Below are 54,240 nucleotides of genomic sequence, written 5' to 3' on the forward strand. Positions count from 1 at the left end.
AGCCGCCGGCGAAATTGAAACCCTTGAGCTGCGGCAGCTCGAAGGTGAAGGGCAGACCGAACACCAGCATCGTGACCAGCGGCAGTCCGAACAGCAGGCCCAGCACATAAGGCCAGATGCGGATCACCTGCCCGCGTTGAAACAGCGCGCGCCGCGCATGGAAGCGCAATGCCAGCGAAGCGACGATGCCGAGGACCAGCATCGCCAGGAACGGCTCGAACCCGCTCTCGCTGATCGGACGGGGAATGACGAGGCCGCGATTGCTGACGAAGGCGATGCCGAGCAGCGAAATGCTCTGCCGCGGATTTGGCAGTGCCGCGAGCACCGCCAGGTACCAGAACAGGATCTGGAACAGCAGCGGCAGGTTGCGGATGATCTCGACATAGAGCTCGCCGATGCGCGACAGCAGCCAGTTGGGCGACAGCCGGCACAGCGCGACGACGAAGCCGATCAAGGTGGCGAAGACGATGCCGACCACCGAGACCACGAGCGTGTTCAAGAGCCCGACCACGAACACGCGCAGGAACGTGTCCGAGCCGGTGTAGGGGATCAGGGTCTGGTTGACGTCGAAGCCGGCATTGTTCCTGAGGAAGCCGAAGCCGGCGGCAATGTGCTGGTTTTCGAGATTGGCGCGGGCGTTGGAGACGATCTCATAGCCGATCCAGCCCAGGATCGCCGCAAAGGCAAACTGGACGGCGACGCCGTTCCAGCCTGCCTTGCCGCCCAGGATGCGCCTGATCTTCAGCGCGATCTGGGCCGGCGGTTTTCGAGCCTCGGTGCTCATCGCCGCGTGCCGCCGATCAAGCGGGATCAGCGGATCGGCGGCGCGTACTGGAGACCGCCCTTGTTCCAGAGATTGTTGAGACCGCGGTTGATGGCGAGCGGCGAGCCCGCGCCGACGTTGCGATCGAACACCTCGCCGTAATTGCCGACCGCCTTCACGATCCGGACCACCCAGTCCTTGGTCAGGCCGAGCTGTTCGCCGAAGTTGCCGTCGCTGCCGAGCACGCGCTTCAGCTCCGGGTTTTCCAGTTTCGCCTTCTCGTCGACGTTCTTCGAGGTCACGCCGAGCTCTTCGGTGGTGACGAGGGCGAACAGCGTCCATTTCACGATGTCGAACCACTGGTCGTCGCCGTGGCGCACCATCGGGCCGAGCGGCTCCTTCGAGATGATCTCGGGCAGCACCATGTGGTCATTGGGATTGGCGAGCTTGAGGCGGTTGGCGTAGAGGCCCGACTGGTCGGTGGTGAAGACGTCGCAGCGCCCGGCCTCGTAGGCCTTGACCGTTTCGTCGTTGGTGCCGAACGCGATCACCTCGTACTTCATGTTGTTGGCCTTGAAGTAGTCGGCGAGATTCTGCTCGGTGGTGGTGCCGGTCTGCACGCAGACCGAGGCGCTGTTGAGCTCGAGCGCGGAATTCACCTTGAGCGACTTCTTCACCATGAAGCCCTGCCCATCATAATAGGTCACGCCGGTGAAGTTGGCACCCAGCGAGGTGTCGCGCGAGATGGTCCAGGTGGTGTTGCGCGAGAGCATGTCGATTTCGCCGGATTGCAGCGCCGTGAAACGGTCCTTGGCCGAGGTCGGCACGAACTTGACCTTGGTCGGGTCATTGAAGATCGCGGCTGCGATCGCACGGCAGACGTCGACGTCGAGCCCGGTCCAGTTGCCCTTGTCATCGGGCGCGGAGAAGCCCGGCAGGCCCTGGCTGACGCCGCAGGACAGCGTGCCCCGGTCCTTGACGGTCTTGAGTGTTTGCGCATCGGCGGCTTGGGCAGTCAGGCCGGCGGCGAGAGCAAGAGTGAGAGCCAGGGTTACGCGTTTCATGGGGTGAAAGCCTTTCGGTCGTCTCAAGGTCAGGAATGTTGTCTCAGGATCGTCTCTGCCAGGGTGAGCCTTGCAAGAGTCATGCTGGAAAACCTTGCCGAACACTCGCCGATCTCGGGAGGCCATACCTTAATCCCCGCCGCAGGCGCCCGCCATTATGGCTGTGGCGCAAGGTCCGGTCAGACGATGGATCGAAGGTCGCGGCAGGCCCCTCAACATGCGGCGACTGAATAGCACCTGCGCATCACAGAACGACTGGCGAGCCGGGTCAAGGGGTTGACGGGACTCTTCTGTGTTCTGTTATTAACGACGGCGGCCTTTCGGCCGGCCCGTGGGGCGCATCGCGCCTGGCGGAAACGCAGTTTTGAAAGCAGACGCATGGATTCCTCGCACCCCTCCCAGCAGCAGGCCGAGACCCGGCTGGTGACCTCCGGCCGCGACACCAAGGCGCAGAAGGGGTTCGTCAATCCGCCGGTGTTCCACGGCTCGACCGTGCTCTATCCGACCGCCGAGGACCTGCATGCCCATCGCGGCGAGTTCACCTACGGCCGCCACGGCACCCCGACGACCAGGGCTTTCCAGGACACGCTGATGGCGTTGGAGGGGCCGCAATGCGCCGGCGTCGGCATCGTGCCGTCGGGACTGTCGGCGATCTCCACCACCCTGCTCTCGGTGCTGAAGACCGGCGACCACATTCTGGTTTGCGACAATGTCTATCGACCCACGCGTAATTTCTGCAACGGCATGCTCGCCCGCTACGGCGTCGAGACCACCTATTTCGATCCGCTGATCGGCGCCGGCATCGACAAGCTGTTCAAGCCCAACACCCGCGCGGTGCTGGTCGAGGCGCCGGGCTCGCAATCGTTCGAGATGCCCGACATCCGCGCCATCGCCGGGGTCGCGCATGCCCGCGACGCGCTCGTCATCGACGACAACACCTGGGCAACCCCGCTCTATCACCGCTCGCTCGAGCAGGGTGTCGACATCAGCATGCAGGCGGCGACCAAATATATCGGCGGCCATTCCGACATCATGTTCGGCACGATCTCGGCCAACGCCAAGGCGTGGCCGCAGATTGCCGAGGGCATCCGCCTGCTCGGCGTCTGCGCCGGCCCCGACGATGTCTTCCTGGCGCTGCGCGGCCTGCGCACGCTGTCGGTGCGATTGGCGCAGCATCATCGTTCCGGCCTCGACATGGCGCGCTGGCTCGCCGCCCGTCCCGAGGTCGCGCGCGTGCTGCATCCGGCGCTCGAGACCGATCCCGGCCACGCCATCTGGAAGCGCGACTTCACCGGCGCCTCGGGTCTGTTCAGCATCGTGCTGAAGCCGGCGCCGCAGCAGGCCGTCGACACCATGCTCAACACGCTCAAGCTGTTCGGCATGGGCTTCTCCTGGGGCGGCTTCGAGAGCCTTGCGATTCCCTTCGACTGCGACGGCTATCGCACCGCGACCAAGTGGGCGCCGGGCGGCCCCACCTTGCGTCTCCACATCGGCCTCGAAAGCACCGACGACCTCAAGGCCGATCTCGATCGCGGCTTCGCTGCCCTCAAAGCGGCAATGTGAGCCTGCTCATAAGGCATCGCGCCTGAGGACGCGGCATCCGCGCCTCGGGAACGCGCCGCCGCCGCAAACGTTAACGCCCACGCGCCAACAAATGGTTTGATCCTCAAGCATTTGGCGCTAGCTTCACCAATCGACTCTGATCCGGACACGGAGCATGGGAACGTTGGTTCTGCTCGATCTGATGGGCGGCGTGGCGCTGTTGTTGTGGGGCCTGCACATGGTCCACAGCGGGATCCTGCGCGCCTTCGGCCCGGACCTCCGCCGCCTGCTCGGCAAGGCACTCGGCAACCGCGTCAGCGCCTTCGCCGCCGGCCTCGGGCTCACCGCGCTGCTCCAGAGCAGCACCGCGACCGCCCTGATCACCAGTTCGTTCACCGCCGAGGGCCTCGTCAGCCTCGCCGCAGCGCTTGCCATCATGCTGGGGGCCAATGTCGGCACGACGCTGATCGTGCAGGTGCTCTCGTTCAACATCGCCGCCGTCGCGCCGGTGCTGTTCGTGCTCGGCCTGGTCGCCTTCCGCTCCGGACCGCGCTCGCGGATCAAGGACATCGGCCGCGTCTGCATCGGCCTCGGATTGATGCTGCTGTCGCTGCACATCCTGCTCGACACGCTGGCGCCGGCCGAGAACGCGCCCGGCGTGCGCGTCGCGATGTCGGCGATCACGGGCGATCCCATCCTGTGCATCGTCGTCGCCGCGCTCGTCACCTGGGCGGTGCATTCGAGCGTCGCCAGCGTGCTGCTGATCATGTCGCTGGCCTATTCGCAATTCATCACGCCTTATGCAGCGCTAGCATTGGTGCTGGGGGCCAATCTCGGCAGCGCCATCAACCCCGTATTCGAAGGGGCCAGGCGCGACGATCCCGCGAGCTACCGCCTGCCGGTCGGCAATCTCGTCAATCGCGTGATCGGGATTGCACTGGTGCTGCCGTTCCTGAACGCCATTGCCGAGCACATGCACGCCTGGCAGCCGGACCTTGCCAGGATGACGGCGGCCTTCCACATCGCCTTCAATGTCGGCACCGCCATCATCTTCATCGGCCTGCTCGACACCATGTCGCGCCTGTTGACCCGCCTCTTGCCCGATCGCGTGCAGGAGACCGACCCGGCCCGCCCGCGCTATCTGGACGAGACCGCGCTGGAGACGCCCTCACTGGCGCTCGCCGACGCTGCCCGCGAGACGTTGCGCATGGGCGACTTCGTCGAGGTGATGCTGCGCAAGGTCATGGCCGCGATGATGACGGGCGACCGCGCCCTGGTCGACCAGGTCTCGAAGATGGACAATGTCGTCGACGGCCTGGATGAAGCCATCAAGCTTTACGTGACGAAACTCATGCGGGGCAGCCTCGACGAGAGCGAGGGGCGGCGCGCGATGGAGATCGTCTCCTTCGCCATCAACCTCGAACACATCGGCGACATCATCGACAAGAGCCTGAGCGAGCTTGCGACCAAGAAGATCAAGCGCCGCTTCCAGTTCTCGGCCGAGGGCTCCGAGGAGCTCGCCGCCTTCCACAAGCGCACGATGGAATCGCTACGGATCGCCTTCGGCGTGTTCATGTCGGGCGATGCGAATGAAGCGCGCAAGCTGCTGGTGGAGAAGACCACGCTGAAGAACACCGAGCTTGCCGCCGTCGAGCGCCATCTCGACCGCCTGCGCGAGGGCCGCCCCGAGACCATCGAGACCACCTCGCTGCACCTCGACGTGCTGCGCGATCTGCGCCGCATCCACTCGCATATCTGCTCGGTCGCCTATCCCGTGCTGGATGCCGCGGGCGAGCCGTATCGCAGGACCGAGACCGAGACGGCCACCCTGTCCGCGTCAGGTGCGGCCTCGGCGCTGCCGCGCTAGCCCGGCATGTAGAATGACCGCGCCGCCTGCCAGGAGCAGGCCCGCGCCGCAAAGCAGGACCGGAGCGATCCACAGCGTCAGGAACCCTCGGGCCGGCGGGGATCGTAGGCGATCCTGACCCGTTCACCGTCCGAATATCGATAATTTGCGCATGCCGATCGGGAAATCCGGATGCCCTGCCGCACGCGGCCGTTGATCAGCGCTCCAGCGTCTTCGACGCGCGGCCGCGGTTCTTGATGATCAGCATGATGTTGCGGATGTAGATCACCGTGGCCAGCGCCTGTCCGAGGATGATCACGGGCTCGCGCTTCACGACACCGTAGACCAGTGTCATCAGGCCGCCACCCATCGAGCAGAACCAGAACGCCATCGGCACCACGCTGTTGCCGGCGCGCTCGCTCGCGATCCACTGCACCAGGAAGCGCGCGGTGAAGAACAGCTGCGCGACCAGGCCGAACGCGAGCCAGAAGTCGAACTTGGCGACGAAGACGTCGTAGAGATAGTTGCTCAGCGCCTGGCCGTACTGGATGATCATGCCGTCACCTCGGTCACGTCTGGTGTGGGCTTCTTGCGGCGGATCAGCCACCACACGCCGGCGAGATCCATGATCCCGATCCAGAGCCGGTCGAAGAAGCCGTAGTTGGACACGCCGGAGCGGCGCGGCCGGTCGATCACGTCGACATAGGCGATGTCGTAGCCTTCACGCCGCACCAGCGCCGGCAGGAAGCGGTGCAGCCCGTCGAAATACGGCATCGCGAGGAAGACCTCGCGCCGGAACGCCTTCAACCCGCAGCCGGTGTCGCGCGTGCCGTCCTTCAGGATGGCGTTGCGGACCTTGTTCGCCACGCGCGACTGGAATTTCTTGAACCCCGTGTCCTTGCGTCCGACGCGCTGGCCCGCGGCGAGCCCGACATGGGCGCCCTTCTCGACCGCCGCGATCAGGTCCGGCAGGAAGGCCGGATTGTTCTGGCCGTCGCCGTCGAGCGTGGCCACGATCGCGCCGCGCGCGGCCCGCACGCCGCTGCGCACGGCGGCGGACTGGCCGCCGGATTTCGCGTGACGGAGCTGACGCAGATTGCCCCGCTGCGCCATGATGGCATTGAGCCGCTCGCCGGTCGTATCGGTCGAACCGTCATTGACGTAGATGATCTCGTAATCCCAGCGACCGTCGAGCGCCGCTGTGATCTCCTCGATCAGGGGCGCGATGTTGTCGGCTTCGTTGCGCACGGGAACGACGATGGAAACCGAAGGCTGGGACGTCGACAAATGAGGCTCGTGGTTGGAATTGGCCTGCGCCTCGGGGAACCGGCGGCCCCGGCAGGCAGCCGCTTTTATGGGGCGGAGGCCCCGCGGGCAACCCTTTTGAGGCGGCCCGAGACCGGCCCTGCGAGGGGCACAATGGTGCCGTCGGCACGGATGGCGAAGCCGAGCCGTCGGGCCGCGAACCAGTAGCGGACCGCCATGGCGCCGACCATGCCGACCAGCGCGCCGGCCACGACGTCGCTCGGATGATGCGCGAGCAGCACCAGGCGCGTCAGCAGGATCACGATTGCGTAAGTGAACATGAAGACGCGCAGCCGCGGCCAGAGTGCGGATACCGCGAAGGCGAGCGCGAACGCCGTCACCGCATGGCTGGACGGCAGGCTGGCATAGGCCGGCGTTCCCTGAAACGGAACGAAGTGGAACGGGTTGGCATCGCCGCCGACGAACGGCCGGCCGCGGCCGATGATGAATTTCAGGATCTCGGCAATGAACACCGAGAATGCAACGGACAGAATCATGAACTGGAGCCGCGTGCCGAGGCCGAGCAGCAGCGCCCGGCGGGTGCCGTAAAGGCCGGCCGCAACGAGCGCCACGGCCACGAGGCCGACAGCCAGCACCGAGAGCACATACTCGTCCTTGCCGAAATCGGTCAGGATGCGGATCGGCCACAGGCCGGGCGCGCCTCGTGCCGGCATCAGCTGGATCTCGGTCTGGTCGAACGCGAGCATCAGAGCAATGACCAGGGCTGCGCCTGCCACGCTGAGCCACAGCGAATGCCGCGCCAGCTTTCGGGCGGCCTCGGCACGGCGCGAGTGCGAGGGCGTGCGGACAAGCTGCGCCAGCGCATGCCAGGACACGGCGAGCAATTGCGCGGGATAGCCCGCGCGCGGCGCGATGTTGGTCGAAGCCGGCATCCTATTCGATGCCTTCCGAGCGGAAGATCGAGATCGAGATCGCGCGCCCTTGCGAGAAATTGTAGCCGTCGATGCGCGCGCCGACCTTGTAGCGCAGTCCGATCGCCTCGGCGCGCTGCACGAAGCTGCGCTCCGAGCGCTGCTCGACCAGCGCGAAGCGGCAGCTGCCCTGCCGCAGGAAGTCCGCCGCGCCCGAACCGTCGGTGAGCAGCGTCTGGGTGCCCGTCAGGAATACGAGGCTCGGCTCGTGATAGCCGGCGGCGGCCGCCTTCGGCCCGACGCAGGTGACGTTGCGCAGCGCGCGCGCGACCTCGATGCTCGGAAACACCGGCGTCAGCGACGGCAGCACGATGCCGTAGACCACGACCGCCAGCATCAGGGCTGCGACCAGCGCATTCAGCACCGAGCGCTCGGCGTGGTTGGTGTCGAACAGCCACCAGGCGAACAGGCCGAAGATCAGCGACGCCGCGATGAACGGCCAGGCCACGAAAGCCGGCTGCCGCGTCAGCATCACCGCGCCGACCACCGCGATGATCGAGGCGGCCGCGGGGATCGCGAACCACCAGGCCGAGCCGCGCATCAGCCAGGAGCGCGACAGCACGCGCCGCTCCAGCGCGCCGACGGTCAGGATCGCGATCGCCGGGTACAGCGGCAGCACGTAATGCGGCAGCTTGGTCAGCACCGCCTCGAACACGATCCAGGACGGGATCAGCCAGGCCAGCAAGAACTGCGCACCGGGCTCACGCCGCGCCCGCCACACCGCAGGCGCCGCCATCGCCGCGAGCGGCGCGCCCGGCCAGAAGGTGATCCAGAACAGCGCCAGGTACAGTCCGGGCGGAGCGCCATGGGATTCCTGGGCGCCGATCTTGCTCAGCATGTCGCCGCCGACGGAATCGGCGAAGAAGGCATCGCCCGCGCGCCAGAAGATCGCGACGAACCAGGGCAGCACCAGCACCAGCACCCACATCAGGCCCCAGAGCGGGCGCAGCTTCCATAGCCAGGAGGCGTCGCGGTCCTGGATCGCGAGCGCGACAACGGTCAGGCCTGCGAACATCAGGATCAGCGGGCCCTTGATCAGGATGCCGACCGCGAGCGCGGTCCAGAAGATCGCGGGCCAGCTCCAGGGCGGATGCGTCTCGTCCTCGGCGCGCTGCCACGACAGATAGGCCCGCGCCATCGCGCCCATCGCGGCGGTCACGCAGAACAGCAGCATAGCGTCGGTCTTCGCAAGCCGCGCCTCGACGCCGAGCAGCACGGAGGCGCACATCAGGAGTGCCGCGAGCACGGCGGCGCGCCGCGTGACGAAGCCGAGCGCCGCCCAATAGGTCATGAGCACGGCGCCGATCGCCCCTAACAGAGAGGGCAGCCGATAGACCCAGATCCGCAACTCGGCCTTCGGCAGCTTGAGTGCCGCGGCGGTTTCGACCGCCGCGGATTGCAGCCAGTAGATGCCGACCGGCTTCTTGTAGCGGACGTCCTCCTGAAAGCGGATGTCGACATAGTCGCCGCTCTCCACCATCTGCTTGGTGGCCTGGGCAAAGCGCGCCTCGTCGCGATCGACAGGCGGGATCGTGAAGAAGCCGGGCAGGAACAGCAGCAGCGCGCACAGCACCAGAAAGGCCGCCGCGCGGCCGTGGCTGGCCGTGACGACGTCGAGCATCGACACCAGCCGACTGCCCGGATTTACGGGCGATTTCGGCTCACGGGGGGCTCCAAAACGCGGGCTTGGGTAGGTCTCGGCCATTGGTTCCGCTTACGCTGAAACCGTCATTCCGACAACCGGTTAAGGCCGGGTCACTGAATTCGAATGACAACTGTGTCCGCGGCGCCCGTGGCATCGATCACGGTGAGCCGCGCAAAGCCCGGACCGGGCGGATCAATCAGCCGCTGGCGGCGCCCGTCGATCTCGCCGCGCGCCGTGCCGTTAACCATGACGGTCATGGGCAGGACGCCGCCGGCGACCTTGACCGGCATGGCTGCGGCCTCGGAGCCACCCGACCGATCGACGTCGATCCGCGAGCCGTTCAGCGGGAACTGGATGTGCAGCGCCTGCTCGCCGCCGCTCCGCACCAGTTCCCCGACCGGGCGGAACCGCCTCAAGGGCAACGGCAGTTTTGCGTTGCTGGCGACCAGGGTTCCCCTGGGCGGCTTCGGCAACGGGGCTAGAGTCTTGCCGGTCCGGGCGAAGGCGTCGAATAGAATGGGCGCGGCGGCGACGCGTCCGATCAGGCCGGGAACCGGCGCGCCGTCGGGCCGACCGACCCAGACGCCGATGGTCATGCGCCCGTCGAAGCCGACCGACCAGGCGTCGCGATAGCCGTAGGAGGTGCCGGTCTTGAAGGCGATCCGGTTGTGGGCGGCATTTTCCGGCGGCGGCGTGCCCAGAAGCACGTTGCCGACCTGCCAGGCCGCGACCTGATCTAGCAGCCGCAGCGGCTCGCGGTCGTCTTTGGCAGCCACGACCTCGCGCAGCGGCTTGGTGGTGCCGAGGCGGGCGAAGCCCGCATAGAGCTGGGCGAGGTCCTGGAGCGTCACCCCGACGCCACCCAGGCCCATGGCGAGCCCGGGCGCTTCGTCCTTGGGCAGGATGAGATTGCCGCCGGCCTGCCGCAGCCGCGACGCCAGCCGGCTCGCGCCGACGCGGTCGAGCAGCACGATCGCCGGCACGTTCAGCGACAATTGCAGCGCCTTCTTCACCGGCACCGTGCCCTGGAATGTCATGTCGAAATTTTCCGGCGCGTAGGAGCCGAAGCGGACGGGCCGGTCGTCGATCAGGCTGTCGGGATGGACGAAGCCGTCCTCGAAGGCGAGGCCGTAGATGAAGGGCTTGAGCGTCGATCCCGGCGAGCGAATGGCGCGCGTCATGTCGACCTGCCCTGCCCGGCTCTCGTCGAAATAATCCGCCGAGCCGACGCGCGCGAGCACGTCGCCGCTCTCGTTGTCGACCACGATGATGCCGACCGAGATGTTTTGCCCAAGCGCAATGGCGCGGTCGCGCGCCAGCGGCTCCAGCACCTTCTGCAAGTTCGCGTCCAACGTCAGCTTGATGACGGGCGTATCCTTGACCGTCGCAAGCGCGGTGTCGGAAGCATGCGGCGCCAGGATCGGCATTGGCTTGCGCAGCTTCGGCACGGGCACGGCCTTGGCCTGCTTTGCGTCCTCGAGGCTGACCACATGCTCTTCGACCATGCGGTCGAGCACGCGGTCGCGGGCTTTGAGCGCCGCATCGGGATAGCGGTCGAGCCGGCGCGTCTCCGGCGATTGCGGCAGCGCGACCAGCAATGCGGCCTCGGCCAGCGACAGCCGCTTCGGCTCCTTGCCGAGATAGGCGATCGAGGCGGCGCGGATGCCTTCGAGATTGCCGCCATACGGCGCCAGCGCGAGATAGAGGTCGAGGATTTCGCTCTTGCTGAGGGTCCGCTCGATCTCGATCGCGCGCACCATCTGGCGCAGTTTCGCATAGAGCGAGCGCTGCCGCCGCGGCTCCATCAAACGTGCCAGCTGCATGGTGATGGTCGAGCCGCCGGACACGATGTGGCCGCGCGTTCCGAGCTGCAACGCGGCACGGCCCAGCGCCAGCGGATCGATGCCGTCATGGGCGTAGAAGCGCTGGTCCTCATAGGCGAGCAGCAGTTTGAGATAGATCGGATCGACATTCGTCCTGGCATCGACCGGCAGCCGCCAGCGCCCGTCCGCCATCGCGTAGGCCCGCAGCAGCTTTCCGTTGCGGTCTACGATTGTGGTGGAGACCTGGCGGGACTCGTCGAGTGGAAGAGGACCGAGGGAATAGACCCAGCCGACGAAGGTGATGATGGCGAGGATGAGGGTGAAAGCGGCGGCTGAGAGGAGGCGATGGCCCCTGCCCCGCACGCCGTCATGGCCGGGCTTGTCCCGGCCATCCACGTTCTTGCCCGCGACGCCAAAGTCCGTGGATGCCCGGGACATCTGCGCGAAGACGCGCTTCGCGCTTTTGCCCGGGCATGACGACTGAGTTTGTGGCGCCACTTTGCTCATCACTTCGCCGCCCGCACCTCGACATTGCCCGTGCCCGTCCGCCCGTAGCGCGAGGGGTTGTACATGTCCTCGACATAAGCCTGCGGCAATACGTATTTACCCGGCGAAACGGCGCGGACAACATAGGCGACGGTGAACACCGACTTGGAGTCCGAGGCACGGTCAACGGCTGCCGTGAAGCGGTCGTCGCGGAACTCGGTATCCTCAGGCTCCTCGCCGTCCTCGATCCAGTCCAGCGTACCGCTGTCGCCCGACGAGACCAGCTTCGGATTGTCGATCTCCAGACCCGCCGGCAGATAGTCGGACACCATGATGTGGCCGTACTCGGGCTTGGCCTCGGTGATCTTCAGCACCACCGCGAAGCGCTGGTTCTGCTTGACCTTGCTGATGTCGGCGGGCTTGCCGTCGAGCGTATAGTAGCTGCGCTCGATCTTGAAGCCGTTCGATGCCGCCGGCTCCGGCGTCACCGGCGAGCCCGACACCGAGACCACCGCCTGCACCGGCGCATCGCCGGTGTTGGTGATCTTCAGCGGCTTGCCCTCCAGCGTCGCGGCCTTGTAGCTGCGATAGAGCGCAGTCTTGACCGGCTGGCCGTCGACCTCGATCGAGAGGTTTTCCTTGGCGAGCGCCCGCGCCGCCAGCACCAGCCACGCATTCTCCTGCGTGGAGGTGTACGGCGTCAGCCCGCGCGCGGTCTCGACCCGCGACACCGCCTGCGTCAGCGTCGCCCTCGGCGCGTTGCCTTCGCTGGCAAGCGAGACCAGCGCCGCCGCATCGCGAAGCTGCGAGCCGTAGTCAGTGCGGCCGAACTCCAGCACGGGCTTTGGCGCAAGCGAGTCGAGCGCTGCACCATAGACCCGCTCCGCACGGTTACGGTCGCCGACCAGGGCCAGCGCCGCCGCAAGCTGCGACTTCGCGATCGGCGTCGCGAGGTTGGAGAGCTTGGTGTCGGCGAGATAGCGGAGGTCGCCGATCGGAGCCGCGCCATTGCGCGCGAGCACGTAGAGGCCATAGGCGAGATCGCGCCCGCCGTCCTTCTCCGGCTCGTTGCCGTTGACGACCGAGTTGCGGACGCGGTCGAGCGCGTTCTTGAACAGCACGTCCGGCACCGCAAACCCCTTTTCGCGGGCGCGGGTGAGGAAGTCCGTCACGTACGCATCGAGCCAGGCGTCGTCGCCGCCGGCCGACCACAGGCCGAACGAGCCGTTCGAACCCTGGCGCGCCAGGAGCCGCTCGATCGCGTCGCGGATGCGCTGGTCGACCTCGGTGTCCATGGCCAGATGCGCGCCGGCCGCGAGCTCGTTGACATAGAGCAGCGGCATGGCACGGCTCGTGATCTGCTCCGAGCAGCCATGGGGATAGCGATCGAGCGCTTTGAGGATCGTCGCTGCATCGAGCGCGGTGGACAGGCTCGCCGAAACCGAGACGCTGCCGGTGCCCGGCACGAGGTCGGAGAACATGTCCGAGGTCAGCGTCAGGCTCTCGCCCTTCGCAAGCGTCCGGATCGAACGCCGCGCCAGCACCTGCGTCGCCGCCTTGACGTCGAGCGCATAGTGGCGTGCGAGTGCAAGCCCGTTCGGCCCCTTGATATCGACGTCGAGCGTCGCCTGCCCCGCCGCGGTCGCATCGAGCGCGAGCGAGAACGAGTTGCGCTGCTTGGCGGCGAGCTTGACCGTGGTGGCGGGATTGCCGGTCATCTTCACCGGGCCGCCCGTCTTCACGTTGATGACGTAGTCGCCGGCCTGGCCCTCGACATTGTCGATTTCGAGGTTGACCGTGCCGTGGTCGCCATTGAGCAGGAAGCGCGGCAGGGTCGTGGTCAGCACGACAGGATCACGGATCACGACGTCGGTGTTGGCGCGGCCGAGCTTGGTCGCGGTCCACGCCACCGCCATCACACGCGCGGTGCCCGCGAACTCCGGAATGTCGAAGGTCACCTCGGCGGTGCCGTCAGCGGCGACCGTGACGATGCCGGAATAGAGCGCGAGCGGCTTCTGCGCGGGCGGCGAGCCCTGCAATTCGCCGGCTCCCGCGTCGCCGCCGGACTTGATCTGGCCGCGCGTGCCCGACATGCCGTCGATGAGCTGGCCGTAGAGATCGCGGATCTCGGCGCTGAGGCGGCGCTGGCCGAGATAGTAGTCGTCCGGCGCCGGCGGCTTGTAATTGGTGAGGTTGAGGATGCCGACATCGACCGCGGCGATGACGACCTTGGCGTCCTCGCCGGGATTGAGCCCGTCGAGCTTGACCGGGATCTTCAGCGTCGCGTTCGGCCGGATCAGCGCCGGCGGCGCCAGCTTCACCTGGAGCGTGCGGCTCTGCTTGTCGATGCCGAACCATTTCAGGCCGATGGCGCGGCCCGGCATGCGCTGGGCGGCGGCATCGAGCGGACGGCGCAGCGTCGCCACCACATAGGCGCCGGTGCCCCAGTCCTTGCCGACCGGGAGCTTCACCTGCGCGGTGCCCTCCTTGACGTCGATGGTCTGCGTCGTCAGCAGGCGGTCGCCGAGCACGTTGACGGTGAGCTTGCCGGCGGTGCGCACGTTCACCGACACCGTCATGGTGTCGCCGGAGGCGTATTGCGGCTTGTCGATCGAGGTCTCCAGCAGGTCCGGCGTGTCGGCGCTGCCGTCGGAATACCAGCCGACGTCGAACTGCACCGAGGTCACCGGGCCGTCGGCGTCGTTCGACTTGACGTCGAGCCGGTAGCGGCCGGGCTGCGGGCCGAGCGAGACCCGCGACGGCTTGTCGGCGGCGATGGTGAGATCGCCATCGGCGACGCGCGAGGTCGACTTGACCGGCTCGTACTCCCAGTAATTGTTCTGGCGATACCACTGATAGCGCGACTCCATTTTCAGGAGCTCGTAGCGCAGGCCGTCACGGGCGAGCTGCTTGCCCTCGGGGGAGACGAACACGACGTCGAACTCGGCCTTGTCGCCTTCGGCCACGTTCTTGTCGCCGAACAGCGGCTTGACGCCGATCAGGGCGGTCGCGGGCGCGACCGGCAGCACCAGCTTGCGTTCGACGGCGCGGCCGCCGGTCTCCACCATGCGGACGAAGATCTGCGCCTCCTGCGGGCGGGTCGAAGCCGGCTGCTTGTCCAGCGTCACCGGGAAGGTCGCAACGCCATTGGCGTCGGCCTCGGGCAGGTTCTCCAGTGGCGTGCGCTCGTTCGACGTGGTCTCCTCGTCGGCGACGCCGAATTGATATCCGGCAAAACCCGGACGCTCGGAAGCGGGCGCAATCAGCATGTCGCCTTCGAGCTGGAGGCCCGAGGCGGGCGCGCCGTAGAGGAAATGACCGTCGGCCTTAAGCTCCACTGGAGCGTTAGCTTTGATCAGCTTGTCCTTGGCAGACAAGTCGAATTCGATCCGGTCGGGGACGTAGTCCTCGACCATGAAGGTGGTTTCGCCGACCGAAGAGCCCTTCGGGTCGGTGAAGGCGCGCACCCGCCAGGTCCCGGTCGGCACAGCCGAGTTGAGCGGCACGGACAGCGTGCGGCCGCCGGCGCCCTGGTCGGACAGCACGGCGCGGCGGTATTCGACGCCGTCAGGGCGCTCGACCACCAGGGTCATCGGCCCGCCGGTAACGGCATTGCCCTGCCCGTCGCGGAGCAGCGCGGTGAGATAGACCGTCTCGCTGGAGCGGTAGACGCCGCGCTCGGCGTAGACGAAGGCGTCGGCGCCAACAGGCACCGCGCGGCCCGCCACGCCACGGTCGGACAGGTCGAAGGCGCTCGTCTTGAGGCTGAGGAAGGCGTAGTCGGCCTTCTCGCCCGAGACCGTCAGCATCGCCGGCGACAGGCCGCCCTCGCCGCGCGCAAGGCCGGCCTCGAACAGCACGTGACCGGAATCGTCGGTCTTGCGGGTTGCCAGGATCTCGTTGTTGCGCGCGACCAGCCGCACCTCGGCTTTGCCGACCGGATCGGTCGAGGCCAGCGAGTTGATGAACACGTGGATGCCGTCATTGCCGGAATAGGCCGACACCCCGAGATCGGAAACGATGAACCATTGCGTGGCGAGCTGGTACTCGTCGTCCGAGCCCGGGCCCTTGGCCGCGGCGGTCATCACATAGACGCCCGGCTGAAGCTCGCCGAGCGCCTGGTCGACCGGGAACGCCGTGGTGACGTCCTGGTTCAGCGTCATCGCGGTCGAAAGCTCGCCGGACCAGACCTTGACGCCGCGCTCGTCGCCGAGATCGCTGAGCTGGTACTTGGACAGCGTCTTCTGGAAATCGCTGTCGACCACCGTGTTGATCAGGTTGCGGTCGCCGATCCGGAAGACGTTGATGTTGACCGCGGGCGTGTTGACGCTGACCACGGGAACGCCGCGCTGGCCGGTCTTCGGCAGCACATAGGCGCGGCTGGTGAAGCGCACGAAGGGCTTTCGGTCGCGCACATAGACGTTGAACTCGGCCGATTTCGGCAGCCCTTCCTTCACCGTGGACGGCAGGCCGGCGCGCAGATTGATGTTGTAGCGCTCGCCGTGCTTCAGGCCGTCGACGCAGAGCTGCTTGCCATCGGCCGACAGCGCCGGCTTGTCCTGGCCCGCCAGCGCGAGGAACGGCGCGAAATCGGTGCGCTTGGCGAGCTCTTCCGAGAACTGGAAGCAGGCCCGCGGACTGGCCGAATCCGAATCCACAGTATAGTCCAGCAGGCGGAAGCCGTGCTCATCGCGCATCTTCTCGTATTGGCCGCGGACGTCGGCGACCTCGCGCATGTCGAGCGACAGCCGCAGCGCGTCCAGCGCCGGCCGCCACAGCTTGCGCTCGGCCAGTGACTTGCCGAGCACCGCGAGCGCGTCGGCCTCCTCGCCCGGATTGCCGGCGCGCACATAGGCAATGTAGGCGGCGGTCGAGGCGCGCTCCAGCAGGAACGTCTGCTCGCTCGAGTTCTTGGGCCAGATCTGGAAGATCACCTTGGCAAGCCGCAGCCAGTTGCCGGCATCCTCCGGCGTCGTGGCGGCGATCTGGCCGAGCACGGACAGGCCGGCACGGAAATCATTGCGCCTGAAGGCGGCGTCGGCGTCCGTGCGCAGCGTCGCGCCGGTCTTGGCGACCGGCCCCGCCTCGCTCTTGATCTGGGCCTCGAGCTTGATTGCGGAATCAGCGAGATCGTCGCGCTTGAAGGCCTTGTCAGCGGCTTGCGCGGCGCTGAGGCCGAACGCCAGCACGGCGCAGAATGTGACGGCGCGAACCAGACCGATCATGATGGACTCCCGGAAATCGCGGACGAACGCCGCGGCGGCAAATGAAGTGCGCGGAAAGGTGACGGACTCAAGGCGATGGAACCAGAGGTGCAAATCGTCGCATTCGCCATGACAAGGCAAGCCTAGAGGAGACTGATCAAGATACTGCCGCGCACGCCGTCCTGATGGCGCAGCCATACCTGACCAATCGACCGGCGGCCGTGTCCCGGAAGCTGGCCAGCGCTCCCGGCGATGCGATCCATCGTCCAGTCCGCTGCCGCTCAACCCGGCACCCTGACACCCCACCGTTCCGCTTTGTCGCGGCTTTGAGGAAAACGGTTCGGTTCAGGCTTGGCGAACGCGCGGATTTTTCATATTTGGCGTGATAGAAGACCGGCAGGCGGTAGCCGAGGCCGGTCCAAGACTGGCCTCAAGACCCGGCCTCAAGACCCGGCCTCAGGACGGTCCCATAGCTCAACTGGATAGAGTAGCGGATTTCTACTCCGCGGGTTGCAGGTTCGAGTCCTGCTGGGATCGCCAGTCTTAACGCTTCGAGCGGATTGGCTTCATTCTGGCTTGGCAGAGCCGACGGCAGAGCCAGAAATCATCCCGGCCCGCGATCTCCGTGGCAACGTGATTTGCAAATCTGTCGCACTTCAAGAAAGCGTGCGCAGGCCTGTCCAGGCGACGAGAGAGTCCTATCTATCCGGCACGCAAGAAAGGTGTCGAAGATTTTTGTGATGCCGTCATCTGAATGGACAGGAATGGCTGTCGGGTCCGGAATTGCCGTCGCCGCAATGTCGTTTTTGGCGATCGATGCGGGCTTGGACCTGAACTCCGGCGGGATGGCAAAGCACCTCGAGATGGCACAAGCGTCCATTATGAGCGTCGCGGCGAGCCAGCATCAGCTGGCCTTCGCCGTTCGTTCGCTGGCGGGCGGAAGCGACCAGAACCGCCGTTCGGCGGATCGACCATGCATCCTGGATTACGAGCACAAGCCGAAACCGGCAGGCATCGATCGCGGCGTTTAACAGCAGCAGCCTGGAACGAGATCACGGCCTCGCGCGTCGAACCATTGAGCGCCAGCTACCGGATGTACCGAATGCGCCCCGTGCCCGAGCAGGTCTGCGAACGGTTGTCGAATTCGCCGTCGAACCTCACCAGGAACGAGACGCCGCTTGCGGTGGATCGAAGGCTAGAGGCTTCGCCGGCAGTCGTCGGCTGAATCCGACTAGTCCGTCGGTTCATCGTCGCGCCGGTCGCGGGCCAACTGATGCCAGGCAATGGCGAGCTCGATGAGTCTTTGCCGGTCGGGGCCTTCTGATGCCGCGGCGCGCTTCATTGCCGCCTCGGCTTCGTGCTGTGGATCATACTTGTGACACATGGGCGGATTCTAGCCGTCCGATCTGGACAAGTGCATGGCAATTTCGTCCGTATGATTGCGGATAACCAGCGTTGTCGCGAGCGATTTCCACACGTGGAAATTGTGCAGGATATGAAACTGCACCCGCGGTTTCAAACCGGCCCCGTGGCGACCGTGCGACGCCCATACCGCACGAAGCCGTGAGGCCCGGCGCGATTCAGACGGATGTGAATTGCGTCACAGCCTGCGCCCGGCGTCTCCGCTAGAGAACATCTCAGCGCTCCCAAAGGCGGGAGAAAGCATGGGTGGTCTTGCGGTCATGACACGAGAAGCAGCAGCCGAGGCTCACGTCCCCACACAGCGAAAAAGGCCCGACGTGTTCGGCGTCACCTTTCTTGCGACCATCGGCATCGTGATGCTGGCGTGGATCGCAGGCCTGGTCTGGGGCCTCATGGCGTTCATGACCTGGCTGGTGTCTTGAGGCGCGAGGCGATCAGTCATTCTGCCGCGGCGCCAAGATGACAAACCGGGACAAAAAAGAAGCGGGCCTTTCGCCCGCCCCTTCGTTTCAGAGCTGCCAGGAATCTCAGTAACACGCGCGGGGATCGGCCTGCACATACTGGCCGCTCGGATAGCGGTAGTAGCAATTGCCCTCGGCCAGATAGTAGCCGGGACGCGAGGCAGCGGTCGCGCCGGCGATCGCGCCGGTGGCGCCACCGATCACGGCGCCTGCGGCGGCGCCCGACGCGTTACCCGAGATCAGGCCGCCGAGCACGCCGCCGACAATGGCACCGCCAAGCGCGCTCGCACCGGGATCAGCCGGCGGAGGCGGTGGTTCGTAGGCAACGGGCGGCGGGGCGTAGGCCACCGGCACGTCGTCGTAATACTCCTCCGAGATATAGCCGGGCGGACCGGCCATCCGCTGCGGATAATAGTACCAGACGCCACCGACATCCCACCACCAGCCGGAGCGGCCGTTGTGGACCTCGTGGCGCCAGCGCCCGCCATCCCAGGCGAGATTGCCGCGATAGGCGTGTCCGTCCCAGTCGCGCGCCGGTGCGGGACCCCTGGCGTAGTTACGACCGGGCGACGGGCCGCCCGCATTGCGCGGGCCAGGAACTGGACCGGCAGCTGGGCCGGCACCAGGACCTGCATGACCGGGTCCCGCGTGGGGCTGGCCGCCGGGCTGCGGCGCAGGTCGGGCCGCCTGCTGCGGCGGCGGGCCCTTGCGCATGTTCTGATTGTTCTGGGGCGGTGCGCCCGCGGCCGGCCCTGCCGGCGATTGGCCCGCGTCCTTCGGCGGCCGGGCCTCCTGCGCCTGCGCCGAGAGCGCGAGCAACGACATGGCCGAAACCAAGGGAATGATGATCTTCATGCGGCTGGACGCACTCATGCGTGCTTGACCCCCTACTCTTTCGATTGCCGTGGCCGATTGCCGTGGTCCCAGCGCGATAGACGATTCGCCGCGCGCTGGGCTGATGCCGGCTGACATAACTGACCTGCCTGATCGGCGAAGTCCCGTTACAAATGATTAAGATCACGGCATTTTTTGGCTCTGCCGGGCGTGCTTGAGCGCTGCTAGCGGGCCGGCTCGATCACGTTGCAATTGCTCCGCCCCGACATCAGGCAGTCCTGCATCTTGCTGGCGGCGGTGAGATCGCGGGCAAGCCACCAGCCGACGCCGAGGATCACGATCGCGATGATCAGGCCGGCGACCGCGCCGCGGCGGTTGTCACCGGATTGAGGTCTTGGCGCGGATTTGGGCCTATCACCCGGTTCGGGCTTTGGCTTGGACTCGGGCTTGGTCATGACGGACTGATCGCGGGGGCGAGCCGGCTTAACACCTCTGCGGCGTCGCGTCACATCGCAATCAGCTCCGGTTCAGCCGCGGGTCGCCCGGAGAGCATCCTTGCGCGAGGTTTCGACCGCGGGGATCGCCTCACGGACGCGTGGTGCGCAGGTCGTGAGCACGAATGCGGTCTGGCTGCACTCCCAGCCGGCGCCGAGGACGGCGCTTTCGATCGGCTGCGGACGGGCGAGCAGCAGCGCGGCGGCCGCCGCAGCGACCACCACGACGGTGATTGCGAGCGCCTTCAGGCTCAATCGGAAGATAGTCATGCCCGTGCTCCGTCTTGCTGGCGCGGACGCTAGGCGCCGCACCACATGCTCCCTTATGAGGGACATCACAATTCGGCAGTTTTTCCGGGCTACGAGAGATCGTCGGGGGGCGATTTTCGTCTACCTGATCGGCTGCGAATTGGGTGGCGTTGCGACGCGCGGCGATGTACACGCATGTGCGTCGCGTGGCGCCCGCTATGCCCAGCCGACGTACCAACACGCAGTGATGTAGGGTCGAAAGCGAGGAAGACAAGGCTCGTCGATGAGTGGATTCAGGGAACCCGGTTTTGCAGACCGGCAAAAGGCGGCGCAGGACGCCCGCAAAAATCTTTTGAACAAATTCAAATCCCAGCCCGGGCCAGATGATCCGTCGGTTGCGGCGAAGCGTGCCGAGCGCGAGGCGCTCGCGGCCAAGCGGGCCGAGGCAAAGGCTGCGCGTGAGGCCGAAAAGGCCGAGCAGAAGCGTCTTGAGGAAGAAGCCAAGGCCGCCGAAGCTGCGCGACTTGCGCGTGAGGCCGAGGAAGCGGCCGCCAAGGCGGCTGCGATCGAGGCCGAACAGAAGGCCAAGCGCGACGCCCGCTACGCCGCCCGCAAGGCCAAGCGCAAGTAACGTTCAAAAATCACGTTCAATTGAACTTGAACTGAGACATCGCTCCGGGACGGTCCACGTGACCGCCCCCGGACTTTCGAGAGCGCGCGTCTGCAAACGCCTCCCGCGACGACGGAAGATCAGTTCTTCTTCATCATCCCGTCATCTTTCTTCATCCCGTCCTTCGACATGTGATCCTTCTTCATGCCGTCGTCCTTGGTCACGGCATCCTTCTTCATGCCGTCCTTGGACATGGTGTCCTTCTTCATCATGCCGTCCTCCTTGCCCATCTTGTCGCCCATCTTGTCTTGGGCAAAGGCGGCCGGCGACAGCGCAAGGCCAAGCGAGAGAGCGGCAGCCGAGACGCCGAGCGCGATGCGGGTACGAATGGTCATGACTAGTCTTCCCTTCGAGATGGTGTTTGTCAGCGACGGACGCCGCTATTCAATCTCGACGGATTGCCACGCGGCGTTGTTACGCGGTCGCTGATAAATTTCTGCGCGCCCGCCGCCGTCCGTCGTTCGGCGTAGCCTGCGGGGATCGGAAGTGTGCAGCGCAGCACGGCCGACACTTGCCGCGGCATTCGATCTCGAACTATCAGATGAGAGAACATCGGGCGAAAGACCGGCTAGGATGGGCCTATGCGCCGGTCTCACAAGGCCCGACCCAAATCACACCAAACAAGAACCGTCCAAAAAAGCGTTCAAGGGGATCACACCATGCTCACGCGCCGCCACCTGATCGCGACCGCCGTCGCCGCACCCGCCATTCTCCGCTTCGGCACCGGCACCGCGCATGCCGCCACCACGCTGAAGATCTCGCATCAATTCCCGGGCGGCACCATCGACAAGGGCGATTTCCGCGACCGGCTCTGCCGCATGTTCGCCGCCGAAGTCGCCAAGCGCAGCAATGGCGACATTGCCGCTGAGATCTATCCGAATTCCTCGCTGATCAAGACCAACGCGCAGTTCTCCGCGATGCGCAAGGGCGCGCTCGACATCTCGCTCTATCCGATGCCTTACGCCGGCGGCGAACTGCCCGAGACCAATATCGGCCTGATGCCGGGCCTCGTCACCACCTACGACCAGGGCATGCGCTGGAAGAAGGAGCCGGTCGGCAAGGCGCTCTCCGACTTCCTCGCCGACAAGGGCATCATCCTGCTCACCTGGGTGTGGCAGGCCGGCGGCCTCGTCAGCCGCTCCAAGCCGATCGTCGCGCCGGAAGACGCCAAGGGCATGAAGGTGCGCGGCGGCTCGCGCGAGATGGACATGGTGCTCCAGACCGCCGGCGCCTCGGTGCTGTCGGTGCCTTCGAACGAAATCTACGCGGCGATGCAGACCGGCGCGTGCGACGCCGCTCTCACCTCCTCCACCAGCCTGATCTCGTTCCGCCTCGAAGAGGTCGCGAAGTCGCTGACCTCGGGCGCGGGCGCCTCCTACTGGTTCATGCTCGAGCCCTTGATGATGTCGAAGGCAATCTTCGACAAGCTGCCGAAGAACCAGCAGGACGTGCTGCTCGCGGTCGGCACCGAGCTCGAAGCCTTTGGTCGCAAGGGCGCGCAGGACGACGACGTCGAGGTCGCCAAGGTCTACGAGAAGGCCGGCGCCAAGGTCTCGGTGCTCGATGCCGCGACCGTCGGCAAGTGGCGCGACATCGCCCGCGACACCGCGTGGAAGGACTACGGCGCCAAGACCGCGACCTCCGCGACCCTGCTCAAGCTCGCCTCCGACGTCTCGGCATGAGCCACGGTCCGCTTCCGGATCGTGACGACCAGGCAAACGCTGCCGCAAGGACCGGCCTTGCGGCGGCGATCGATCGCGGTCTCGCCATCCTCAACAGCATCATCATCGTGTTCGCAGCGATCGCGCTGGTCGCGGCCTGCGCCATCCTGAGCTACAGCGTGCTGAGCCGCGCCTTGTTCAAGGCCGCGAACTACTGGCAGGACGAGGCCGCCGTGTTCCTGCTGGTCGGGGCGACCTTCATGACGGCCGCCTATGTGCAGCAGAACCGCGGTCACATCGGCATCGAGGCCTTCGTCGGTCTGCTCTCACCGCTGGCGAACCGGATCAGGCTCTGGCTGGTCGATGCGGCGACACTCCTGTTCTGCGCCTTCTTCACCTGGAAGTCCTGGACGCTGGCCCATGAGGCCTATGTCGATGGTCAGGTCTCGAACTCGATGTGGTCGCCGCCGCTCGCCATTCCCTATTCGCTGATGGCGTTCGGCATGAGCCTGCTCTGCATCCAGATTCTCGTGCAGCTTGCGCTGCCTTTCGCAGGAGCCAAGCGTCCATGAGCGTTTTCGGTATCGGCCTCGCCTACGCGATTGCGACGCTGCTGGTGATGTTCTCGGGCATGCCGATCGCCTTCGCGCTCGGCGCGGTCGCGGTCGTGTTCATGGGCATCTACATGCCATCGGCCTCCCTCGATACGGTGACGCAGAACGTCTACGAGGAAATGGCCTCGATCACGCTTTTGTCGATCCCGCTCTTCATCCTGAAGGGCGCGGCGATCGGCAAGTCGCGCGCCGGCCAGGATCTCTATTTGGCCCTGCATGCCTGGCTGCACCGCGTCCCCGGCGGGCTCGGCGTCGCCAACGTGTTCGCCTGCGCGCTGTTCGCGGCGATGGCGGGCTCGAGCCCAGCGACCTGCTCGGCGATCGGCTCGGCCGGCATCCCCGAGATGCGCAAGCGCGGATATTCCGGCGGCTTTGCCGCCGGGATCATCGCCGCCGGCGGCACGCTCGGCATCCTGCTGCCGCCCTCGATCACCATGATCCTGTTCGCTGTCGCGGCGGAAAAGTCGCTCGGGCGCTTGTTCCTTGCCGGCATCGGTCCGGGCCTGCTGCTGGTGTCCCTGTTCGGAGCCTATGCCGTGATCCGCTTCCGCCGGGAATATGCCGCGGCCGAAGCCATCTACAAGAATGGCGGACCGGAAGCCGCAATCCTCGCCCGCGACGACTACACGCTCGCCGAACGCTTCAGCGTGCTGCCGCGCGTGATCCCGTTCGTGCTGCTGCTCACGGGCGTCATGATCGCGCTCTATGGCGGCTATGCCACGCCGTCGGAAACCGCCGGCCTCGGCGGCCTGCTGGCGCTGGCGCTGATCGCGGCGATCTACAGCGTGTGGCGGCCGAGCGACCTTGCGCCCATCATGAAGTCGACGATCCGGGAATCGACCATGCTGATGATGATCATCGGCATGTCGCTGCTCTACTCCTACGTGATGAGCTATCTGCACATCTCGCAGTCGGTCGCCGAATCCGTCGTCGCGATGCACCTGCCGCGCTGGGGCCTGTTGTTCGCGATCCTCGTCATGGTCGTCGTGCTCGGCTTCTTCCTGCCGCCGGTCTCGATCATCCTGATGACGGCACCGATCATCCTGCCGCCGCTGCGCGCGGCGAACTTCGACATCATCTGGTTCGGCGTGGTCATGACCATCGTGATGGAGATGGGGCTGATCCATCCACCTGTCGGTCTCAACATCTTCGTCATCCGCAACGTCGCGCCCGACATCCCCCTGAGCGAGGTGATCTGGGGCACCCTGCCTTTCGTGCTCCTGATGATGCTCGCGGTGCTGTTGCTGTGCTTCGTGCCCGAAATCTCGACCTGGCTGCCGGACCTGGTGATGGGGCCGGACGGCAGCAGATAGCAGCAATCGCAATTGCCGTAGGGTGGGTTAGACCTGCGGCTGCGCAAAGCGCAGTCCGCTGGGCGTAACCCACCTATTCTGTTTCCTCGGAGACAAACAGTGGTGGGTTACGCCGAGCGACTGCGCTTCGCGCAGCGCGGGGCTAACCCACCCTACGATTACAGCTCACTCTTCCGCCGTGACTTCGGCGCGATCGCGCTGCCGGCCACCACCTGCAACAGATCCTTGCGCACGGCCTCGATGTGCCGCTCCAGGAAGCGGCAGGCCTCCTCGACCTTCTCCGCGCGGCAGAGCGCGATCAGATGGGCGTGCTCTTTCTCGGCCGTCCCCATCGCCTTGGTGTTGGAGAGCTGAAGGCGCGTGTAGCGGTCGCTGGTCTGGAGCAGCGAGAGCGCGATTGCGCGCGTACGGGGCTGCGGGGCGTGCACATAGAGCGCCATGTGGAAGTCGGCGTTGAGCTGGCCCCATTCACTGACATTGCGCGCCTTGATCGCCTTCTCGAAGTGCTTGTGGATTTCGTCGAGCCCCTCGAAATCATCCGCCGTGAAACGCGGCGCCGACTGTGCCAGCAGGCGCGGCTCCAAAATCCGGCGCAGATCGAACACGTCGTTGATCTCGTCCAGTGACAGCTCCGAGACGATGGCGCCCTTTTGCGGGACGATGCGCACCAGCCCTTCGGCCTCGAGCTGGAACAGCGCCTCGCGCACCGGAATGCGGCTGACGCCATAGGCATCGCCGAGCGCATCCTGGCGCAGTTGCGATCCGGCCGGATAAGTGCCGTCGAGGATCGCCTGCCGGAGCTGGTCCACGATCGCAGCCGACAGAGTGCGATGCTTCAGAGGCTGTTTCATCTGACCTTCCGTCTTTATTCGCGACTCGTCCGGCAGAAAGCGGTCCCTCTCTTGCATGTTGAGGGGGCCAGCAAAAGCCAAGCATCCCACAAAAGACAGGTGCTCAGCAAAAGCGCGTCCTGCCGCCGAAATGACCGCAATCTCCGTTTGACACCTCAAATGTATAAATTATACATTTTGCCTTGGCACGAGAAATCTTGCGGGGGTTGGGGCCTTTGATGATCGAAGGGACGATGCCGGATACGGGCGCATTCAGCGCGCGGCGGATTGTGATCAGGGCTTCCAGCGCCCTGCTCGCCGTCGAACGTCTCGCGCTGATGGGCCTGATGTACCTGCTCACCGGACTGATCCTGGTGAACGTCGTCACCCGCTATTCGCACTTCCCGATCTACTGGATCGATGAATCGGCGGTCTATTGCGTGGTCTGGCTGACCTTCATCGGCGCCTCCGCGATGACGCGGCTGCGGCTCGACTTCGCGGTCACGATGCTGACGGAGCGGCTTTCGCTACGGCACCAGAAGCTCGCCAAGGTCATCTCGACCGGCCTCGTCGTCGTGTTCGGCGTCGCCCTGATCATTACCTGCGTGCTCTGGATGGACCCGATTGGCCTCGCACGCGCCGGCTTCGACGGGCGCAAGCTCGCCGCCGAGACCTTCAACTTCCTCTACACCGAGCACACCCAGACGCTGAACTGGCCGACCTGGGTGCTCTATTTGACGCTGCCGATCTTCGCGGTGTCGATGACCATTCACGGCCTCGCCAATCTGCTCGAAGATCTCGAGCTGGTGCCGCGCACGCCACTGACGGGCTTTCAGCTCTCCGAGCTCGACGGGGTCAACTGATGATCACGTCTGCCGCCTTCGTCGCGATCATGCTGGTCGGCGTGCCGATCGGGCTCTGCCTGTGCCTCGCCGGCCTCGTCTATATCGCCGCTTCTGGCAATCCGGTGCTGTTCCAGTCCTATCCGCTCCAGCTGTTCGGCGGCGTCGACAGTTACGGCCTGATCGCCATTCCGCTCTTCATCCTGATCGGCGAGATCATGAATGGCGGCGGCATCACCCGCCGCATCGTCGACATGGCGATGGCTTTCGTCGGCTCGCTGAAGGGCGGACTCGCCTACGTCAACATCCTCGCCAACATGTTCATCTCCTCGATCCTGGGATCTGCGACCGCGCAGGTCGCGATCATGGCCCAGATCATGGTGCCGGAGATGGAGAAGAAGGGCTACGACAAGACTTTTGCGGCGGGACTGACCGCCTATGGCGGCATGCTCGGGCCGATCATCCCGCCCTCGGTGATGTTCGTGGTCTACAGCGTGCTCGCGCAGGTCTCGGTCAGCGACATGCTGATCGCCGGCATCGTGCCGGGCGTCATCCTCACCGTGATGTTCTGCCTCGTCATCGCGCTGCTGGGATACATCTACAACTATCCCCGCGCCGACTATCAGACGCCGCGTCAGCGCGTCATGACGATCCTGCGGACGTCGCCCACCCTGCTGATCCCGATCGTCATCGTCGGCACCATCCTCGGTGGCCTCGCCAACGCGACGGAATCCGCTGCGGTCGGTGCGGTGGCCGCTGCCCTGGTGGGAAAATACTGGACCAAGGAGTTCGAGTTCTCGCAGCTGCCCCAGATGATGCTGCGCAGTGGCATCTATTCGGCGATCGTGCTGTTCCTCGTCGCCGCCGCCGCGGTGTTCTCCTGGGTCCTGATCTTCGGCAAGGTGCCGCAGGAGACCGCGGCGTGGATCCAGACGGCCGCCAAGGATCCGATCAGCTTCATGCTGATCTGCAACGTCATCCTGCTGGTGATCGGCACGGTGATCGACGGCATTCCCGGCCTGATCATGACGGTGCCGATCCTGCTGCCTGTTGCAACCGACGTCTATCACATCGATCCCCGGCATTTCGGCGTCGTCGTGGTGATCAACCTGGTGCTCGGCCTGTTGTCGCCGCCGGTCGGGCTCTGCTTCTTCGTCGCGGCCGCCGTCACCGGCGCCAAGCCCGGCAAGATGTTCATGGTGACGCTGCCCTTCTTCGTCATCTCCTGCGTCCTCCTGGTGCTGCTCTCGCTCTACCCGTCGCTCTCGCTGATCCTCGTCAAATAGGCCCGTCCAAAAGGAGCCCGACCATGCCGCTTTCACGTCGCCGCTTTCTCGCCGCCAGCGCAGCCGCATCGGTGTTCGCGCCGTCGCTGGCGCTCGCCCAGGCCAAGGAATTCCGCCTCGGCCTGATCACGCCGAACGGCCATTCCTGGAACAAGGCCGCGCTCAAATTCGGCGACGACCTCAAGGCCGCCACCAACGGCCGGCTGACGCTGACCGTGTTCCACTCCGGCCAGCTCGGCAACGAGCCCGCGATGATGCAGCAATTGCAGTCCGGCGCGCTCGACATGGGCTTCATCCAGGCCGCCGAGCTCGGCTCGCGCGTGCCGCACATTGCCGCGATCAACGCGCCCTACATCGTCCGCTCGACGCCGGCGGTCGCGAAATTCGTGCGGCATCCGGCGGCCGTAAAACTGTTCGACGTGCTGCCGCAGGAGACCGGCACGATCGGCCTCGGCTGGGGCATCACCGGCATGCGCGCGGTGTTCTCGTCCAAGGACCTGAATTCGCTCGCCGACATCAAGGGCATGAAGCTGCGCATCAACCCAACACCGGTCTATCGCGATTTCTATTCCTCGCTCGGTGCCGCGCCGACGCCGATCCCGACGCCGCAGGTGTTCGACGCGATGGCCAACGGCCAGGTCGATGGCCTCGAGGCCGATCTCGAATTCTCCTGGAACCAGCGCTTCGACAAGGTCTCGAAGGTCATCCTCCAGATGAACGCCGTTTTCATGCCGATGGCTGCGGTCGTCTCGGGGCGGGTCTGGCAGACGCTGCCGGCCGCCGACCGCGAGCTGATCACCAAGACGATCAAAACCACACTCGACGCGCAGATCGACGAGCTCGCCGGCAACGAGCCGGCGCTGATCGAGAACTTCAAGAACGCGCCGATCCCGATCCGCCAGGTCCCGCCCGGCGACACCGAGGCGGTCATTGCCGAGTTCGACAAGATCTGGCTGCCCAAGGCTCCGGTCCTCGCCGAATTGCGCAAGGTCGGCGCCACGCTCTGATCCCGCCCGCCATCCTCTTCACCACAGCCGGCGGATCCAGCCCCCCGCCGGCACATTCACACGCCAAATTCACACGCCGAATTCACTTGGAGTTAGACCATGAGCCGCCGCGTTTCCTGGGAAGGCGTCTTCCCGGCCGTCACCACGCAATTCCATGACGATCTCTCGCTCGACATCGACGCGACCGCGAAGGTGATGGACGGGCTGATCCGTGACGGCGTCTCCGGCCTGATCGTCTGCGGCTCGGTCGGCGAGAACACGTCGCTGGAGCGCAAGGAGAAGGTCGTGATCATGGAGACGGCGAAATCGGTCGCGGCCGGCCGCGTGCCCGTGCTGTGCGGCATCGCCGAATTCACCACGGCCTTCGCGGTCGAAACGGCGAAGGAAGCCGCGCGCGTCGGCATCGACGGCGTCATGGTGATGCCGGCCCTGGTCTATTCGTCGAAGCCGCACGAGACCGCCGCGCATTTCCGCGCCGTCGCCACCGCGACGGACCTTCCCGTGATGCTCTACAACAACCCGCCGATCTACAAGAACGACGTCACCCCCGACATCCTGGCCTCGCTCGCCGACGTCGAGACGGTCGTCTGCTTCAAGGATTCCTCCGGCGACACAAGGCGCTTCATCGACACCAGGAACATGGTCGGCGACCGCTTCGTGCTGTTCGCAGGTCTCGACGACGTCATCGTCGAGAGCGTCGCCATGGGCGCGGTGGGGTGGGTCTCCGGCATGTCGAACGCCTTCCCGCGCGAGGGCGAGACGCTGTTTCGCCTGGCCAAGGCCGGTCGCTATGCCGAGGCGATGCCGCTCTACGAATGGTTCATGCCGCTCTTGCATCTCGACGCGCGCCCGGACCTCGTCCAGTGCATCAAGCTGTGCGAGCACATCATGGGCCGCGGCACCGCGCTGACCCGTCCGCCTCGCCTCGCACTGCTGCCGCAGGAGAAGGCCGAGGTCGAGGCCATGATGGTCAAGGCACTCAAGAACCGGCCGCGTTTGCCTGATGTCGGGCTGAAGGCAGCCTGACCAAAGCTCTCTCATTCGTCATTGCGAGGAGCTCTTGCGACGAAGCGATCCAGACCTTCTCAACGGAAAGATTCTGGATTGCTTCGGTGCGCTCGCAATGACGGAGAACTAGGAGGCAGCCCGCTTCCTCTTCGCGTTCAGTGCGGACGCCACGCGGCTCACGGGCGGCTTGCCCAGCACGCCGCTCATCTCGTTCGTGGCCGCCAGCAGCCGGTCCATGTCGACGCCGGTGCTGATGCCCATGCCTTCGAGCATGTAGACGACGTCCTCGGTCGCGACATTGCCGGTCGCGCCGGGGGCATAGGGGCAGCCGCCGAGGCCGCCCGCAGCCGCATCGATGACACGGACCCCCTCCTCCAGCCCGGCGTAGAGATTGGCGAGCGCCTGGCCGTAGGTGTCATGGAAATGCATCGCGAGTTTGGCGGCGGGAATGTTGCCGCTGACCGCGCGCAGCATCTCCTTCGCCTTATCAGGCGTGCCGACGCCGATGGTGTCGCCAAGCGAGATCTCGTAGCAGCCGAGGTCCCACAATGTCTTCGCAAGATCGGCAACGGCCTTCGGCTTGATCTCGCCGTCGAACGGACAGCCCAGCACGCAGGAGATATAGCCGCGCACCCTGATGCCGTCGGCCTTCGCGTGTTCCATCACCGGCTTGAAGCGCTCGATGGATTCCGCGACGGTGCAGTTGATGTTGGCCCGGGAAAAGCCCTCGGAGGCCGCCGCAAACACGGAGACCACCTTCGCGCCCGCGGCGCGCGCGGCGTCATAGCCCTTCTCGTTCGGCACCAGCACGTGGAATTCGGCGCCGGTCACGTGGGCAACGCCGCGCAGCACGGCATCGGAGCTTGCCATCTGCGGGATCGCCTTAGGCGAGACGAAGGCACCGACCTCCACCGTATTGAGGCCGGCTCCGACCAGCGCCTCGACGAAGGCGATGCGGGCCTCGACGCTGACGGGCATCTTCTCGTTCTGGAGGCCGTCGCGCGGCCCCATTTCGATGATGCGGACGGGATCGCTCATCTCATTCTCCCGACGGCTCGACCACGGCGAGCTCGACGCCTTCCTGCACGATGTCACCGACCTTGCACTTGATCGACGTCAGCACGCCGGCATAGGGCGCCCGTAGTGTCTGCTCCATCTTCATCACTTCGAGCGTGAGGATCGGCGCGCCCTTCTCCAGCGTTGCGCCCTCCTCGGCCAGCACGGCGACGACCGTGCCCGGCAAGGGTGCTGCGATCTTGTCCGCGCCGGCCTGCTCCTCGGTCTCGCCGCCGAACGGATCGACCCAATGCAGGTCGAAGCGACCATTGCGCGTACGCAAGTACAGCTCATGGCCGTCGATCACGGCCGCGACGGCCGATTTGACGCCGTCGAGCGTCAGATCGAAGCCGCCATCCTTCGGCGCAATCGCGAATGCCAGCTCGCGGTCGCCGATCACCAGCGTCGACGGGCCGCTGCCATAGTTCAACGTGACTTTCTGCTCGGGCCCATGACCAACGCCATGACCAACACCATGTCCGGCGCGGAAGGCAAAATTACGCTGACGGCGGCCGACCGGCATCCAGCCAAACGTCTGCCAGGGCGAATTCGCGTCCACTTGGGCCGCCTGCCGCTCGTCGTTGACAACAGCGGCAACTGCAGCGCACAGCTCGAGCTCGCCGGGCGCCGGCGTGGCCTGCGTCAACGCCGCCAGCTCGCGCTCGATGAAGCCGGTGTCGATCGCATTCGCCCGCACTTTTTGATGCGTGATCAGCGCCGAGAGGAACGGGATATTGGTGACGATGCCGCGGACGTCGGAGTCCTCCAGTCCGCGGTTCAGCCGCTCGATCGCGACATCCCGCGTCGGCGCCCACGCGATCATCTTGGCCAGCATCGCATCGTAGTAGGGCGAGACGCTATCGCCTTCGCGATAGCCGGCGTCGATGCGGAGGCCGCCGGTCTCCGCGGGCAGCCGCCAGGCCGAGATCCTGCCGACCGAGGGCATGAAGTTCTTGGTCGGATTCTCGGCGTAGACGCGCGCCTCGACCGCGTGGCCGTTGAGACGGATCTCATCCTGCCTGAGCGGCAACGCTTCGCCGAAGGCGACGCGCAGCTGCCACTCCACGAGGTCGATCCCGGTGACCAGCTCGGTCACGGGATGCTCGACCTGGAGACGCGTGTTCATCTCGATGAAGAACACGTCCTTGCCGTCGGAGACGAACTCGATCGTGCCGGCGCCGACATAGCTCACCGCGCCCGCCGCCTTGCGCGCCGCGGCGCAGACCGTCTCGCGCTGTGCCGCATTGAGGGTCGGCGACGGCGCTTCCTCGATCACCTTCTGGTGCCGGCGCTGCAGCGTGCATTCGCGCTCGAACAGCGAGAGCAGATTGCCGTGGCTGTCGCCGATGATCTGCACCTCGATATGCCGGGGATTGTCGACATATTTCTCGATCAGCATGCGGTCGTCGCCGAACGCGGCCTTGGCCTCGCGCTTGGCGCTGACGATCGCAGGGCCAAGCTCGGCGGCCGAGCGCACGATCCGCATGCCGCGTCCGCCGCCGCCGGCGGACGCTTTCACCAGGATGGGAAAGCCGATCTTGTCGGCGGCCTTCGCCAGCGTCGCCTCGTCCTGGGCCTCGCCGTGATAGCCGGGCACCAGCGGCACGCCGGCTTTCTCCATCAGCGCTTTCGAGCCGGATTTCGAGCCCATCGCCGTCATCATCCCGGCGGTCGGGCCGACGAACACCAGCCCCGCGTCGAGGCAGACATGCGCAAACTCGGCATTCTCCGACAGGAAGCCGTAGCCGGGATGCACGGCCTCCGCGCCGGTCTTGCGCGCGGCCTCGATCAGCCGCTCGACATTGAGATAGCTGTCGCGGGCCCGTGCCGGCCCCAGCAGCACGGCTTCGTCCGCGAGCGCGACATGCATCGCGTCGCGGTCGGCCTCGGAATAAACGGCGACCGTGCGCAGGCCCATCGCGCGCGCGGTGCGGATGACGCGGCAGGCGATCTCGCCGCGGTTGGCGATCAGAAGGGTGCGAAAACGCCGGTAGAGCTTTGAGCGGTCCATCGCATCACATCCTGAACAGGCCGAATTTCGTCGGCTCGATCGGCGCATTCGACGCCGCCGAGATGCCGAGGCCGAGCACGAGCCTGGTGTCGGCCGGGTCGATCACGCCGTCGTCCCACAGACGCGCGGTCGCGTAATAGGGATGCCCCTGGCTCTCATATTGCGCGCGGATCGGCTCGCGGAATTTATCTTCCTCGTCCTTGGACCAGCTATCGCCCCTGGCCTCGATATTGTCGCGCCGGACCTGGCTCAGCACCATCGAGGCCTGCTCGCCGCCCATCACCGAGATGCGCGCGTTCGGCCACATCCACAGGAAGCGCGGTGAGTAGGCGCGGCCGCACATGCCGTAATTGCCGGCGCCGTAGGAGCCGCCGATCACCACCGTGAATTTCGGCACCGATGCCGTCGCGACCGCCGTCACCAGCTTGGCGCCGTCGCGCGCGATGCCGCCCGCCTCGTATTTCTTGCCGACCATGAAGCCGGTGATGTTCTGCAGGAACACCAGCGGAATGCCGCGCTGGCAGCACAGCTCGATGAAGTGCGCCCCCTTCAGCGAGCTCTCGCTGAACAGGATGCCGTTGTTGGCGATGATGCCGACCGGATAGCCCCAGATATGGGCGAAGCCGCACACCAGCGTCGTGCCGTAGAGTTTCTTGAACTCGTCGAACTCGGAGCCATCGACGACGCGGGCGATGATGTCGCGCACGTCGAACGGTTTTCGACCATCGACGGGCACGACGCCGTAGATTTCCTCCGCTGCGAACAGCGGATCGCGCGGCGGATGCATGTTGAGGTTCGGCCGGCTCGACGGCTTCAAGGTGCCGACGATGCGCCGGGCGATGCCGATCGCATGCGCGTCGTTCTGGGCGTAATGATCGGTCACGCCTGATTGCCGCGAATGCACGTCGGCGCCGCCGAGCTCCTCCGCAGTCACGACCTCGCCGGTCGCCGCCTTCACCAGCGGCGGGCCGCCGAGGAAGATGGTGCCCTGGTTGCGGACGATGATGCTCTCGTCCGACATGGCAGGCACATAGGCGCCGCCGGCGGTACATGAGCCCATCACGATCGCGATCTGCGGGATGCCTTGCGACGACATCTGCGCCTGGTTGTAGAAGATGCGGCCGAAGTGGCGCTCGTCCGGAAAGATCTCGTCCTGGAGCGGCAGGAAGGCGCCGCCGGAATCCACCATGTAGACGCAGGGAAGATTGTTCTGCCGCGCGATGTCCTGCGCGCGCAGATGTTTCTTCACGGTCATGGGGTAATAGGTGCCGCCCTTGATGGTGGCGTCGTTGGCGACGATCACGCATTCGCGGCCCGAGATGCGCCCCACCCCCGTGACGACGCTCGCCGAATGCACGTCGCCGCCATAGAGGCCGTAGGCCGCCAGCGGCGACAGCTCCAGGAACGAGGTCCCGGGATCGACCAGCAGGTCGACGCGCTCGCGCGCCAGCATCTTGCCGCGCGAGGTGTGGCGGTTGCGCGAGACCTCGCCGCCGCCGCCGGCGACCTGGCTGAGCTTTTCGCGCAAGTCCGCAACGAGGGAGCGCATGGCCTCGGAATTGCGCGCAAAGTCTGATGAAGACGGATCGATGCTGGAATGGAGCGGCATGTTGTCCCGCGTTTCTGGTGATCAAGTGAGACGCCGCGGTCGGGTGGGACCGCGGCAATTCCAATGGCGCCGGACTTACGCCGTCTCGGCCATCAACTCGCGGCCGATCAGCATGCGGCGGACCTCGGATGTACCCGCGCCGATCTCGTAGAGCTTGGCGTCGCGCCACAGACGTCCAACCGGAAATTCGGATGTGTAGCCGACGCCGCCGAGCGCCTGGATCGCCTCGCCCGCCATCCACGTCGCCTTCTCGGCGGAATAGAGAATCGCGGCCGCGGCATCCTTGCGCAGGGTCCGCACATGGTCGGCGCGGTCGCAGGCGCGCCCCACTGCATAAACATAGGCGCGCGTGGCCTGCCAGGTCGCATACATGTCGGCGAGCTTGCCCTGCATCAGCTGGAAGTCGCCGATCGGCTGGCCGAACTGCTTGCGCTCGTGCATGTAGGGCACCACCGCGTCCATGCAGGCCGCCATGATCCCGAGCGGGCCGCCCGACAGCACCGTGCGCTCATAGTCGAGTCCGGACATCAGCACCCTGACGCCCTCGCCCACCTTGCCGAGCACGTTCTCTTCCGGCACCTCGCACTCGTCGAAGAACAAGGGATAGGTGTTGGAGCCGCGCATGCCGAGCTTGTCGAGATGCTGGCCGTGGGTGAACCCCTTGAAGCCTTTCTCGACCAGGAAGGCGGTCATGCCGCGCGGGCCGGCCTCCGGATCGGTCTTGGCGTAGACGACCAGCACGTCGGCATCGCCGCCATTGGTGATCCACATCTTGGAGCCGTTGAGCACATAGCGGTCGCCGCGCTTGTCGGCGCGCAGCTTCATCGAGACGACGTCGGAGCCGGCACCGGGCTCGGACATCGCGAGCGCGCCGACATGCTCGCCGGAGATCAGCTTGGGCAGATAGCGCTGCCGCTGCGCGTCATTGCCGTTACGCCGGATCTGGTTGACGCAGAGGTTGGAGTGGGCGCCGTAGGAAAGACCCACGGCTGCGGAGCCGCGCGAAATCTCCTCCATGGCGACGATATGGGCGAGATAGCCCATGTTGGAGCCGCCATATTGCTCCGGCGCGGTCATGCCGAGCAGGCCGAGGTCGCCAAGGCGCTTCCAGAGGTCCGCCGGGAATAGGTTGGCCTTCTCGATCTCGGCGGCGCGTGGGGCGATCTCCGCCTCCACGAAGGCGCGCAGCGTGTCGCGCAGCATGCTGATGTCTTCGCCCAGATCGAAATCGATGCTCGGGATGTTCAAGGCGATTCCTCCGTATTCTTGTCGGGTCCGAACCTACCCCCGCCCGGGCGTCCTGGCGGTCGAAAAGGTTGCATTTTCCGCCAAGTTTGGCGAGGATTTTTCATGCCGTTCCAAGCCGCAACCGCGACGCCGCGCCGCGCCATGACCCCAGCCGCCTTCGTCCGCGGCGTGGTTGCCGCCTATGCCCTTTACGGGCGGGATCCGGCCGAAGCATTGGGCAAGGGACAGGTCACCGAGGATCTCGTTCGATCCCAGGACGGACGGGTGACGGCGGCCCAGTTCGAGGCGCTGGCCGGCCACGCCATGCGCGAGCTCGACGACGAGGGGCTCGGCTGGTTCTCGCGCCGGCTGCCTTGGGGAACCTATGGCATGCTGTGCCGTGCCTCGATCACGGCCCCCAATCTCGAAGTCGCGCTAAAGCGCTGGTGCCGACATCATCGCCTGCTGACCGAGGACGTGCTGTTCGAGCTCTCGCTTGGTGATGAGACCGCGACCATCTCCCTTCGCGAACAGCGCGACCTCGGCCACTTGCGCGAATTCTGCCTCGTCACCCTGCTCCGCTATGTCCTCGGCTTCTCCTGCTGGGCGGTCGATTCCGCGATCGCGCTACGTGCGGCTGAGTTTCCCTATTCCGAGCCGGGTCACGTCTCGGTCTATCCGACGATCTTCTGCAGGCATTTGAGCTTTGATGCGGATGGCGCCCGCATCGTCTTCGACAAGCATTATCTCTCGCTGCCGCTCACGCGCAGTCCGGCCGATCTCGACAACATGCTCAAGGGCGCGCTGCGGCTGACCGTGCTGCCCTATCGGCGCGACCGGCTGCTGGTCGAGCGCGTGCGTCGCGTGCTGCGCAACGCGCGCGGACGCAGTCTCGGCGCAGAGGATGTTGCAAGCGAGCTGGCGCTCTCCACCCGCACCATGCACCGGCGCCTGCGCGAGGAAGCGACCTCGCTGCGCGATCTCAAGGAAGAGGCGAAGTTCGAGCTCGCCAAGCAGGAGCTGATGCGTGGCCGCACCCCGATCAAGCGGATCGCGGAGATCGCCGGCTTCCGCAACGAGAAGAGCTTCTCGCGCGCCTTCCGCAGCTGGACCGGCGCCTCGCCGCGCGAGTTTCGCGGACGGTACCGTTAAGGCCTGCGCGAGCGCGCGGCCGCGAATCCCCGGGATGACTCCCGGAGGCCGCGGCTGGAACGCGAGACAGCGCATTGCAGGACTTCTCAAATCACATGTCACAGTTAGGTGAGGTACTAATGTGTCAGTATTCGGCTTTTGTGAAATTCCCGATCGATCCACGCAAGGGAGTCCCCTATCCTGCCGACGCCGCGCCCCCCTGCAACGGCAGCGGCACGTCCTTCGCGACGCCCAGCACCGGGAAGCTGCGGACGTTCTTGACATCAGGCATCGCGGCGAAGTGCAGCAGCTGCTGGCGCATGCTCTCGACGCTCGGCGCGACGCATTTCAGGAGATAATCGGTGTCGCCCGAAATGCGCCAGCACTGCTGGATGCGCGGGATCGCGGCGATCGAGCCCTCGAACGCCTCCAGCACCGGCTGGGCCTGGCTGCCGAGCTGGATCGACACGAACGACACCACCTCATAGCCGAGCAGCCGCTCGTCGATGACGGCACGCACCGCCCGGATCACGCCGCGGCTGAACAGCGACTTCAACCGCCGCAGGCAGTTGGGCGCGGACACGCCGACCCGCAGCGCCAGCTCGTTGTTGCGCACCCGCCCGTCCTGCTGCAGCTCGGATAAGATCTTCAGATCGACGCCGTCGAGCTGGTCACGCCCGGCCATCCCCCACCCCCGCCATGAGCCTGTCATGCGCGGCAGCGAAGCATGGGGTGGAATTGCTGCCAAGGGCCTCGACGGCCGGCTGCCTCTCGCCATGGCCGTCCGCAGCCGTCCGAACGACGGCGTCGCTTCCGCTCGCCTATGTCCCGGCCATCCACGTTCTTCACCCTCCCGCCAAAACGTGGATGCCCGGGACAAGCCCGGGCATGACGACGTCTTGGACGAGAATGGCCTTTAATGCGTCCAGGGCTCGCCGCGCCGGAACGAGAAATTGTCGGCATAGGCGACCGGGCGGCGGATCGAATCCTGGGGCTCGATCACCTGGTAGGCGATGCCCTTGCGCTCGCAATAGGCGACCGCCTCTTCCTTGCTGTCGAAGCGCAGCGTGATCTGCTGCTTCATGTCGCCGGATGAGGTCCAGCCCATCAGCGGCTCGACCGCGCGCGGCTGCTCCGGCTCGTAGTCGAGCTGCCATTCCCGGGTCTTGGACCGGCCGGATTGCATCGCGTTCTTGGCAGGCTTGAAAATGCGTGCGGTCATGGGGTCGTCCGGGCCTCTTCGTCTTTTCGTTCGATTTCGATGCGTCAGGGTGGCAGTTGGTGGAAACCTCAGGGATAGTATAGAGACACCGATCGGGAACTGATCGGTGATTCCGGCCCCCCGGTCACCCACACCGACGGTATAGTCATTATGCTGCACCGTGACAATTCCGTACCCGCCTTCCGCGCCGGGATTCCACCCGGCCGCACTGCCTCGCCGACATCAGCATATCTATCCCCTCCGAGAGCTCCCGTCGCATGGCCTTCCTGAACATCAACGCCACGCTCCCCGAAAAGGGCCGCGATCTCAGGCTCGACCTGTTTCGCGGCGTCGCCAACTGGGCGATCTTCCTCGACCACATCCCCGACAACGTCGTGAACTGGATCACGACCCGCAATTACGGCTTTTCCGACGCGGCCGACCTGTTCGTCTTCATCTCCGGCTACACCGCCTCCTTCGTCTATGCGCGGATGATGCTGGACCGCGGCTTCATCGTCGGCGCCACGCGCCTGACCAAGCGGGTCTGGCAGCTCTACGTCGCCCACATCATCCTGTTCGTGATCTACATCGCCTCGATCAGCTATCTGGCGCTGCGCTTCGGCGATTCGGAGATGATCAACGAGTTCAACGTCGCCGGCCTCGTCGACAACGCCACCGAGACGCTGCGCCAGGGCCTGTTCCTGCGCTTCAAGCCGCTCAATCTCGACGTGCTGCCGCTCTACATCGTGCTGATGGGACTGTTCCCGCCGGTGCTGTGGTTCATGCTGCGCAAGCCCGACGTGACGATGGTGCTGTCGATCGCGCTGTGGCTGGCCGCGCGCCATTTCGGCTGGAATCTGAACGCCTATCCGGCCGGCCAGTGGTACTTCAATCCCTATTGCTGGCAGGTGCTGTTCGTGTTCGGCGCCTGGTGCGCCATGGGCGGCGCGCGGCGCTCGATGACGCTGATCAACGCGCCGGTCACGCTCTATCTCTGCCTCTTCTATCTCCTGTTCGCGCTGGTCATGACCATGGCCGGCCGCTTCCCCGCCATCGGCGGCATGTTCCCGGAATGGCTGTTCTCGGCCTTCAACCCCAACGACAAGACCAACCTTGCGCCCTACCGCTTCATCCATTTCGTCGTGATCGTGATCCTGGTGATCCGCTTCGTGCCGAAGGAATGGCCGGGCTTGGAATGGAAGGTGTTCGATCCCCTGATCGTCTGCGGCCAGCAATCGCTCGCGGTGTTCTGCGTCGGCGTGTTCCTGTCCTTCGTCGGCCATTTCGAGCTGTCGATGAGTTCGGGCTCGCTGTTCGCGCAGCTCTTCGTCAGCATCGCCGGCATCGCGATCATGACGACGGTGGCCTATTACATCTCGTGGTCGAAGCGGCAGGACAAGCCGCTGAAGCCCCCGCCGTCCAAGCCGGCGGCCGCGGCGAAGGCTGCCTGAGTCGGAACGTCCGCTCGTCCAGATGCGCCGTTCCGCTGCCGGTTCGGCCGGGATCGGATTGACCTGCGTCAACCAGGGCCGGCGCCGGCCGACCTAGTGTCGCCGCGACTCGCGCCGCCGCACCGATGTCGGCGCTTCCTCCCGGACCAAAGCACATGCCCTCTCATTTTCACGCCGTGGTATGGATCGACCACTCGCAGGCCCGGATCTTCCATCTCGGCCTGAGCGGCTCCGACGAAATCACGCTGCATCCGCATCTGGCGACGCGTCATCTCCATCACAAGGCCAATGAGATCGGCAGCGGCCATGCCGCGCCCGACAAGACGTTCTACGCTGAGGTGACCAAGGCGCTCGCCGATGCCGGCGAAGTCCTGATCATCGGCCCGGCCAACGCGAAGACCGAGCTCGCCAGCCACATCCGCGCCCACGCGCCCGATGTCGCCAAGCGGATTGCCGCAGTGGAAGCGGCCGATCATCCCTCCGACAACGAGGTCATCGCTTACGCAAAACGTCACTTCAAATTGCCGCTGCCGCGCGTGCAGGCGCCAACCTGAAAGCGGGATGACGATTTACGATCGCATCGCTTCAGGCCGCCTCTTCGCCGTCGAACTCGGTGAATTTCCTGTAGATCCAGTCGCGGCCGTCGTGCCGGCGCCAGACCTTGCCATAAACAAGCTGCCCATTGATCGAGCGGCGCGGCACGATCACGGTCCAGAGGTGCCAGATTTCGGTCCAGCTCGACTGCGGACTGACGGTTTTGAAGTTGCGATCGAAAGACATGACGCAGAACTCACAGGATACGCGCGCCGCGACGAACTGTGATCTTGTATGAGCACGGATTCCAGGCAGCCCATCGCGAGCCGGCACCAATCTGATAACAGCCGCCAAAGTGGCCGCAACAACCGCTCGCCCTTAACCTACATCAACCTTACCTGTCGTGGACTGGTTGGCGGACTGGTTGAAAGCCGGCGCCGGTTTTTCTACAATGCATGCGTGATTTGACAACAGGCGCGCCATTTTCGGGACGCGTGATGAATTTGAACTGACGTCGAGTTTTTAGAGAACTTGGAATTTTGAAAATGAATTTGCAGTGTGCATGTCTGCGCTTGGCGGTGCGATCGACGCCGCCCATCTCGGCCGTCAGGACGTCAGCTCATGAGCCGCCAAAGGCGGCCAACGACAACCAGACGGTCTGGCCGTTCGTGCCGTTTCCGTCCGGCTGGTACGCGTCGAGCTGATTGGCCAATTCTGAAGAACGTGACGCCTGAAAAGCGCAACGCCGCGCAAGCGGAGTATTATCGCTTGGCGGCGTCCGTTAGGTATTGGGCGCTGAAATCCCCAACATCCATATGTCTGTGGCGACAGCCAAAGGTTCGATGAATCTTTGGTAATTCTGCGCTGGCCCGCCCGCGCCAATACCTTGAAAAATCGTGCGGAAGTCGTGCTGCGCAAGGAACGAGCGAAACGGCTTCAGGCCGGGGTCAGGCGCGAGCCGCGCAAGCGTTTCAGCACGCATGCGCCGCTGCGGCGATCGAGCCCGGCTAGACGGCGGCGCTGGCGCTGGACGTGCTGTCGGATGCGCTCGTGGCATTGGTGCCGAGCGATCCTTGCGCGTTGTAGGTCTGTCCGGCCTGATTGCCTTGACTGCCTTGCGCGCTCACGGACGTCTCGACCTCGGTCGTGCCGTCGGAATAGGTGGTCGTGGTGGTGGTGATGCCGTCGATGGTGATGGAGACCTCGCTGACGACGGTCTTCGCCGAGTTGCCACTGCCTCCCGATCCCGAACTTCCCCCCGCCGATTGCGACGATGATGTCTCTGACGTCTCTGACGTCGAGGACGTCGCCGATGTGGCCGACGTCGACGATGCCGCCGTCGTCGATGAGGCCAACGACGTCGCGGTGGACGGGGACGTCGTTACCGCCGCACTGGTTGATGCAATCGCGCTGATCGACATGAAAACCCTCGCTGAAGGAGACCTCGGGCGCAGCGCCGGTTGCGCGCCCTATCCGCTCCTTCAACGCGCCGGACCTGCAAAGCAGGCGCCGGCAGCGTGAGAAAGTTCGATCCGGCACGCATTTTCCAAGCCGGACGGCAGCAACCAATCGCCGCACGGCGCGTTGCAGCTCTTCCTATCCGTCCGGGGCACCGGCACGCGCCAACGATCGGCGCGCGTGCCATGGATGGACGGTCATCTCGTCTCACGTCCGTGTGAGCGGGAGCGCGGTCGGTGAATTTTCTTCGAGCGAGAAGAGACCAATGAACAACGGGCCGCAAGGCAAGGGGATGCTGTGAGCCAGATCGATACGACCGAGAAACTCCCGGAGGCGCCGGAGCCCGAAAGCTCGCTGTTCGCACTGTGCGGACTTGGCGTCGCGGGGATCGTCATGCTGGGCTGGATCTGCGCCCTCGCCTGGATCGCCTGGCGCCTCGCCGATTGGCTGTTGTTCTGATCCGCGGCTGTGGGCCCACAGAAACTGCCGTGTCGTGTTTCTGCCGCCGGCCAAATCTGCCAGTTCCCGTAGGGGCGTCGCGGCGGAGACCTTCATAGGGAACATCATGTGGAATGCCGCTTGCGTCTCGCGGGGGTTCGTCTATCGATTGCCGCCGATTCTTGATAAATTCCTTCTATGACTCGTTGGGTAATTTAATGGGGCGGCACTACGATCGAGCTCGGTGGCTTTGGGTTCTTGCTGCCCTCCCGCCCGCGCTTTTAGTGCTCTTCTTCCTTGTGTTGACGGTCTTTGCAGACCCACAGCACGATGATTTCTGCTTTTCGTACCGTTATGTCGAGCAGGGGCTGATCTCGATCCGGGGCTTTTACGGGGAGCTCGGAGGTCGGATCGTACCCTATGGCCTCATCGACATTCCCGCTGCCATCGCGCAAGCGACAGGCCTGAGTCTGCTGTCCGCCTATTCTCTGACCATGGCAACAGGCGCAGTTGCTTTCCTCGCCGGCTGCATGGCCGCGGTAGCGCGAGCATGGCCGCGCATTCGCGGGCTGCCATCGATTTTCCTCGGTCTCGTTTTCGCCGCTGCGGTGCTGGGTGCTTCGACGAGCGTACGTGATCTGCTCTACTGGCTGCCCGGCGTGGCCTGCTACGTGCCCCCCGCGATCGTTTGCATCCTGATTTTGGCTGAGTGCCTTCGGGCCCTCGATGACAAGATGGAGTTTTCGCCCGGTGCGATCCTTTACATGGCGGCCGGCGGCTTCGTTGCAGCTCTGTGCAACGAGTTTACGGGCATATGGCTCGTCGCGATTCTCGTGGGCTCAATCGTCGCGCGTCGCATGCTTGACCAGAAGATGCAGATCGGCGCTCACGCGCTGATCGCAATTGCCGTCACGGCTGGCTGGGTGGTCGTTGTTGCAGCCAACGGCAACACCGCACGTATGGCGCAGTTCGCCGACAGGGGCCATATCGGCCATTCGCTCCTCGAGGCGCTGCGTTTCGCGATGGTGCAACTCGGACAATTCCTGCGCGAGCCCGCGGTGATCGCATGGCTGGTCGCCGTCGCCGCCTTGACGTACGCAATCCCCAATCGGTCCGAGGCCGCTCATCCCCGTGCGCGCTTCCTGGCGCCCGGCATCATCGTTCTCTGTCTGGCCTGTTGCTACCTCGAATACTTCGCGCACTATTATTCGACGGGGATTCGGTTGGTTGAACGGGCGCAAAACCAAGCGCTGATCCTGCTTCTTTTCGGTTCCGGCCTGTCTGCTTCCTTACTGGTCCGAACCTATCGCAGTCCGCTGGAGCGGATGATTGCGCAGAGCAGGACCATCTCGTCCCTCAGCTCGGGACGCCTTCCCATCGCCCTGGCTTTTCTTGTCGCAGCATTGTTCCTGCTCAGCAAAACGGCGTTCCTGGTCTACGCGGAAGGATCGAGCCTGTACCCGTACTGGCGGGAAACAGTCGCGCGGCACCGGCTCCTTGCGAAGCGCTTCGGTCGTGACAGTGCCGAAGCATCGATGGACGCCGTCTCTGCTGCTGAGTGCCGACGTGATGGTGAATACGGGGTGCATCGCCAGATATTTTGGCAAAGCCGAGCTGATCGTCGTTGAGCCTCCCGCAGATTGATGACTGCCCAATCCACCGGCGGGATTGGCCGGCTTCCAGGCCGGGCAGCGGAATGAGCTCGTTGAATGCGCGGCATCAACCCATCCGAGCAATGAAGACGGAACAGCGTAAGAACCGCGTGTCAGAATCACGTCAGAATCACAGGGAAAAAGTTTAGGAGATTCAACGTCGGGACTGGTCGGGGCAGCTGGATTCGAACCAACGACCTGCAGTACCCAAAGCAGGCGGCGACGGTGGAAAAGACGGCCACTGAATGACAAATAGACTAGCAAAGCCCTCATAAATCACTCAGATTCCTACCAGACCAGCAGTCTGGTACGGACACCAAATGCCAACCACGGCCAGCCTGCATCTTCCCATGGTCTTCCCAGCAAGGGGTGCGATCGATGAAGCTGACGGCGAAAGGCTTTGGAGCAGCGCGGCTGAAGGCCGGCGAAACCGACAAGGTTTTCTTCGACGACGACATTCCCGGCTTCGGCCTCAGGGTCCGCGCCGGCGGCTCGAGGAGCTGGGTCTTCCAGTATACCATCGGCAACAAGCAGCGCCGTATGAGCCTTGGCGCGGCGACGCCGGAGAGCTTCAAGACGGTCAAGGAGCGCGCCCAGGACGGCCGGCGGGAGCACACCGTTAAGCTCGGCATTCGGGAACAGGTTGCGCACCTGCACGCCCGGGTGAAGCTGGGCGAAGATCCGGCCGGCGACAAGACAGAGAGCCGGAAGCGCGCGGCGGACACATTCGAGGCAGTCGCCAAAAAGTTCCTGGCGGCCAAGAAGGCCGCCACCCGGCCCGGCTCCTACGAGGAGGTCGAGCGCCACATCCTCAAGCACGCAAAACCGCTTCACGGCCTGCAGGCGGACAAGATCACCCGGCGCGACATCGCCGAGCTGCTCGGTGTCGTCCGCACCAACAGCGGACCCGTGGCAGCGAATCGCGTCAGGTCGACCCTGTCGGATTTCTTCTCGTGGTCCATGGGCGAAGGTGTCGCCGAGAGCAACCCCGTCATCGGAACCAACAAGACGGAGGAGACCAGCCGCGAGCGAGTGCTGAAAGACTTCGAGCTCCGCTTGATCTGGAAGCACGCGGGCGACGACGACCACGGCACGATCTTGAAACTGATGATGCTCACCGGTCAGCGCGCGGACGAAATTGCGAACCTCCGCCGCACCGAGATTGCCAAAGTCGAGGTTCCCAGGAAGCGTGGCGAGGACGGTATTCCCGAGCTGCCGGCCTTCGAAATCGATGCCATCGACTTGCCGAGCGAGCGAACGAAGAACAAGCGCCCTCACCTCGTTCCGTTGTCGGCCCCGGCGAAGGCCCTACTCGATGCCCGGCCGGAGCGCGCAAACGCCGATGGGAAGCTGCGCGAACATGTTTTTGGAATCGGTCAGGGTGGTTTTTCGGGCTGGTCGCGGTGCAAGGATAGGCTCGACGAGCGCATCACCAAGGATCTGGGACGATCGCTTGAACACTGGCGGCCGCACGATTTGCGCCGGACAATGTCAACCAAGATGAACGACGATCTCGACGTGCTGCCGCATGTTGTTGAGGCGATCTTGAATCATATTTCGAGCGCGGGCAGCGGCAAAAAAGGCGTCGCAGGCACCTACAACCGCGCCATGTATTTGCGAGAGCGCGTTGTCGCCCTTCGCCGATGGGCCAATCATCTCGATGCGATCGTGAACAACGTCATCCAGATGGAGCGAGCTGCATCATGAGCACCTATCAGCCGAATTGGCTTAGGCTCAGCGAGGCAAAGACGCGGATTGTCTCGGTGCTTTCGCTAGAAGAAGCCGGCGCGGAAGCCTGGCTGATCCGCGCTATTCAAGATCAGCTGCGGGCTGATCCAGAGGGTTACGCTGCCCAGACGATGTTTCGTGTACAGGGCTTCCCGACTCAATGGAAGCGCCGCCGCTTTCCAAGAGACTGGCCCGCCCGCCTGACCCCCGACCGCATTGATTGGCAGGCTTCAACGATCCACGGCTTACATCCGGTGACGTTGATGGCGACTGACCTTTTTATTGAAGTAAGCGCGACTGCTATCGGCGCAGGTGAGCGGCCAAGTGCGGACACGGATCCGGATGAACAGGCGGCAGCTCGTCCAGCTTCGGAAGCTCGAATTCGCACGGAAGTGGCCGCAGTATATGCCGAAGCGGCGGGACAAAAGGCCAAACCTCCGAATATCAAAGAACTTGGGAAAGTGGTGCAACAGCGCCTTGCCACTGCTGGCCTCGGTGCAGCACAGATCCAGATTCAGAAAATCGGCGAGGAAGACGCTTTTAAAAAATTAAGACGCCCGCCGGGCGCGACCGTCTTCAGCCAGAGAGGCAAATAGATTTCCAGCTTTCACGCTGCTGGAAATCTGGAAATCTGGCGATGCAATCGGACACCACGGCACAACCACGTCCATCTTAACCAGATGGAGCCGTGAAACCATGAGTGCCCGCCCCCTCACCGCCGCCGAGATCGTCGCCCTTCAGCGCCTGGATCACCTGCCGGACAGCGCCGCGGTGCCGATCAAGTTGGCCGCGCTGTCGAATGGCACGTCGGAGCGCACGTGGCGCCGCAATCCGCCGATTCCGACCTTCCCGCTCAGCGTCGGCAAAAAGGGCTGCAACGTCGGCCTGCTCCGCAAGCTGAACCGCGGCGAGCTCGCGACAAACGCAGCATGAGAAAGCACCGCCCTCGGCAAAAGGGCGGCTTTCTTTTTTCGGATCAGCAATTCGGGATCAGCGACCATGCATAAATCTCAATCATCAATCTGCCGCAACGCACCAACCGCGCCCTCCCCTCAGGAACGCGCTCGCATTTGCGAGGCAATCGGCCGCGAGATAGCGCTCGAATATTTTCGCCGCACGAACTCCAAGCGGGAGGCCCGGGCGCGCATGGCGATCGGCCTCAGGCCCTTTCCTCGGATGATCCGTTGGGGGTGGTGCCAATGACCTCCGCCATCATTCGTCCCCTTATCCCGCGCATCGCACCTGACGGTCCCGGTGGATGGTTCGTCATTCTCGGCTCCAACGGATGGCTCTTCGGATCCCGTCGTGAAGCGCTGCTTGCCGCGCGCGAGCTTACCAACGAGGTGCGGTAATGAGCGCCATCGAAGCGGCATTCTTCGGCGCGCTCGGCCGTGACGCCGAAAGCAAGATATCCGGCTCAGGCAAGTCCTATCTGCGGCTCAACGTACGCGTCGGCGAAGGCGACAACGTCACCTGGGTCAGCGTGATGGCTTTCGACGAAAAAGCCATCGCAGTCGCGGACAAGATGGTGAAGGGCGCCCGCCTCTACGTCGAGGGCAAGCTCGGCCTCGATGAATGGACCGCCCAGGATGGCAGCAAGCGCCACGGCCTGTCGGTGATGTCCTGGCATTGCCGCCTCAGCCAGATCGGCAAGAACAAGCCGCCGAAGCAGAATAAGCCGGGGCCGGCAAGCTTGGGACGCTCGCGCGCAGCAACAAGCGACAATGCCCCGATCAGTGCCGGCGCCGCCGGCTTCGACGACGACATCCCGTTTGCGCCGGAGGTCCGCTAAATGTGCAACGCGAACGGGACCTTAAAAAGCGCGCTTCGCCTTGCAGCCGCCGGCTATCCGGTGTTCCCGATTGCGGTCAGCAAGCGGCCTACTTGCCCGCACGCTTTCAAGGACGCTACGACCGACACGGCCGGCGTCCGCCAGTTATGGCGGGACCATCCGGGCCCGCTGCTCGGAGTGCCGACCGGCAAGGTCACCGACCTGCTCGTGCTCGACCTGGACATCACCAAGCACACAGCCGCGGCCGAATGGTTTGAGCGCCACGCGCCCTATCTGCCCGAAACGCGCCAGCAGACAACACGATCGGGCGGCCTGCATCTGTTTTTCCGGCATGTGGAAGGCGTGCGCAACTCCGCCGGTCGGATCGCGCTCGGCGTTGACGTCCGCGCCGAAGGCGGTTCGATCATCGTGTGGCAGCCCGGGGCATGGCTTGATCACCCTCGCCCTTTGGCCGAGGCTCCGGAATGGCTGCTCGATATGGCAAAGCCAAAGCCGAGCCCGCCACCGCCAATGCTCGACAGAGCCGCCATTTCCGAATCGGCGGCCCGCCGCAAGATCGAGGGCATCGTCGCCACGGTTGCCACCGGCAAGCCAGGACAACGCAACGCCATTGCCTTTTGGGGCGCATCCAGGCTTGCCGAGCTCGTGAAGCAGGCCGTCATCACCCAGGGCGACGCGATCGCCCTCGCCGTCGAGGCTGCCCGCCAAGCCGGCCTTTCTTCACAAGAAGCACAGCGAACGGTTGCGAGTGCATTCCGGGGGGCTCGATGACAACCGACAATGTTCTCGTGGAATTCGTCAGCAATGCACGCAAGAAGAAGCAGAGCCGCGCCAAATGGCTCGACCAGTGCATCAAAAGCGAGACAGGGAAGCCGATACCGAATCTGGCGAATGCCTTAATCGGCCTGCGCGCAGAGATGCCGGATTCGTTTGCCCATGACGACATGGCGTCCGTGGCCATGCTCATGCGCCCGATCGAGCCGGAGAGAACCGACTTCTCCCCTCGCCCCTGCAACGATGTCGACGTCGGCGTGGTGCAGGAACGGCTACAGCATCTCGGCCTGACCCGGCTCAGCAAGGATGTCATTCATCAGGCCGTAGATATCCGCGCCGCCGAGTGTCACTTCCATCCGGTCCGGACATATTTGAGCAATCTGACGTGGGACCGCGTGCCTCGGATTTCGACGCTCTTCACGGCTTATTTCGGCGCTACTGCAACCGACTATGCGGCCGCGATCTCGGCAATGTTCATGGTGGGCATGGTCGCGAGGATCTTTGAGCCAGGATGCAAGGCCGACCACATGGTTGTCCTCGAGGGAGCGCAGGGCACGCTCAAGTCAACCGCATGCCGAGTGCTGGGCGGGGAATTCTTCTCCGACAACCTGCCGGACGTAGCCGCGGGTAAAGACGTTTCACAGCACATTCGGGGCAAGTGGCTGATCGAAGTATCGGAAATGCACGCGATGAACCGCGCCGAGACCACACTGCTCAAGGCCTTCATCACACGCCAAGTCGAGCGTTATCGGCCGAGCTACGGCCGCAAGGAAGTGATCGAGCCGCGCCAGTGCGTTTTCATCGGGACCACCAACCGGGACACCTATTTGCGCGACGAAACCGGCGGCCGCCGCTTCTGGCCAATCAAGGCGGGAAAGATCAATGTCAAAGCCCTCGCCCTAGATCGCGATCAGCTCTTCGCAGAGGCCGTGCAGAGCTATCGTGACGGCGATGGATGGTGGCCCGACAAGGACTTCGAGCGCGAGCACATCGCTCCCGAACAGTCTGCGCGCTACGAGACGGACGTCTGGGAAGACAGCATCGCTGATTACCTAAGGACCAACACAAAGGTCACCGTCGGTCAGATTGCCAAGGAAGCCCTGCACATCGAAACCCCGCGCATCGGAAGGGCCGAACAGAACCGCATCATTGCTGCCATGGAGCGCATCGGCTGGCGAAAAGAGAAGAAGGATTGGCAGGGTAAAACGTGGTGGATAGCAACGTGACCCGTTCGAATGGATGTCGGCCAAACAAGGACACACAAAGACAGGTTGCCCCTTTCACCACACCCGACAGACCCGACCACACCCGATATTCCATATAGGGACTGTGAAATCTACGACCAACACGTTGTGAATATTAGGTCAGGTCAGGTCTGGTGGGTGGTTGGAAAGGTCACGTTGGGACGTGTCGTGCTCACGCGGTCGAGGCTCGAATTGTCTAGCTCGCCCTCACCTTCGCGTTCACGAGTGTGATCTGCCTAGCTGCATCTGCTTCGCACCCGGCCAATGGCCTCACCGGCAGTGCATAAGACTGCTGGTCGCACTTGAAAAACTGCTGCAAATCACGGAAATTGTGCCCGTCAGTGCTTCGCCGAGCGAACATTGGGAAGACCATGGGAAGGGATTTCGCGCGCGATGCTAACCACGTCTTCAACGATAGCAGTATCAGTCGGCGCCGGATCGAGGCCGGGGGTGCCCCCCGCAATTCTGAGCGCGGCCAGGCGGACCCCCGGGGGGAAAATCGGCGACCGAACTCGAACGCTGGTAAATCGTTCGCGCGGTTTCTGCCTTCAAGTCCCCGACCCGATTTTAGTTTTCGCCCGCAAACATCCGAGCTTCAGCGCCGCGGAGGCGTGTCATCTGGGGTGGCCGGTCCCCAGGGAGGCTACCGGCCGAAATTTTTGGAGGCACCGAAAATGTCTGAGCCCGCGCCGTTCTTCCACCTGACCTTGACCCGCCGCACCGGAGCATTTGGCGAAACGGCGGCATCGGAAGCCAACGAGGTCAAGAACCTTCTCCAGCGTGCTGCGCACGTCATTGCGAGTGGTGCGCCGATCGACAAGCCCGAGCAGCGTGAGTTGAAGTGCTCGGGCGGTCACGTCGTGGGATATTTTGAATTCTCGGAGGACGCGATCAAAGGACCCGGCCCGGGCTTCGATCGCACCCACTTCCGGACGCCGTCGGCCCTTGAGCTTGCCAACCGGCCGAGGGGCACATGAACCAGGCGCTGATCCAGCCGCGCACAGTCTATCACCGGGCCACCGGCGCGACGGTGATGAATGGCGTCGACGCGGCGGCCGCGGTGTCGAACCACCCGCTCGAATGGTCCTATGAGCCGTGGACTGCAGAGACGCTGGAAAAGGCGGAAGCCGCTGTCCGACGCGAAGCTGAACTGAGCGCCGTGCCGGTCGTCGGCGCGCTGAAGGAGTGACACCGATGCCCATCAAGGTAACTCGACACGCCAACCCGCCCGCGCCGGCATCCCGGCCCATCAAGACGTTCACATCACCGGCACCCTCGCGCGCGCAGCCCGTTCGACCGCCCTCAGACGGCGGCACCGAGACGTCTCGGGAAGCGATCCGGATTGCGAAGAGCCCGCCCAGCATCAATTCCACCCAACAGCGCTTTTGAATTGTCCCGGGAGTTGTGAGCAATGACTGAGACCCTTGGCAACATCACGGGATCCACCGCAGCGCCGCCCGCGTCTGATTCTGGCGAGCTCGGCCCATCGGCAAGCCCGCCCCCGCCCCCGGCGCCGGCGCAACGGGTAACGGTCGGATCGAAGGAATGGGCAGAATTGCCGGCCGAGGCGCGACATGCCCAATTGCGCGGCCCTGAGAACCCGCGGGCGCGAGGTCATTCCCCCGCACGAGATCAGCGCGAGGCCACCGAGGCGCGAAATGCGGCGCCCGCAGCGGCAACAACGGGAGATGATCCGGCCGCGCCGTCGGGCGAAAAGTTCAAGGTCGGCAAGTACGAACTATCCGAGGCCGAGGTCGCCACGATGATGGAGCGCCAGGCGCTCGACGACTTGCGCAAGGCAACGATCCCGCCGACGCCAGACAAATACGAGGCGAAGCTTCCCGCCGACTTCAAGGCTCCGGAGGGCATCGACTACAAATTTGACGCGAGCGACCCGAGCATCGTGGCGGCCCGGAATTGGGCACATGCCAAGGGACTTTCGCAGGACGATTTTTCGCAACTGCTCTCGCTGCACGCGGCGCACGTCACCGGCCAGGAAGCAGCGCTGGCAGAAAGAGCGCGGGCCGAGATTACCAAGGCAGGCGTCAACGCACCGCAACGGGTCGACGCGGTGGGGCGCTGGATTACGGCAGAAGTCGGCGAAGCGGACGCCAAACCGATCCGCGCCACGATCGTGACCGACGCGCATTTGCGCTTCTACGAAAAAATCATGAGCAGGCTTACCTCGCAGGGCGTTGCCCCGTTTTCGCAACAGCACCGCGTACCGCCGGACACCGGCGGAATCCCCGGGTACGAGAACATGAGCTTTGAACAGAGGCGTTACGCCCAGGAACAGCGCGCCGGGCGGATGCGGTAACAATGGGCAGCATGGCACCCTTACCGCCACCCGATGAAGGCGCGGCCCGCTGTTGTTTCTGCTGGATCGACGGCATCAGCACGGCGCCGATTCGCGGTTGGGATGGCATCCCGATGTGCCGGGCGCATCTTGCCAAAACTCTCGAAAAGAATCTTCCGCTGGCCACGACGCGAACGGATATTGCCGCCGCGTCCGCCCTGCTGTTGCATTGAGGACAGAAAATGCGCGGTGAACCATGAGCACAGCGGACTTTCCTGAAGGCATCATCGTTCGAACAGAGGGTGATTTGCTCGAGGCACTGACTGCGGCAAGAGTGGCGCGCGGGCTCTCGAATGAATTTTGCGATACGCGCGCGGGGCTGACGAGAGGGCATGTTGACAAGTGCTTGGGGCCCACCCGCGCCAAGTCCCTGTCACCCATGCTGTTCGACACACTCAATGAGCTGTTCGCAATCCAGTTCATCATGATGCCGAATCCCGAGGCAGAGGCGCGGCAGAAGGCACGCTGGGAAGGCAGAGACCTCACGAATGTCCGTATGGGTGGTCCGAGCATTGGCAAACACGCGATGGGACGCGCCAAGCCGAAGATCCTTGAGGACTTCGGCGCAAAGCTCGCTCTGTTCCTCGGCGATGATGTCGATCACCTCCTTTTCGGAATGAACGCCAGTCGACTACCGGAACAAGCGGATATCGCCACCGAGCCCGCTGCCAATCCAGAGCCCCTTGTGCCGGTGCCACCCGTGCTCGTTCATGAGCAGGACAAGCCGAAAGGCAAGAAGACCTCGTCGCGCAAGGCCGCGGAAACGCACTCGCATCTGCACGTCGTTCAGGTGAAGCGCCGCGCCTGAGTGCGTTGCGGTCAACATTCCTTCCTCGCCATCATCCGCGCATTGCTCGTCGGAAACGGGCTGCGCGGACGCTCTTTCCAAATCTTCAGAGGGCCGTCCGGTGAACGCTTAGTTCGCCCGCTCGCGCAGGGTTTTCCGGCCGGTACGGCTCTCTGGAGACCTCGATCGTGGCGAACACCAATTGGCATCCCATCGAACAGGCACCACGCGGTGCCGGACCACTGCTCTTGCGGTCGGGCTCTGGGCCCCTCGATCCCGTTTTCATCGGCAGCCAGGCCGATGCTGGCCAGTGGCTAGCCGGCGATGTCGAAGTTCATCCGCTCTTCTTCGCAGAGATTCCGCAATTCGACGCGGACGACAGTGGAGTGGCGGCATGAACATCATCCGCCGCGTTATTCTCGCGCTTGCGCTGTCCGCCAGCCTCACGCCGGCATTCGGACAATCGCCGCCGCCGGTGCCGACGCTGCCTGATGCAGAACGGCGCACCAGCTATTCGATCACCGCCTCGACGTGCAATTGCAATATCAACTTCGCAATTTTCGGGGACAGCACCGATGTAGGCAATTGGGTGCAGGTCTGGGTCAATGGCGTGCAGGTCCCGCAGTCCGGAAACTGGACCATCACCAGCCCGACGGGACCGCTGGCGACGATCCCGCGTCCGATCACCGACGCGGTGCTGACATTTACGACTGCGCAGACCGGAACGGTGGAAATCGTCGGTGCTCGCCGCCCTCGTCGCCTATCGCAGTTTGGCGAGAACCGCGGCGTCGCCGCCCGTGACCTCAACCTCGCGATCACCGACCTTGTCGCCGAGAACCGCGAGCAGTGGGATGCGCTGATCCGCACGATGACGGCACCGCCAGGCGATACGCAGGTGCCGATGGTGCTGCCGTCCGCGAGCAACCGCGCAAGCAAGATACTCGGCTTCGATGCCAATGGTGGCGTCGCGATATATTCGCAGGTCGGCGGCGGGACCGGCAATGTCACTGGGCCGGTGAGCTCGATCAATAACGATCTGGCCTGCTTCAACGGCACGACCGGTCAGGTGATCAAGGATTGTGGCACGGGACTTCCGCTCGCGCTCACCCAGGGTGGCACAGGCCAGACCAGCGCGGCCACTGCGCGCGGCTCCTCCGGCCTCAACATCGACCAGTACACGCCGCGCGGCGACAGCATCTACACGATCCTGTCCACGGACCGGACAGTCGGCACCAATGCCGCTTTCACCGCGGCGCGCATCTGGACATTGCCGGCAGCCAATTCCGTCAACGCTGGCCAGACCATTGTGGTCGCGGACTTTGCGGGAGGGGTGTCGTCTAGCAACACGCTGACCGTTCAGCGCGCCGGCTCCGACACGATTGTTGGTGGCACGACCTCCACGACTGCAGTCATAGCAATCTCCGGTGGCCGCCTTGATTTCCGCAGTGATGGCATCTCGAAATGGTCCGTCGCGACGAAGTCTGCGAGCACGTCCACCAATCTCGGCACCAAAACGCCGATGGATTATAGCGCGGCATGCGACGGCACAACCGACGATTCGACGGCGCTGCAGGCATGGCTCGACGGCATCAAGACCAATGCCTTCACGGGCTGGATCCCTGCCGGCCGCACATGCATCTTCAATGGCCTGCTGTCGATTTCCAGCGGAACGACGATATACGCATACGGCGCGACGCTGAAACTGAAGAACAGCGGCAACGCCAACTCAGGCCTCGTCTGCGGACCGACGACGCAACTTGGCGGCCCGGTCGACGTCGTCAATATTTTTGGCGGCACACTCGACGGCAATCGTGTCAACCAGACCAACAGCCTCGGAAGCGGCGCTGGCCTTTACTGCATCAGCGCGACCCGTGTTCATGTGCGCGATACCAAGTCGATCAACTGGCGCGTAGACGGCTTCTATTTCGGAGGAACTACGGCCGGCGGTGGCCAGGGCAAGTCCGCATTTGTATTCCTTGAGAATCTGGAAGCGTCTGGCAACTATCGCACCGGGATGTCTGTGGTCGGCGTGGACCGCATGGTCATCATCGGTGGCTTTTTTAATTCAACCAGCAACACCAACAATGACGGAACTCAATGTGGCGTCGACTTCGAACCAGACGCAGCTACTAGCGCAAACACCAACATCACAGTTGTAGGGGCTTCAGCTTCCGGCAACGGCGGCACGTTGTCGACAACAGGTGGTAGCGGCTTCTGCGTTTTGGGCAGCCCATCGAACACGCAAAATCTTGTGCTCTATGGCCTGAATGCTGTCTCGAACCAGCGCTATGGCATCGACACATTTGCGAGCGGTGGACCGCCGAATGTTCGCCTGTCGGCCATGTCGGGCAGCGGCAACGGCACGGCGCTGGTGAACACATCCAACGTTGTAGACTGGTTTCCGACCGGCATCGCTGCCGGCGCGGCGAACAGCGGCGGCGCCGGTTTCCGGACCGTCAACATTCCGAACTGAGCCAGTAGCATGACAAA

At 64.6% G+C, this 54,240-nt stretch carries 53 protein-coding genes and 1 tRNA gene (1 of these 54 cut by a window edge); 33 read left to right on the forward strand and 21 right to left on the reverse strand.

The window, feature by feature from the left end; all coding sequences use genetic code 11:
* Together XI09_RS27465 and XI09_RS27470 are read right to left on the reverse strand one after the other, a co-directional pair.
* Positions 1 to 784, reverse strand: partial view of an amino acid ABC transporter permease gene (locus XI09_RS27465; RefSeq protein WP_271569616.1) — the 5' portion only. It extends 422 nt beyond the left edge of the window; 784 of the gene's 1,206 nt are visible here — the first part of the coding sequence; it begins with the start codon at positions 782 to 784; its stop codon lies beyond the left edge, outside the window.
* A 26-nt stretch (positions 785 to 810) separates the two neighbouring features.
* Positions 811 to 1,827 (reverse strand): amino acid ABC transporter substrate-binding protein, encoded by a 1,017-nt coding sequence (locus tag XI09_RS27470; protein ID WP_271569617.1) that lies wholly within the window; start codon positions 1,825 to 1,827, stop codon positions 811 to 813.
* 378 nt (positions 1,828 to 2,205) lie between these two features.
* On the opposite strand from XI09_RS27470, the gene metC reads away from it, so the two are divergent.
* Both metC and XI09_RS27480 read left to right on the forward strand, forming a co-directional pair.
* Positions 2,206 to 3,390 carry a cystathionine beta-lyase gene (gene metC, locus XI09_RS27475; protein ID WP_271569618.1) on the forward strand — a complete coding sequence of 395 codons (1,185 nt, stop codon included), beginning with the start codon at positions 2,206 to 2,208 and terminating at the stop codon, positions 3,388 to 3,390.
* Between the two features lie 154 nt (positions 3,391 to 3,544).
* Positions 3,545 to 5,236, forward strand: coding sequence for a Na/Pi cotransporter family protein (locus tag XI09_RS27480; protein WP_271569619.1), 1,692 nt, complete (start codon positions 3,545 to 3,547; stop codon positions 5,234 to 5,236).
* Between the two features lie 196 nt (positions 5,237 to 5,432).
* Here XI09_RS27480 and XI09_RS27485 read toward each other — a convergent pair whose 3' ends face one another.
* The 6 genes from XI09_RS27485 to XI09_RS27510 all read right to left on the reverse strand — a co-directional run bounded on the left by XI09_RS27485 (position 5,433) and on the right by XI09_RS27510 (position 16,631).
* The gene (locus XI09_RS27485; RefSeq protein ID WP_027542719.1) at positions 5,433 to 5,771 is read right to left on the reverse strand and encodes a lipid-A-disaccharide synthase N-terminal domain-containing protein; all 339 of its coding nucleotides are present in this window, start codon (positions 5,769 to 5,771) and stop codon (positions 5,433 to 5,435) included.
* Positions 5,768 to 6,502, reverse strand: coding sequence for a glycosyltransferase family 2 protein (locus XI09_RS27490; RefSeq protein WP_271569620.1), 735 nt, complete (start codon positions 6,500 to 6,502; stop codon positions 5,768 to 5,770). Before XI09_RS27490 ends, XI09_RS27485 begins: the two co-directional genes overlap by 4 nt.
* Before the next feature lie 65 nt (positions 6,503 to 6,567).
* Positions 6,568 to 7,413 carry a phosphatase PAP2 family protein gene (locus XI09_RS27495; protein ID WP_271569621.1) on the reverse strand — a complete coding sequence of 282 codons (846 nt, stop codon included), beginning with the start codon at positions 7,411 to 7,413 and terminating at the stop codon, positions 6,568 to 6,570.
* A gap of 1 nt (position 7,414) precedes the next feature.
* Positions 7,415 to 9,157, reverse strand: a complete 1,743-nt coding sequence (locus tag XI09_RS27500) for an ArnT family glycosyltransferase (protein ID WP_271569622.1) — start codon at positions 9,155 to 9,157, stop codon at positions 7,415 to 7,417.
* 50 nt (positions 9,158 to 9,207) lie between these two features.
* Positions 9,208 to 11,358 (reverse strand): penicillin-binding protein 1C, encoded by a 2,151-nt coding sequence (gene pbpC / locus XI09_RS27505; RefSeq protein ID WP_271569623.1) that lies wholly within the window; start codon positions 11,356 to 11,358, stop codon positions 9,208 to 9,210.
* A 68-nt stretch (positions 11,359 to 11,426) separates the two neighbouring features.
* Positions 11,427 to 16,631 carry an alpha-2-macroglobulin family protein gene (locus XI09_RS27510; protein WP_271569624.1) on the reverse strand — a complete coding sequence of 1,735 codons (5,205 nt, stop codon included), beginning with the start codon at positions 16,629 to 16,631 and terminating at the stop codon, positions 11,427 to 11,429.
* A gap of 442 nt (positions 16,632 to 17,073) precedes the next feature.
* On the opposite strand from XI09_RS27510, the gene XI09_RS27515 reads away from it, so the two are divergent.
* The 3 genes from XI09_RS27515 to XI09_RS27525 all read left to right on the forward strand — a co-directional run bounded on the left by XI09_RS27515 (position 17,074) and on the right by XI09_RS27525 (position 18,454).
* Positions 17,074 to 17,150, forward strand: a tRNA-Arg gene (locus XI09_RS27515).
* 182 nt (positions 17,151 to 17,332) lie between these two features.
* Positions 17,333 to 17,641 (forward strand): hypothetical protein, encoded by a 309-nt coding sequence (locus XI09_RS27520; RefSeq protein WP_271569625.1) that lies wholly within the window; start codon positions 17,333 to 17,335, stop codon positions 17,639 to 17,641.
* 633 nt (positions 17,642 to 18,274) lie between these two features.
* A complete protein-coding gene (locus XI09_RS27525; protein WP_271569668.1) occupies positions 18,275 to 18,454 on the forward strand; it encodes a hypothetical protein in 180 nt (59 codons plus the stop codon).
* Between the two features lie 105 nt (positions 18,455 to 18,559).
* On the opposite strand, the gene XI09_RS27530 is transcribed toward XI09_RS27525, so the two are convergent.
* From XI09_RS27530 to XI09_RS27540, 3 genes are all read right to left on the reverse strand, one after another.
* Positions 18,560 to 19,366: a hypothetical protein gene (locus tag XI09_RS27530; RefSeq protein WP_271569626.1), complete on the reverse strand. Its 807-nt coding sequence runs from the start codon at positions 19,364 to 19,366 to the stop codon at positions 18,560 to 18,562.
* Between the two features lie 185 nt (positions 19,367 to 19,551).
* Complete coding sequence (locus XI09_RS27535) at positions 19,552 to 19,782, reverse strand: hypothetical protein (protein ID WP_271569627.1); 231 nt, start codon at positions 19,780 to 19,782, stop codon at positions 19,552 to 19,554.
* A gap of 72 nt (positions 19,783 to 19,854) precedes the next feature.
* Positions 19,855 to 20,091, reverse strand: a complete 237-nt coding sequence (locus XI09_RS27540) for a hypothetical protein (protein ID WP_271569628.1) — start codon at positions 20,089 to 20,091, stop codon at positions 19,855 to 19,857.
* Between the two features lie 262 nt (positions 20,092 to 20,353).
* Here XI09_RS27540 and XI09_RS27545 point away from each other — a divergent pair, with 262 nt between their 5' ends.
* The gene (locus tag XI09_RS27545; protein WP_271569629.1) at positions 20,354 to 20,701 is read left to right on the forward strand and encodes a DUF6481 family protein; all 348 of its coding nucleotides are present in this window, start codon (positions 20,354 to 20,356) and stop codon (positions 20,699 to 20,701) included.
* 119 nt (positions 20,702 to 20,820) lie between these two features.
* Here the strand turns inward: XI09_RS27545 and XI09_RS27550 are convergent, their stop codons facing one another.
* A complete protein-coding gene (locus XI09_RS27550) occupies positions 20,821 to 21,075 on the reverse strand; it encodes a pentapeptide MXKDX repeat protein (protein ID WP_271569630.1) in 255 nt (84 codons plus the stop codon).
* Positions 21,076 to 21,399: 324 nt separating this feature from the next.
* Between XI09_RS27550 and XI09_RS27555 the strand changes: the two genes are divergently transcribed.
* Genes XI09_RS27555 through XI09_RS27565 form a run of 3 tightly spaced genes read left to right on the forward strand, consistent with a single transcriptional unit; the run spans position 21,400 to position 24,328 of the window.
* On the forward strand, positions 21,400 to 22,422 hold the full coding sequence (locus XI09_RS27555; RefSeq protein WP_271569631.1) for a TRAP transporter substrate-binding protein: 1,023 nt from the start codon (positions 21,400 to 21,402) through the stop codon (positions 22,420 to 22,422).
* Entirely contained in the window at positions 22,419 to 22,973 is a 555-nt protein-coding gene (locus tag XI09_RS27560; RefSeq protein WP_271569632.1) for a TRAP transporter small permease, read from the forward strand. Before XI09_RS27555 ends, XI09_RS27560 begins: the two co-directional genes overlap by 4 nt.
* The gene (locus XI09_RS27565; RefSeq protein WP_271569633.1) at positions 22,970 to 24,328 is read left to right on the forward strand and encodes a TRAP transporter large permease; all 1,359 of its coding nucleotides are present in this window, start codon (positions 22,970 to 22,972) and stop codon (positions 24,326 to 24,328) included. Before XI09_RS27560 ends, XI09_RS27565 begins: the two co-directional genes overlap by 4 nt.
* A gap of 158 nt (positions 24,329 to 24,486) precedes the next feature.
* Here XI09_RS27565 and XI09_RS27570 read toward each other — a convergent pair whose 3' ends face one another.
* Positions 24,487 to 25,179: a GntR family transcriptional regulator gene (locus XI09_RS27570; RefSeq protein ID WP_271569634.1), complete on the reverse strand. Its 693-nt coding sequence runs from the start codon at positions 25,177 to 25,179 to the stop codon at positions 24,487 to 24,489.
* A gap of 233 nt (positions 25,180 to 25,412) precedes the next feature.
* Here XI09_RS27570 and XI09_RS27575 point away from each other — a divergent pair, with 233 nt between their 5' ends.
* From XI09_RS27575 to XI09_RS27590, 4 genes are all read left to right on the forward strand, one after another.
* Positions 25,413 to 26,021, forward strand: coding sequence for a TRAP transporter small permease (locus XI09_RS27575; protein WP_271569666.1), 609 nt, complete (start codon positions 25,413 to 25,415; stop codon positions 26,019 to 26,021).
* Complete coding sequence (locus XI09_RS27580) at positions 26,021 to 27,286, forward strand: TRAP transporter large permease (RefSeq protein WP_271569635.1); 1,266 nt, start codon at positions 26,021 to 26,023, stop codon at positions 27,284 to 27,286. The genes XI09_RS27575 and XI09_RS27580 overlap by 1 nt, the downstream gene beginning before the upstream one ends.
* Positions 27,287 to 27,309: 23 nt before the next feature.
* A complete protein-coding gene (locus tag XI09_RS27585; protein ID WP_271569636.1) occupies positions 27,310 to 28,293 on the forward strand; it encodes a TRAP transporter substrate-binding protein in 984 nt (327 codons plus the stop codon).
* A 99-nt stretch (positions 28,294 to 28,392) separates the two neighbouring features.
* Complete coding sequence (locus XI09_RS27590) at positions 28,393 to 29,319, forward strand: dihydrodipicolinate synthase family protein (protein ID WP_271569637.1); 927 nt, start codon at positions 28,393 to 28,395, stop codon at positions 29,317 to 29,319.
* 108 nt (positions 29,320 to 29,427) lie between these two features.
* Here the strand turns inward: XI09_RS27590 and XI09_RS27595 are convergent, their stop codons facing one another.
* From XI09_RS27595 to XI09_RS27610, 4 genes are all read right to left on the reverse strand, one after another.
* Positions 29,428 to 30,339, reverse strand: a complete 912-nt coding sequence (locus tag XI09_RS27595; protein ID WP_271569638.1) for a hydroxymethylglutaryl-CoA lyase — start codon at positions 30,337 to 30,339, stop codon at positions 29,428 to 29,430.
* A gap of 1 nt (position 30,340) precedes the next feature.
* Complete coding sequence (locus tag XI09_RS27600) at positions 30,341 to 32,368, reverse strand: acetyl/propionyl/methylcrotonyl-CoA carboxylase subunit alpha (protein WP_271569639.1); 2,028 nt, start codon at positions 32,366 to 32,368, stop codon at positions 30,341 to 30,343.
* Between the two features lie 4 nt (positions 32,369 to 32,372).
* The gene (locus XI09_RS27605; RefSeq protein WP_271569640.1) at positions 32,373 to 33,977 is read right to left on the reverse strand and encodes a carboxyl transferase domain-containing protein; all 1,605 of its coding nucleotides are present in this window, start codon (positions 33,975 to 33,977) and stop codon (positions 32,373 to 32,375) included.
* Positions 33,978 to 34,052: 75 nt separating this feature from the next.
* Positions 34,053 to 35,180, reverse strand: coding sequence for an isovaleryl-CoA dehydrogenase (locus XI09_RS27610; RefSeq protein ID WP_271569667.1), 1,128 nt, complete (start codon positions 35,178 to 35,180; stop codon positions 34,053 to 34,055).
* 147 nt (positions 35,181 to 35,327) lie between these two features.
* Here XI09_RS27610 and XI09_RS27615 point away from each other — a divergent pair, with 147 nt between their 5' ends.
* On the forward strand, positions 35,328 to 36,356 hold the full coding sequence (locus XI09_RS27615; RefSeq protein ID WP_271569641.1) for an AraC family transcriptional regulator: 1,029 nt from the start codon (positions 35,328 to 35,330) through the stop codon (positions 36,354 to 36,356).
* A 175-nt stretch (positions 36,357 to 36,531) separates the two neighbouring features.
* Here the strand turns inward: XI09_RS27615 and XI09_RS27620 are convergent, their stop codons facing one another.
* Together XI09_RS27620 and XI09_RS27625 are read right to left on the reverse strand one after the other, a co-directional pair.
* Positions 36,532 to 37,020, reverse strand: a complete 489-nt coding sequence (locus XI09_RS27620; protein WP_271569642.1) for an Lrp/AsnC family transcriptional regulator — start codon at positions 37,018 to 37,020, stop codon at positions 36,532 to 36,534.
* A gap of 231 nt (positions 37,021 to 37,251) precedes the next feature.
* Entirely contained in the window at positions 37,252 to 37,557 is a 306-nt protein-coding gene (locus tag XI09_RS27625) for an ETC complex I subunit (protein ID WP_028171332.1), read from the reverse strand.
* Between the two features lie 257 nt (positions 37,558 to 37,814).
* Here XI09_RS27625 and XI09_RS27630 point away from each other — a divergent pair, with 257 nt between their 5' ends.
* Both XI09_RS27630 and XI09_RS27635 read left to right on the forward strand, forming a co-directional pair.
* The gene (locus XI09_RS27630) at positions 37,815 to 38,987 is read left to right on the forward strand and encodes an OpgC domain-containing protein (RefSeq protein ID WP_271569643.1); all 1,173 of its coding nucleotides are present in this window, start codon (positions 37,815 to 37,817) and stop codon (positions 38,985 to 38,987) included.
* A 155-nt stretch (positions 38,988 to 39,142) separates the two neighbouring features.
* Positions 39,143 to 39,541, forward strand: coding sequence for a translational machinery protein (locus XI09_RS27635; RefSeq protein WP_271569644.1), 399 nt, complete (start codon positions 39,143 to 39,145; stop codon positions 39,539 to 39,541).
* 31 nt (positions 39,542 to 39,572) lie between these two features.
* Here XI09_RS27635 and XI09_RS27640 read toward each other — a convergent pair whose 3' ends face one another.
* Both XI09_RS27640 and XI09_RS27645 read right to left on the reverse strand, forming a co-directional pair.
* Positions 39,573 to 39,767: a hypothetical protein gene (locus tag XI09_RS27640; RefSeq protein ID WP_092182243.1), complete on the reverse strand. Its 195-nt coding sequence runs from the start codon at positions 39,765 to 39,767 to the stop codon at positions 39,573 to 39,575.
* A gap of 535 nt (positions 39,768 to 40,302) precedes the next feature.
* Entirely contained in the window at positions 40,303 to 40,503 is a 201-nt protein-coding gene (locus tag XI09_RS27645) for a hypothetical protein (protein WP_271569645.1), read from the reverse strand.
* Positions 40,504 to 40,688: 185 nt separating this feature from the next.
* On the opposite strand from XI09_RS27645, the gene XI09_RS27650 reads away from it, so the two are divergent.
* The 17 genes from XI09_RS27650 to XI09_RS27730 all read left to right on the forward strand — a co-directional run bounded on the left by XI09_RS27650 (position 40,689) and on the right by XI09_RS27730 (position 54,223).
* Positions 40,689 to 41,042 carry a hypothetical protein gene (locus tag XI09_RS27650; RefSeq protein ID WP_271569646.1) on the forward strand — a complete coding sequence of 118 codons (354 nt, stop codon included), beginning with the start codon at positions 40,689 to 40,691 and terminating at the stop codon, positions 41,040 to 41,042.
* 234 nt (positions 41,043 to 41,276) lie between these two features.
* Positions 41,277 to 41,438 carry an RNA-binding protein gene (locus tag XI09_RS27655; protein WP_271569647.1) on the forward strand — a complete coding sequence of 54 codons (162 nt, stop codon included), beginning with the start codon at positions 41,277 to 41,279 and terminating at the stop codon, positions 41,436 to 41,438.
* 263 nt (positions 41,439 to 41,701) lie between these two features.
* Positions 41,702 to 43,045: a DUF6056 family protein gene (locus tag XI09_RS27660; protein WP_271569648.1), complete on the forward strand. Its 1,344-nt coding sequence runs from the start codon at positions 41,702 to 41,704 to the stop codon at positions 43,043 to 43,045.
* A 402-nt stretch (positions 43,046 to 43,447) separates the two neighbouring features.
* Positions 43,448 to 44,776 (forward strand): tyrosine-type recombinase/integrase, encoded by a 1,329-nt coding sequence (locus tag XI09_RS27665; protein WP_271569649.1) that lies wholly within the window; start codon positions 43,448 to 43,450, stop codon positions 44,774 to 44,776.
* Positions 44,773 to 45,393, forward strand: a complete 621-nt coding sequence (locus XI09_RS27670) for a hypothetical protein (RefSeq protein ID WP_271569650.1) — start codon at positions 44,773 to 44,775, stop codon at positions 45,391 to 45,393. The genes XI09_RS27665 and XI09_RS27670 overlap by 4 nt, the downstream gene beginning before the upstream one ends.
* 100 nt (positions 45,394 to 45,493) lie before the next feature.
* Positions 45,494 to 45,730 (forward strand): hypothetical protein, encoded by a 237-nt coding sequence (locus tag XI09_RS27675; RefSeq protein WP_271569651.1) that lies wholly within the window; start codon positions 45,494 to 45,496, stop codon positions 45,728 to 45,730.
* 266 nt (positions 45,731 to 45,996) lie between these two features.
* On the forward strand, positions 45,997 to 46,149 hold the full coding sequence (locus XI09_RS27680; protein ID WP_271569652.1) for a hypothetical protein: 153 nt from the start codon (positions 45,997 to 45,999) through the stop codon (positions 46,147 to 46,149).
* Positions 46,149 to 46,589 carry a single-stranded DNA-binding protein gene (locus XI09_RS27685; protein WP_271569653.1) on the forward strand — a complete coding sequence of 147 codons (441 nt, stop codon included), beginning with the start codon at positions 46,149 to 46,151 and terminating at the stop codon, positions 46,587 to 46,589. Before XI09_RS27680 ends, XI09_RS27685 begins: the two co-directional genes overlap by 1 nt.
* Complete coding sequence (locus XI09_RS27690) at positions 46,590 to 47,360, forward strand: bifunctional DNA primase/polymerase (protein ID WP_271569654.1); 771 nt, start codon at positions 46,590 to 46,592, stop codon at positions 47,358 to 47,360.
* Complete coding sequence (locus XI09_RS27695) at positions 47,357 to 48,589, forward strand: virulence-associated E family protein (protein ID WP_271569655.1); 1,233 nt, start codon at positions 47,357 to 47,359, stop codon at positions 48,587 to 48,589. The genes XI09_RS27690 and XI09_RS27695 overlap by 4 nt, the downstream gene beginning before the upstream one ends.
* Before the next feature lie 692 nt (positions 48,590 to 49,281).
* The gene (locus tag XI09_RS27700) at positions 49,282 to 49,584 is read left to right on the forward strand and encodes a hypothetical protein (protein ID WP_271569656.1); all 303 of its coding nucleotides are present in this window, start codon (positions 49,282 to 49,284) and stop codon (positions 49,582 to 49,584) included.
* Positions 49,581 to 49,796 carry a hypothetical protein gene (locus XI09_RS27705; protein ID WP_271569657.1) on the forward strand — a complete coding sequence of 72 codons (216 nt, stop codon included), beginning with the start codon at positions 49,581 to 49,583 and terminating at the stop codon, positions 49,794 to 49,796. The genes XI09_RS27700 and XI09_RS27705 overlap by 4 nt, the downstream gene beginning before the upstream one ends.
* A 222-nt stretch (positions 49,797 to 50,018) precedes the next feature.
* Entirely contained in the window at positions 50,019 to 50,924 is a 906-nt protein-coding gene (locus XI09_RS27710) for a hypothetical protein (RefSeq protein WP_271569658.1), read from the forward strand.
* A 2-nt stretch (positions 50,925 to 50,926) separates the two neighbouring features.
* Positions 50,927 to 51,136 (forward strand): hypothetical protein, encoded by a 210-nt coding sequence (locus tag XI09_RS27715; protein ID WP_271569659.1) that lies wholly within the window; start codon positions 50,927 to 50,929, stop codon positions 51,134 to 51,136.
* Positions 51,137 to 51,159: 23 nt separating this feature from the next.
* The gene (locus XI09_RS27720; RefSeq protein ID WP_271569660.1) at positions 51,160 to 51,771 is read left to right on the forward strand and encodes a hypothetical protein; all 612 of its coding nucleotides are present in this window, start codon (positions 51,160 to 51,162) and stop codon (positions 51,769 to 51,771) included.
* Positions 51,772 to 51,938: 167 nt separating this feature from the next.
* On the forward strand, positions 51,939 to 52,148 hold the full coding sequence (locus XI09_RS27725; RefSeq protein ID WP_271569661.1) for a hypothetical protein: 210 nt from the start codon (positions 51,939 to 51,941) through the stop codon (positions 52,146 to 52,148).
* Positions 52,145 to 54,223 carry a hypothetical protein gene (locus XI09_RS27730; RefSeq protein ID WP_271569662.1) on the forward strand — a complete coding sequence of 693 codons (2,079 nt, stop codon included), beginning with the start codon at positions 52,145 to 52,147 and terminating at the stop codon, positions 54,221 to 54,223. Before XI09_RS27725 ends, XI09_RS27730 begins: the two co-directional genes overlap by 4 nt.
* Positions 54,224 to 54,240: the final 17 nt, after the last annotated feature.

This window comes from Bradyrhizobium sp. CCBAU 11386 (genome assembly GCF_028128955.1).
GTDB lineage: Bacteria > Pseudomonadota > Alphaproteobacteria > Rhizobiales > Xanthobacteraceae > Bradyrhizobium.

Bases quoted from the DNA above. Each gene is read 5' to 3' on its own strand.
- XI09_RS27470 (WP_271569617.1), bottom strand. From the start codon at position 1,827: ATGAAACGCGTAACCCTGGCTCTCACTCTTGCTCTCGCCGCCGGCCTG.
- metC (WP_271569618.1), top strand. From the start codon at position 2,206: ATGGATTCCTCGCACCCCTCCCAGCAGCAGGCCGAGACCCGGCTGGTG.
- XI09_RS27480 (WP_271569619.1), top strand. From the start codon at position 3,545: ATGGGAACGTTGGTTCTGCTCGATCTGATGGGCGGCGTGGCGCTGTTG.
- XI09_RS27485 (WP_027542719.1), bottom strand. From the start codon at position 5,771: ATGATCATCCAGTACGGCCAGGCGCTGAGCAACTATCTCTACGACGTC.
- XI09_RS27495 (WP_271569621.1), bottom strand. From the start codon at position 7,413: ATGCCGGCTTCGACCAACATCGCGCCGCGCGCGGGCTATCCCGCGCAA.
- XI09_RS27500 (WP_271569622.1), bottom strand. From the start codon at position 9,157: ATGGCCGAGACCTACCCAAGCCCGCGTTTTGGAGCCCCCCGTGAGCCG.
- pbpC (WP_271569623.1), bottom strand. From the start codon at position 11,358: ATGTCCCGGGCATCCACGGACTTTGGCGTCGCGGGCAAGAACGTGGAT.
- XI09_RS27510 (WP_271569624.1), bottom strand. From the start codon at position 16,631: ATGATCGGTCTGGTTCGCGCCGTCACATTCTGCGCCGTGCTGGCGTTC.
- XI09_RS27525 (WP_271569668.1), top strand. From the start codon at position 18,275: ATGGGTGGTCTTGCGGTCATGACACGAGAAGCAGCAGCCGAGGCTCAC.
- XI09_RS27530 (WP_271569626.1), bottom strand. From the start codon at position 19,366: ATGAGTGCGTCCAGCCGCATGAAGATCATCATTCCCTTGGTTTCGGCC.
- XI09_RS27535 (WP_271569627.1), bottom strand. From the start codon at position 19,782: ATGACCAAGCCCGAGTCCAAGCCAAAGCCCGAACCGGGTGATAGGCCC.
- XI09_RS27540 (WP_271569628.1), bottom strand. From the start codon at position 20,091: ATGACTATCTTCCGATTGAGCCTGAAGGCGCTCGCAATCACCGTCGTG.
- XI09_RS27545 (WP_271569629.1), top strand. From the start codon at position 20,354: ATGAGTGGATTCAGGGAACCCGGTTTTGCAGACCGGCAAAAGGCGGCG.
- XI09_RS27550 (WP_271569630.1), bottom strand. From the start codon at position 21,075: ATGACCATTCGTACCCGCATCGCGCTCGGCGTCTCGGCTGCCGCTCTC.
- XI09_RS27555 (WP_271569631.1), top strand. From the start codon at position 21,400: ATGCTCACGCGCCGCCACCTGATCGCGACCGCCGTCGCCGCACCCGCC.
- XI09_RS27560 (WP_271569632.1), top strand. From the start codon at position 22,419: ATGAGCCACGGTCCGCTTCCGGATCGTGACGACCAGGCAAACGCTGCC.
- XI09_RS27565 (WP_271569633.1), top strand. From the start codon at position 22,970: ATGAGCGTTTTCGGTATCGGCCTCGCCTACGCGATTGCGACGCTGCTG.
- XI09_RS27570 (WP_271569634.1), bottom strand. From the start codon at position 25,179: ATGAAACAGCCTCTGAAGCATCGCACTCTGTCGGCTGCGATCGTGGAC.
- XI09_RS27575 (WP_271569666.1), top strand. From the start codon at position 25,413: ATGCCGGATACGGGCGCATTCAGCGCGCGGCGGATTGTGATCAGGGCT.
- XI09_RS27580 (WP_271569635.1), top strand. From the start codon at position 26,021: ATGATCACGTCTGCCGCCTTCGTCGCGATCATGCTGGTCGGCGTGCCG.
- XI09_RS27585 (WP_271569636.1), top strand. From the start codon at position 27,310: ATGCCGCTTTCACGTCGCCGCTTTCTCGCCGCCAGCGCAGCCGCATCG.
- XI09_RS27590 (WP_271569637.1), top strand. From the start codon at position 28,393: ATGAGCCGCCGCGTTTCCTGGGAAGGCGTCTTCCCGGCCGTCACCACG.
- XI09_RS27595 (WP_271569638.1), bottom strand. From the start codon at position 30,339: ATGAGCGATCCCGTCCGCATCATCGAAATGGGGCCGCGCGACGGCCTC.
- XI09_RS27600 (WP_271569639.1), bottom strand. From the start codon at position 32,368: ATGGACCGCTCAAAGCTCTACCGGCGTTTTCGCACCCTTCTGATCGCC.
- XI09_RS27605 (WP_271569640.1), bottom strand. From the start codon at position 33,977: ATGCCGCTCCATTCCAGCATCGATCCGTCTTCATCAGACTTTGCGCGC.
- XI09_RS27610 (WP_271569667.1), bottom strand. From the start codon at position 35,180: ATGCTGCGCGACACGCTGCGCGCCTTCGTGGAGGCGGAGATCGCCCCA.
- XI09_RS27615 (WP_271569641.1), top strand. From the start codon at position 35,328: ATGCCGTTCCAAGCCGCAACCGCGACGCCGCGCCGCGCCATGACCCCA.
- XI09_RS27620 (WP_271569642.1), bottom strand. From the start codon at position 37,020: ATGGCCGGGCGTGACCAGCTCGACGGCGTCGATCTGAAGATCTTATCC.
- XI09_RS27625 (WP_028171332.1), bottom strand. From the start codon at position 37,557: ATGACCGCACGCATTTTCAAGCCTGCCAAGAACGCGATGCAATCCGGC.
- XI09_RS27630 (WP_271569643.1), top strand. From the start codon at position 37,815: ATGGCCTTCCTGAACATCAACGCCACGCTCCCCGAAAAGGGCCGCGAT.
- XI09_RS27635 (WP_271569644.1), top strand. From the start codon at position 39,143: ATGCCCTCTCATTTTCACGCCGTGGTATGGATCGACCACTCGCAGGCC.
- XI09_RS27640 (WP_092182243.1), bottom strand. From the start codon at position 39,767: ATGTCTTTCGATCGCAACTTCAAAACCGTCAGTCCGCAGTCGAGCTGG.
- XI09_RS27645 (WP_271569645.1), bottom strand. From the start codon at position 40,503: ATGCGTGCTGAAACGCTTGCGCGGCTCGCGCCTGACCCCGGCCTGAAG.
- XI09_RS27665 (WP_271569649.1), top strand. From the start codon at position 43,448: ATGAAGCTGACGGCGAAAGGCTTTGGAGCAGCGCGGCTGAAGGCCGGC.
- XI09_RS27670 (WP_271569650.1), top strand. From the start codon at position 44,773: ATGAGCACCTATCAGCCGAATTGGCTTAGGCTCAGCGAGGCAAAGACG.
- XI09_RS27675 (WP_271569651.1), top strand. From the start codon at position 45,494: ATGAGTGCCCGCCCCCTCACCGCCGCCGAGATCGTCGCCCTTCAGCGC.
- XI09_RS27680 (WP_271569652.1), top strand. From the start codon at position 45,997: ATGACCTCCGCCATCATTCGTCCCCTTATCCCGCGCATCGCACCTGAC.
- XI09_RS27685 (WP_271569653.1), top strand. From the start codon at position 46,149: ATGAGCGCCATCGAAGCGGCATTCTTCGGCGCGCTCGGCCGTGACGCC.
- XI09_RS27690 (WP_271569654.1), top strand. From the start codon at position 46,590: ATGTGCAACGCGAACGGGACCTTAAAAAGCGCGCTTCGCCTTGCAGCC.
- XI09_RS27695 (WP_271569655.1), top strand. From the start codon at position 47,357: ATGACAACCGACAATGTTCTCGTGGAATTCGTCAGCAATGCACGCAAG.
- XI09_RS27700 (WP_271569656.1), top strand. From the start codon at position 49,282: ATGTCTGAGCCCGCGCCGTTCTTCCACCTGACCTTGACCCGCCGCACC.
- XI09_RS27705 (WP_271569657.1), top strand. From the start codon at position 49,581: ATGAACCAGGCGCTGATCCAGCCGCGCACAGTCTATCACCGGGCCACC.
- XI09_RS27710 (WP_271569658.1), top strand. From the start codon at position 50,019: ATGACTGAGACCCTTGGCAACATCACGGGATCCACCGCAGCGCCGCCC.
- XI09_RS27715 (WP_271569659.1), top strand. From the start codon at position 50,927: ATGGGCAGCATGGCACCCTTACCGCCACCCGATGAAGGCGCGGCCCGC.
- XI09_RS27720 (WP_271569660.1), top strand. From the start codon at position 51,160: ATGAGCACAGCGGACTTTCCTGAAGGCATCATCGTTCGAACAGAGGGT.
- XI09_RS27730 (WP_271569662.1), top strand. From the start codon at position 52,145: ATGAACATCATCCGCCGCGTTATTCTCGCGCTTGCGCTGTCCGCCAGC.